The organism is Janthinobacterium sp. PLB04, assembly GCF_021165895.1.
GTDB classification, from domain to species: Bacteria; Pseudomonadota; Gammaproteobacteria; order Burkholderiales; family Burkholderiaceae_D; genus Janthinobacterium; species Janthinobacterium lividum.
On sequence record NZ_CP088968.1, the window covers coordinates 1377245 to 1434915 of the forward strand.

Sequence of the window (57671 nt, forward strand, 5' to 3'; positions counted from 1 at the left end):
GCAAGTTGGTCCCACCCCTTCCCATCCCGAACAGGACCGTGAAACAACTTTGCGCCGATGATAGTGCTGCAACCAGTGTGAAAGTAGGTTATCGTCAGGCTTGTTATTCGCAGTAAGAGAAAAACCCGATCAGCAATGGTCGGGTTTTTTTTCGTCTGGCGGTTTGTGATGGCGAACCCCAAACGAAGGCTGGGGTCAGACCCCCTCCCGCGTTGGCGTCGAATCTGGCGTTGGCGGTGTGGAGGGTCTGACCCCGGTGGTTCGGTTCAGCAGGCGTAAAAAAAGGCAGCGCTACGCGCTGCCTTTTTTACTTAACGTCGCTTAACTCCCGCGATAAGTCGAATACGACCACGGCGATACCACCAGCGGCACGTGGTAGTTCTCGTCTGTATGCGCAATGCCGAAGGACAGGGTGACCAGGTCGATGAAGCGGGGGGAGGGCAGTTCCACGCCTTGGGCGGCGAAATAGTCTCCTGCATTGAAGACCAGTTCATACTGGCCCGCCTTCATGCTGTCGCCTTCCAGCAAGGGCGAACTGCAACGGCCGTCGCTGTTCGTCATATCCATCTTCAATAACACTTTGCCTTCCGGCGCAACTGAAAACAGGGCCACCTTGACGCCGGCTCCCGGCCTGCCGTGGGCGATATCGAGTACATGCGTGCTGAGTTTTCCCATTTGCTATCCTGTATATAGGGTGAGTGAATGTGCTTATCGTGCAAATCATATACCGGTGACTGCGCCGGGCTATATGATTGGACATATAGCCAACATTGTCCTCCTATAGGCGCGCCTCCGCATGAACAATTACGAACATTATCCACGCGACTTGATCGGCTATGGCCGCACGCCACCCCATCCGCAATGGCCGGGCAAGGCCCGCATCGCGCTGCAATTCGTCCTCAATTACGAGGAAGGGGCGGAAAACAGCGTGCTGCATGGCGATCCCGCCTCGGAAACGTTTTTGTCGGAAATGATCGGGGCGGCCGCTTTTCCTGCGCGCCACCTGAGCATGGAGTCGATTTATGAATATGGCTCGCGCGCTGGGTTGTGGCGCCTGCTGCGCATGTTCGAGGAGCGGCGCCTGCCGCTGACCGTATTCGGCGTCTCGATGGCATTGAAGCGCAATCCGGAAGCGGTGGCCGCCTTCCAGGAACTGGGGCATGAAATCGCCTGTCATGGCTTGCGCTGGATTTCCTATCAAAACATGGACGAGGCGACGGAACGCGAACACATGCGCGAAGCCGTGCAGATCATCCGCGAATTGACGGGTTCGGCCCCGCAAGGCTGGTACACGGGACGCGATTCTCCGAATACGCGCAAACTGGTAGTCGAGCATGGCGGTTTCCGCTACGACGCCGATTATTACGGCGATGATCTGCCATTTTGGGACAAGGTAGCGTACACGGATGCCTCCGGCATGTCTGCCGTGCAGCCGCAACTGATCGTGCCTTATACACTGGACACGAACGATATGCGCTTTGCAGCCATGCAGGGCTTTAATTCGGGCACGCAGTTTTTTGATTACTTGAAGGATGCCTTCGATGTGCTGTACGCGGAAGGCGATCCGAACGGCTTGAATCAGCCGAAGATGCTGTCCGTGGGCTTGCATTGCCGCCTGGTAGGACGGCCTGGCCGCGCGGCCGCCCTGGCGCGCTTTCTCGACTATGTGCAGGGCCATGAGCATGTGTGGATCACGCGCCGCATCGATATTGCCGAACATTGGCACGCGACGCATCCCTGTACCGGTTGATAGGTATTGAAATTGGATGATAAGTAAAATCAGTCTTTGCATATAGTTGTCCCATATGCCGGTGTTAATCTCCTATACTGGGACTATACCGAGGCCAGCATGTCAGAACCGATCCGCTTTTACTACCGTGGTGCCGTACAGGAAGTACGCAACGCCGCCCCTACGCAGACTGTGTTGCAGCACCTGCGCGAGGATTTGCATTGCACGGGCACCAAGGAAGGCTGCGCCGAAGGCGATTGCGGCGCTTGCACCGTCGTCATCGGCAGCCTGGTGGATGGGCAAATCGAGATGAAGGCCGTCAACGCCTGCATCCAGCTCACGCCTACACTCGATGGCAAGGCCCTGTTTTCCGTGGAAGACTTGCAACAGCCCGACGGCGCCCTGCACCCGGTGCAGCAGGCGATGGTCGAGTGTCACGGTTCCCAGTGCGGTTTTTGCACGCCCGGTTTTGTCATGTCCTTGTGGGGCATGTATCTGAAAAAAAACGGCGAGACACCCACGCGCGGCGAAATCGACGATACCCTGTCGGGCAATCTGTGCCGCTGCACGGGCTACCGGCCCATCATCGATGCAGCCAGACGCATGGGCGAATTGCCGCACGTCACGTTCGATCGCGATGCCGTGGCGCAGCAATTGCAGGCGTTGCAGCGCAGCAGCCTGAGCACGTATGAGCATGGCGGCCAGCAATTTCACGCGCCGCGCAGCATCGATGAACTGGTGGCACTGCGCGCGGCAAAGCCGCAAGCCTGCCTGCTGGCCGGTTCCACCGACGTGGGCTTGTGGGTGACCAAGCAATTGCGCGACCTGGGCGACATCATTTATTTGGGCAACGTCGCTGCGCTGAAAACCATCGTCGTGGACGATGGCAAGTTGCACATCGGCGCCGGCGCCAGCCTCAACGATGCCTATGCGGCGCTGTGCCAGCATTACCCGGAGGAATTGTCGGAACTATGGCAACGCTTTGCTTCCTTGCCGATCCGCAACGCAGGCACTTTGGGCGGCAATGTGGCCAATGGCTCGCCCATCGGCGACTCGATGCCGTGGCTGATTGCGCTGGGCAGCGAGATCGTGCTGCGCGGTCCCGCCGGCCAGCGGATCATGCCGCTGGAAAATTTTTATCTGGGTTACCAAAAGAAAGATTTGCAGCCAAGCGAATTCGTCGAAGCCGTGCGCGTGCCCTTGCCGCGTGTCGAGGTGCAATTCCGCACGTATAAGCTGGCCAAGCGTTTCGACCAGGATATCTCGGCCGTATGTGCCGCATTTGCCTTCCAGCTCGACGGCGAGCGCATCATCGATGCGCGCATCGCCTTTGGCGGCATGGCGGCCACGCCGCAGCGCGCCGCGCAAACGGAAACGTTTTTGCGCGGACAAGCATGGACTGAAGACAATCTGGTCATCGCCATGCGTTTGCTGGCCGACGATTACGCGCCCCTGTCGGACATGCGCGCCTCGGATACCTACCGCATGACGACGGCGCAAAACCTGTTGCGCCGCTTCTGGCTGGAAACACGCCCCGGTGCGCCGCTGTTGCGCACTGCCGTCAACGCCTACGCTTGCCGCGCCTGAAAGGAGCAGCATGAACCATCCTGCCACGCCCGAATTGCAAGCGGCCGCCTGGGCCGCCGTGGGCAAGCCCAGTCCGCATGAATCTGCGCAATTGCATGTGCTGGGGCAAGCCACATACACGGACGATATCGCCGAGTTGCAAGGCACCTTGCACGCGGCGCTGGGCCTGTCGCAAAAGCCCCATGCACGCATCACGGCCATGGATTTGTCGGCTGTGCGCAGTGCGAACGGTGTCGTCGCCGTCTACACGGCGCAGGACATTCCCGGCACCAATGACTGCGGCCCTATCATCCATGACGATCCCATCCTGGCTGCGGAACTGGTGCAATACGTGGGCCAGCCCATCTTCATCGTGGTGGCCGATACGCACGACCATGCGCGCCGCGCCGCCCGCCTGGCGCAGGTATCGTACGAGGAATTGCCCGCGATCATGACGCCGCAAGCGGCCAAGGCCGCACAATCGTACGTGCTGCCGCCGATGCAGCTGACGCGGGGCGATTATCAGGCGGCGTTCGAGAAGGCGCCGCATGTGGTCAAGGGCCAGCTGTATGTGGGTGGCCAGGAACAGTTTTATCTGGAAGGACAGATTTCCTACGCCATCCCGAAGGAAGCGCAAGGCATGCTGGTGCTGTGTTCGACCCAGCATCCGAGCGAGATGCAGCACGTGGTGGCGCATGCGCTGGGCGTGCATTCGCACAACATCACCGTCGAATGCCGGCGCATGGGCGGCGGTTTTGGCGGCAAGGAATCGCAGTCGGCCCTGTGGGCGGCGGCGGCATCGATTGCGGCGGCCAAACTGAAGCGCCCCGTGAAACTGCGCGCCGACCGCGACGACGACATGCTGGTGACGGGCAAGCGCCACTGTTTCTACTATGAATACGAAGTGGGCTACGACGATGAGGGCAGGATACTTGCCGCCAAGGTCGATATGACCACGCGCGCCGGTTACTCGGCGGACTTGTCCGGCCCCGTCGCCACGCGCGCCGTCTGTCACTTCGACAACACATATTACCTGTCCGACGTGGATATCCGCGCCGCCTGCGGCAAGACGAACACCCAGTCGAATACGGCTTTCCGGGGCTTTGGCGGGCCGCAGGGCGCCATTGCCATCGAGTACGTGATCGATGAAATCGCCCGCCATTTGCAACGCGATGCGCTCGATATCCGCCTGCTCAATTTCTATGGGCGCAACGATGCAGAGGGGCGCAATGTCACGCCGTATGGGCAGACCATCGTCGACAACGTGATTCATGAACTCGTTGCCGAACTGGAAGAGAGCAGCGATTACCGGGCGCGCCGCCGCGCCATCGACGCCTTCAACGAAGCCAGCCCGATCCTGAAGAAGGGCCTGGCGTTCACGCCGCTGAAATTCGGCATCGCCTTCAACGTCACGCATCTGAACCAGGCCGGTGCCTTGGTCCATGTGTATGTGGATGGCTCCGTACTGGTCAACCATGGCGGCACGGAAATGGGGCAGGGTATCAATACCAAGGTGATGCAAGTGGTGGCGCACGAACTGGGGCTGGACCTGGAGCGCGTACGGGCCACGGCCACGGATACCAGCAAGGTGGCGAACACGTCGGCCACGGCAGCGTCTACCGGCGCCGACCTGAATGGCAAGGCGGCGCAGGATGCGGCGCGCCAGATCCGTGAACGCCTGGCCGATTACGCGGTCAAACTGTACGGCGGCGACGTTGCTGCAGTGCGCTTCTTCAATAACCATATCCACGTGCATGGCCATGTCGTCGCGTTTGCCGAGCTGGTACAGAAGGCTTATCTGGCCCGGGTGCAATTGTGGTCGGACGGCTTTTATGCCACGCCTGGCCTGTCGTGGGATGCGAAGACGATGAAGGGCCATCCGTTTTCCTACTATGCGTATGGCGCGGCCGTGGCTGAAGTGGTGGTCGATACCTTGACGGGGGAATGGAAGCTGCTGCGTGCGGACGCCTTGTACGATGCTGGCCAGTCATTGAATCCCGCGATTGATCTGGGTCAGGTGGAAGGCGCATTTATCCAGGGCATGGGTTGGCTGACGACGGAGCAGCTGTGGTGGAACGCGGCGGGCAAGCTGATGACGCACGCGCCATCGACATACAAAATTCCCGGCATTTCCGATTGCCCCGAAGATTTTCGCGTCAAGTTGTTCCAGAACCGCAACGTGGAAGACAGCATCCACCGTTCCAAAGCCGTGGGCGAACCGCCGTTGCTGCTGCCGTTCTCCGTCTTCTTTGCCATTCGCGATGCCATTTCCAGCGTGGGCCATCACGCCGTGCAGCCACCGCTGAATGCCCCCGCTACCAGCGAGGAAATCCTCAAGGCAGTCATGGCCGTGCAAGCGGCGCATGCCGGCGCCTAGGAGCAGAGGATGAGCGACTGGCTGACAGCAATCGAGAATGACACGCAGGCATCCGTGCTGGTGACGGTCGCCCTGGTGGAAGGCTCGGGGCCGCGCGAGGCGGGCGCGAAGATGCGCGTCACCCTTGAAGGCCAGGCGGACACCATCGGTGGCGGCCACCTGGAATTGCGTGCCGTGGAAATCGCCAAGACCATGCTGGCCACGGCAGAGACCCATGCGCGGCTTGAACGTTTTGCGCTCGGCCCCAGCCTGGGACAATGCTGCGGTGGCGTCGTCCACCTGGCGTTCGAGTATGTCGATGCTAGCTTGAAAGCATTGCTGGCCGCCTTGCGCGAACGGCGCCAGCATGACAGCTGGAAAGTCACGGCGCTTGACGGCGATGCCGCGTCGGCCCTGTTCGATGCTGCCGGTAAACTGATTGCCGGCGCACCAGGCCAGGCACCCAATACGTTCGCGCGCGAACGCAGTACCCATGTCGCTCAGGATGGCAAGGGGCGGCGCTGGCTGGTCGACCCCTGCCTGGCGCCGCGCGCGCACCTGACCTTGTTTGGCGCCGGTCACGTGGGCGCCGCCATCGTGCGCGCGCTGGCCCACTTGCCCTGCAATATCACCTGGGTCGATGAACGCGAAGACATGTTTCCAGAGCAACTGCCAGAGAACGTGCGCATCGCCGCCACCGACACGCCCGAGGAATTTGTCGCCATGGCGCCGCCGGGCGGCAGTTTTCTCGTCATGACGCACAGCCATGCGCTCGATCAACGCTTGACGCAAGCGATCATGGAGCGCGAGGATGCGGGCTGGTTCGGCTTGATCGGTTCGCACACGAAACGCAAGCAATTCGAGCACCGACTGCAGGCGCGCGGCGTACCGGACGAGCGCATTGCCGCCATGGTCTGTCCGATCGGCATGCCCGGCATCCGCAACAAGGCGCCGGCCGTGATCGCCGCTTCCGTTGCCTGTCAACTACTCATGGTGTGGGAGGAAGCGGCCGCGGCCGCCCTGGCCGCACCGCTGCGGCTGGCTACTGCCAGTGCGCCACCGCGACGCGAGAAACGCGCCGCCATTCACCCGTTATAGAAAGAAGTCATGCCGATAGTTCCTGCCACATTGCAAGCTTACTGTGCCAGCTTGCTGCACTTTCACGCCGATCCCGCTTTCACCGAGGAGGCGCACGTTTGGCATGCGGACGGCTTGCTGATCGTGGCCGACGGCAAGGTCGTGGCCGCTGGCGATTATGCATCGCTGCAACCGACTTTGCCGCCAGGTACCGAGATCGTCGATTACCGCGGCAAGCTGATCGTGCCGGGTTTCATCGATACCCATCTGCACTTCCCGCAGACGGAAATGATCGCCTCGCCTGCCCCGGGTTTGCTGCCATGGCTGGAGACGTACACCTTCCCTACCGAGCGCGCGTTTGAGAATCCCGAGCATGCGCGCAACGTGGCCGAGTTTTTCCTCGATGAACTGCTGCGCTGCGGCACCACCACGGCCATGGTGTATGGCAGCGTGCATCCGCAATCGGTCGATGCTTTCTTTGGCGCCAGCGAGGCGCGCGGCTTGCGCATGGTGGCAGGCAAGGTCATGATGGACCGCAATTGCCCCGAGTTCCTGCGCGACACGGCCGAGTCCGGCGCGCGCGAAAGTGAAGAGCTGATCCGGCGCTGGCACAAGCATGGCCGCTCGCTGTATGCGATCACGCCCCGTTTCGTGCCGACGTCCACGAATGAACAGATGCAGCTGGCGGGCGAGCTGGCGCGCGCCTATCCGGATACGTATTTGCAGACCCACGTATCGGAAAACGAGGATGAATGCCGCTGGGTGCGCGAACTGCATCCGCAGGCGCGCAGCTACCTCGATGTGTATGACCAGTACGGCATGCTGCGTCCGCGCGCCATGTTCGGGCACTGCATCTGGCTCGACGAGCGCGACCGCGCGCGCATGGCGGAAACGTCGTCGGCGGCCGCCATTTGTCCTACGTCAAACCTCTTCCTCGGTAGCGGCCTGTTCGATTTCGAGCGGGCCGATGCGGCGAAAGTGCTGCTGTCGCTGGCGACCGATGTGGGCGGCGGCACTTCGTTCTCGATGTTGCAAACCATGAACGAAGCCTATAAAGTAGCACGCTTGAAAGGCAGCTATCTGCCCGCCTTGCGCATGTTTTACCTGGCGACCTTGGGCGCCGCGCGCGCCATGCAGCTGGAAGGCACCCTCGGCAATTTTACGGCAGGCACGGAAGCGGATTTTATTGTGCTCGACAAGCAATCGACGCCGTTGCTCGAGCGCCGCACGGCCGGCTGTCAAAGCCTGGAGGAATTGCTGTTTGCCTTTGCGCTGCTGGGCGACGACCGCGCCGTGGCCGCCACCTATTCAGGCGGGCAATGCGTGCATGTGCGGGGGCAGGGCTGACCTACCCGTTGTTCAACACGAATTATCCTGAGCGAGAACGCGAATGCACAAGAAACTCACTGGCCTGGCGCTTGGCGCCGCGCTGGCATTGACTGGAACGGCGCAGGCCGCCAAGGCGCAGGCCACCCCGTCTTCCAACGAAGCGGCCACCGCGCGCCATTTTGCAGCCCTGGTTGCCGGTGCGCAGCCGAAGACAGCCGAGTTGAGCCTGTTCTTTTCCATGATGCCCAAGGGCGGTGACTTGCATCACCATTACTCGGGCGCCATTTACGCCGAGCAATTCCTCGACTGGGTCGACAAGGAAAACTATTGCGTCAACAAGACGACCTACCGCATCGAAAGCAACAAGGACGTCGTGGCGGCCGAGCGCGCCAAGCCGGCCACGCAGCGTGGATGCCTGTCGTCCACGGAAGTGTTTGCCGATGCGGGCCTGTATGCGGAATTGCTGCAGCGCTGGTCGACCAAGGATTTCTATAATCACGGCGCCATCCAGACGCCGCCGGACCGTACCTTCTTCGATACCTTTGGCTATTTCGGCCCCGTGGCATCCACGAACACGGCCGATGGCCTGAAAACCCTGAAGCAGCGCGCCATCGCGGAAAACCTCAGCTATATCGAAACGATTTTCGAGCTGTCGCCATTCGTGCAAAACGCGCAGTTCGACCAGCAAGTGCTGGCGCCGGGCTTGCAGCCGGCCGCGCTGCAAGCGCTGCTGGCCAACTGGACAGGCAGCCTGGAGCAGGATGCCGGCTTCCAGAAAAGCATCACCGCCTACAACGACAACGTCAACGCCAGCAGCGCCGGCATCGACGACGCGAACTTCACCATGCGTTACCAGGCGTATGTGTTGCGTTTCCTGTCGCCATCGCAAGTTTTTTCCTCGATGGTGGCCGCGTTCAAGGCAGCGAGCCTGAATCCCTTGCTGGTGGGCGTGAACATCGTGGGCCAGGAAAGCGTGAACGTGTCGATGCGCGATTACAGCCTGCACATGGAAATGTTCAAGTTCCTCAAGGTAAAATATCCGAACGTCAAGATCGCCTTGCACGCCGGTGAGCTGGCGCTGGGCATGGTGCCGCCGGAAGGCATGGCTTTCCACATCGCCGAAGCCGTCGATGTGGCGGGCGCCGACCGTATCGGTCACGGCATGGATATCGCCTATGAGCACAATGCACTGGTGACCATGCAAAAAATGCGCGAACGGGGCATACCCGTGGAAGTGAACCTGACCAGCAACGATTACATTCTCGGCATCAAGGGCCAGGCCCATCCGATCACCCTGTACCGCAAATATGGCGTGCCCTTCGTCATCTCCACCGATGACGCAGGCGTCTCGCGCAATACCTTGTCGAATGAATATGTGCGGTTTGCCAGCCAGTACAAGACGGATTATGCGGAAATCAAAAAGCTGTCCTACAACAGCCTGCGCTATTCCTTCTTGGCGGAAGCGGACAAGCAACGTTTGCTGAAAGCGCTCGATGCCCGTTTCACCCGCTTTGAAGCGCAAATTGCTGCCGCCGACAAGGCAGGCAAGAGCAGAAAACCGTAAGTTGCGCGACGTTCACAACTGATACTCTCAGGACGGCTGGATATTCCGGCTGTTTTCATTTCTCCCCTCAAATCTCCGTAATATCTTTTTGTTAATTTTGTGGCGGTCATGCGACACAATTAACGGCAGATGCACGACTTTGTCCAATTTCTTGGATGAATCAATTTCAAGTACATATTGCTCATTTATAATCACGCGCCATAAGCCCGGACGCTGTCAGCACGATATCAATCCAGCTAGTTACCCCACGCTATTTATACTTAAAATATATAAATATGTAAAAAAAAACGTATTTGTCATCCATTTTTTGATGATGCATAGTGGGATAAATGTGATATTAAAAAGTCACAATTCGTATGACTGATAGCGTATGAAGATGGGTATTTGCAGTAAATAAAGGTGAGATGCAGAGTGAAACAAACAGTCGCGCAGCTAAATGACGACATTCCTCTGCATTTTACCGCCGTGTCACAGTCTTGAAATATTTAACAATTACACTCGCGGCTTGCCATATTCGCCGGGTAAGCCTGTCGGGTGAATGACACAGGAGCTAGCGCCCTGGGTCGTACGGATCGGTTGCAGTTTTTTCCGCCGTTATTGTCTGAATAGGAATGGTTGTGATGTGTGGAGCGGCATTTTGTGCTGGTCTTGTCAGGACCGCAGCCAGTCCCGCCGGCGTAACAGTTGCAGCATCGTAAAGAGGAAATGTTGTGTTTGTGTTGCTGTGCGGCGCAGCCGGATGGTGGGGCAATCCAGGATTTTCAAAAATAATAGTCTTTTCTGGGGTTAAAGATGATCAATCACAAGCGACTTCGGCTAACGCAAATCGCGTTCAGCCTGTCTATTGCACTGGCGGCGGCACCATCGTTCGCACAGAACACTACGTCTTCCATTGGCGGCCGTATCTCGGCCACCGACGGCAAGCCGGCAGCTGGCGCCACTGTTACCATCGTGCACACCGAATCGGGTTCCGTCAGCAATGTGACGACCGATGCGGAAGGCCGTTACGTCGCCCGCGGCTTGCGCGCTGGCGGTCCCTACACCATCACCATCACCAAGAATGGTGAAGTTGAAAAACGCGAAGGCGTGTTCCTGGAACTGGCCGAAACGGCCAATGTGGACGCCACCCTGGGCGCCCAGATGCAAGTCGTGAACGTGACGGGTACAGGCGCACGCGCACAGATCTTTAACCGCAGCAACATGGGTGCCGGCACCAACATTGGCGCCAATGAGCTGGCCATGCAAGCGTCGATCCAGCGCAATCTGCAAGATTACGCCCGTTCCGACCCGCGTGTTTCGCAAACCGACAAAGAGCGCGGCGAATTGTCCGTTGCCGGTCAAAACTCGCGCTACAACTCGATGACCATCGATGGCGTGGCGGTGAACGACACCTTCGGCCTGGAATCGAACGGCAGCCCGACTGCCAAGCAACCGATTTCGATCGATGCCATCCAGTCCGTGCAAGTGAACGTCGCCAACTACGACGTGACGCAAAAAGGCTATACGGGCGCCAATATCAATGCCGTGACCAAGTCCGGTACCAATGATATCAAGGGCAGCGTCTACTACGTGTTCCGTAATGACCGGATGGCCGGTGACCGTTACGACAACGTCAAAGACAGCTATTACGCGCCAGCGCCGTTCCGCGAAACGACCAAGGGTGTTTCCGTCGGCGGCCCGTTGATCAAGGACAAACTGTTCTTCTTCGCCAACAAGGAAAAGCTGGAAAGCACTCGCACTGCGCCGAACTTTGGTCCAATTGGCAGCTCGATGACGAACGTCGGTATTACCGAATCCGCTATTTCGGCTTTACAGACGATTGCCAAGGATAAGTACAACTTGCCAGTCGGTACCACGGCAGTTCCCGCAGGCACGAAGTTGACAGTTGATGATGTCTTGCTGAAACTGGACTGGAACATCAACGATAACCATCGCGCGATGGTTCGCTACTCCAAAACCGATCAGTCCGAGCCGATGTTTACCGGTGTATCGGATAGCGGCATCGCCCTGAACTCGGCATGGCGTTCGCAAAACAAGTCGATCGAGACCATCGTTGGCCAGTGGTTTGCCGACTGGACGCCGAATTTCTCGACGGAATTCAAGGTGTCGTCGCGCGACTATGAAAGTCTGCCGAAGAACAATTCCACCCTGCCAACGATGTCCCTCAAGTTTACGGGTGACGTGCCAGCGGGATCGCCTGCAGGTATCTCGACCAAAGACCGCTACCTGAACTTTGGTACCGACCAGTCGTACCAGTTCAACGTCTTGCGCACCAAGACCAAAGATGCCTACCTGGGCGCCAACTGGGCCTTGGGTGACCATGAAGTCAAGTTTGGTACCGACTTTAGCAAGAACGATGTCTACAATGCGTTCCTGCAAAACGTGAACGGTAACTACACCTTCGGTTGTATCAATAACGTTGGCTACTCGTTCGTCAAACCGAACCCGGATGGCAGCACTAGTTTCAACTGCAACAATTCACCGACGCTTCAGCAACAAGCCATCCTGGAAAACTTCCGCATTGGACGCCCGAGCTCTTATCAGGTTCAGGTACCGTTGGCAGGCGGCTCCCTGGAAAACGCCATTGCTGATTTCAGCCTGAAAAACTATGGCTTCTTCGCTCAAGACGTATGGACCGTCAACAAACAGTTGACCGTGCAATATGGCGTGCGCGTGGACAAGGCCGGCATCAGCGACCGTCCGCTGTACAACGCCGCGGCAGCGGCACCTTTGGTTGCTGGCAACGCTCAGACTGGCAAGGCACAAAGCGGCGGTTTTGGCTTGAACAATACGCAAACCATCGATGGCCAGACGCTGTGGCAGCCACGCGTGGGCTTCAACTACAAGTTTGAGAGCGCCCGTCCTACCCAGTTGCGCGGCGGCTTCGGCCTGTTCCAGGGCGCGGCAGCCACGGTCTGGATGTCGAATCCGTTCGCCAATCCTGGCGTGGCGACCCGTATCGTCGGTTGCGGCACCAGCGGCTTCAAGGCTTGCCCAACCGTCGGTGGCTTGTTCAATCCTGATCCGACCATGCAGCCGACGAACTTCGCTGATGCCGCGCCTGCGGCTAACGTGGACTTCCTGTCGCCTAGCTTGCGTCAGCCATCGATCTGGAAGGGCAACCTGGCATTCGAACACGAGTTGCCATGGATGGGCCTGGTTTTCGGCGCGGAATACCTGCGCACGCAAAACAAGGATGCCATTTACTATGAGCATCTGAACTTGGGCGCGGCGACGCGTAAGGGTACCGATGGCCGTGAGCTGTACTACGGTGCCGGTGCTTACAATACGAATTGCTGGACTTCCACCGGTGGCTTGTCGGCGACGAACACGGGCTGCTCCGGTTCCATCGTTGCCAAGGCACTCAAGAATCCTGCTTTCAACAACGTCATGGTTGCCCAGAAAACGGACAAGGGCGCAGGCAATTTGGTAACCCTGTCGGTTAGCCAGCCTATGACCAAAGGCTTCGGCTGGTCGGTTGCCTACACCTACACGGATGCAACGGAAGTGTCACCTTTGACCTCGTCGGTATCGACGTCGAACTTCAATGCCCGTTCGATTTTCAATCCGAACGAAAACGTTGCCGCCAATTCCGGCTACTTGGTAAAAGACCGCTTCAATGCAGTGTTGAACTTCCAGAAGCGTTTCTTCGACAATTACAAGACCAGCTTCGGTCTGTTCTATGAAGGCCGCAAGGGCAAGCCATTCAGCTGGACCTACAGCAATGACTTGAACGGTGACGGCGTCAGCGGCAACGATTTGATGTACATCCCATCGAAACCGGGTTCGGGCGAAGTGGTGTTCCGTGGTGATACGGCAACCAATCACGCCAACGAAGACCGTTTCTGGTCATTTGTTAACGCAAACGGTGACCTGCGCAGCGCGAAAGGCGGCGTGGTGAAGCGTAACGACAGCTTCTCGCCTTGGACCAACAGCTTCGACATGCGTGTCAGCCAGGAAGTCCCAGGCTTCTTCAAAGGCAACAAAGGCGTGTTCACGATGGACTTCTTCAACGTGGGCAACATGATCAACCGCAAGTGGGGCCGTATCAATGAAATGGCTTTCCGCTCGGCTGGTGGTCAAACGCGTAACTTTGTTGATTTTGCGGGTCTCGATGCTCAAGGCCGTTATATCTACCAAGTGCGTGACAAGGTAGAGGACTACACCGTGCGTCAACAAAAGGGTGAGTCCCAATGGGCGATCCAGGCTACGGTCAAGTACGAGTTCTAATCTCGACGCTTGATTGAAGTTGCAAACGGCTGGTGGCGACACCGGCCGTTTTTTCGTTTATGTTCTGCTTTCTTGTAATGCTCGGATGGGCATGCGGCGCGCGGCGCCCCCCGGATGAGACAGTTTTTTTGACAACGATGACTACGTGGGGACCATGAAACATCATCTGACACCACTCGCCACAGCGGCGGCCCTGACCTTGCTGCTGGCCGCCTGCGCCATGCCTCCCACGCCTTCCGTGGCGCCCGTCGATATCAACCTGGTCGCCCTGAACGATTTTCACGGCAATCTCGACCGCAGCAAATTTACCTACACGAGCGTCGCCGATGCCGAGCGCAAGACGGTGCAGGCCGGCGGCATCGATACCTTGTCCGGCGCATTGACGGCGTGGCGGCGCGAAGATGCCCAACTGATCTTTGTCGGCAATGGCGACCTGGTCGGCGCCAGTCCCGCCATGTCGGCGCTGTGGGCGGACGAGCCGAGCATCGTCGCCATGAACATGCTGGGCATGAAGGCCAGTTCCGTCGGCAACCATGAATTTGACCAAGGCAAGGCGGAATTGCTGCGCCAGCAGCGCGGCGGCTGTGAATCATCGCGCGCCGACAAGGCGTGCAAATTCACGCCCGACTTCAAGGGCGCCAGCTACACCTATATGGCGGCCAATGTCATCGACACGCAAACGGGCAAGTCCCTGTTGCCCGCCTACCGCATCGAAGAGGCGCATGGCGTCAAGGTGGGTCTGATCGGCGCCGTGCTGAAGGATACGCCGTCCGTGGTGACGGCCGCCGGCATTGCCGGCCTGCAGTTTGGCGATGAAGCGGACGCCATCAACGCCACCTTGCCGCAACTGCGCGCGCAAGGCGTGGGCGTGTTCGTGGTGCTGCTGCACCAGGGCGGCGAGACCAAGGAAGCCGTCGACCAGCCCGATTGCAGCCACCTGAAGGGCGAAGTGGTCGACGTGGTGAAACGCCTCGACCCGGCGATTCAGCTGGTCATCAGCGGCCATTCGCACCAGGGTTATCTGTGCCGTGTCGATGGCCGCCTGGTGACGCAGGCGCAGATGGGCGGACACATGCTGACGCGCATCAAGCTCAAGGTCGATCCCGTCAAGAATGCGGTGATCGATGCCAGCGCGCAAAACGTTGTCATGCTGCCAGGCATGTATGAGCCGGACCCGGCCGTGGCAGCCTACCTGGAATCGGTGAAGCAGCGCAGCGCGGCCGAATTGTCGCGTCCCGTGGCCGCCATCGCCGTGCCCACCGTGGGCCGCAGCACCAAGGGCGGCGGCGCTTCCCCGCTGGGCGACCTGGTGGCCGACAGTACCCTGTTCGGCGCGCGCGCAGCCGGCGCGCAAATTGGCCTGATGAACAATGGCGGCATCCGCAAGGACCTGGAAGCGGGCGCCGACTTGATGACGAACGTGGGCCAGAACCAGGCCGTGGTGCCGTTTGGCAATACCCTGATCGTCGTGAGTCTTTCCGGCGCGCAAATCCGTACCTTGCTCGAGCAGCAATGGCCGGGCGAAGAGGCAGGCGAGGGCAACCTGTTGCAAGTGTCCGAAGGTTTTAGTTACCGCTGGGACAGCACGCGGCCGCCGGGCCAGCGCGTGCTGCCGGGCAGCATCATGCTCAATGGCGTCGCCATTGATGACAATCAACAATACCGTGTCGCCGCCAACAGTTTCCTGGCCGGCGGCGGCGACCGTTTCACCGTGCTGGCGGCCGGCACGCGCCGGCTCGACACGGGCGTGCGCGATATCGACGCCTTCAGCAATTACCTGATCGACCGCGCGCGCGTCGGCAAACCGGCTGGCAGCGCCACGGCGGCCGGCCGCATCGTGCGCGTCCAATAATCTTTACAAGGAAAAACCATGCGTCGTTTATTTGTTTCCCTGCTCGTCACTACCCTGTTCGCGGGCACGGCCCACGCCGATTTCACCATTCCCGGCTTTGAACTGGTGCACACTTCGCCCGTGGAAACGAGCTTGACGAATCCCGACCTGCGCGAACCCGTCGCCGTGTGGAGCGAGCTGTTTGATTCGGCCAAGAAAGAAATCGTCATCGCCCAGTTCTACGCCGTCAGCAAGCCGGGCACGGCTTTTGAAAAGGTGCTGGCCAGCCTGACGGCCGCGGGCCAGCGCGGCGTGAAGATCCGTTTCCTGCTCGACCAGAAGGGCGTGGGCCTGTCGGAAGCGGCCACCATCGCCCGGATCAAGGCGATTCCGAACCTGGACTTGCGCCTCATCGACTTCAATAAAATCACGGGCAACGGCATCGTGCATGCGAAATACCTGGCCGTCGATGGCCAGGTGGCGTACATCGGCAGCCAGAATTTCGACTGGCGCTCGTTCGAGCACATCCATGAGACGGGCTTGAAGATCACGGATCCGGCCATGGTGAGCCAGGTGCAAGCGATTTTCGAGCAGGATTGGCAGGCGCAGGCATTGACGTCGCAAGGCAGCCGCGCCACGGTCCTCAACAGCAAGGTCGTGCCGGCCAATTACGCGCAAAACGCTTTCCTGCTGGCCAGCCCGAATGCCTACAACCCGGCCGGTGTGGGCGACTCGGAAACAGGCTTGCCCGCCTTGTTGGCGGACGCGAAAAGCGAAGTGCGCATCCAGCTGCTCGATTATGCGCCGCTGTCCTACGGCCCGAACCGCACGCGTCCGTACTACGCCGTGATCGACAACGCCGTGCGCACAGCCGCCCAGCGCGGCGTGAAAATCAAGCTGATGGTGTCCGCCTGGAACACGGAAGCGCCGGCCATCGCCTACCTGAAAAGCCTGGCCCTGGTGCCGAACGTGGAAATCCGCATCGTGACGATACCCACGGCGTCGACGGGTTTTATCCCGTTCGCGCGCGTGATCCACAGCAAGACCATGAGCATCGACGGCAAGCTGGCCTGGGTCGGCACGAGCAACTGGGCGGGCGGTTATTTCGACTTGTCGCGCAACCTGGAAGTGGTGCTGCGCAACGAACAGATGGCGCAGCGCATTGCCGCGCTGCATGAGCAGACGTGGAGCTCGGCGTACGCGCAGCCCATCGACATCAACAAGCAGTATCCGAAACCGGCCAAGGCCGCGCCGCAAGGCAAGGAGTGAACATGAAAAAATTACTGTGCGTGCTGGCGCTGGGTGCCGCTTTCGCTTCCGGCAATGTGCTGGCGTGGGGCAATGACGGCCACCGCGCCGTGGGCGCCATCGCCGATCAATTGCTCAAGGGTAGCGCGGCCCAGGCACAGGTGGCCAAGTTGCTGTTGCCTGGCGAAAGCCTGGAAAAGATCGCCAACTGGCCCGATTGCGTGAAGGGCACGTATTGCGGTCCGCAATCGCCGGAAATGCTGAGCTATGTGGCGGCCAACCCCAAGCATGGCGAATACCATTACACGAATGTGCCGTTCCAGAACGCGCACTACCATGACCATGGCGTAGGCACGGCCGACGACGATATCGTGCAAACGCTCAAGCAGGCGATCCTGGTATTGCAAGGCAAGGCTGATGCGGCCAGCAATCCGCACGGCTTCAGCCAGCGCGAAGCCCTGATCCTGATCACGCACCTGGTGGGCGATATCCATCAGCCACTGCATGTTGGCAATGCGTTTCTCGGCAAGGATGGCCAGTTCTTTGTGCCCGCCACGCAGGCGCAGATCGACGACATCGCCATTTTCAATGCACGTGGCGGCAACGATTTGCTGCTCGACGATGCGAAGATGACGGCGCTGTCCGATGCCGTGATTCCCGCGCCGCTGCCGGCAGAAGAGGGCACGGCCAAGCCAGCCAGTGCGTATCCGAAGTCGCCCACCAAGCCCCTGCATTCGTATTGGGACACGACCGTCGTCGATTACGCCATGCGCCGCCTGAGCACGCGCACGCCGCAGCAGTTCGCCCGCACGGTGATCGCCAGCGCGCCTGTGGTGAGCGCCAATAGCGGCGACCCCGCCACCTGGCCGTATCAGTGGGCCGATGCCTCGCTGGCGGCGTCAAAGATTGCTTTCACGGACGTGGTGGCCGGCCCTGCCACGCAGCAGACCAGCCGCAAGGGCGATGTCTATAACGTGTGGGCCTTGACGGTGCCCGATAATTATCCGGTGCCCAGCTCGGCGCTGGCGAAGCAGCAGCTGATCGAGGGCGGCTATCACCTGGCGGCCGTGCTGCAGGCGATCTGGCCGCAGTAAGATGGCACTCGAAAGCGGCCCGCGGGCCGCTTTTTTCATGCCAGGATGACGGCGATTCCCATCTCGCGGTAGGGCGCGACCAGCGCGTCGTCCACGTCGCGGTGCACGATGATGTCGTTGACCTGGCTCAAGGGGGCGACCTGGAACGGCGAAGCCGTATTGAACTTTTCCGGCGAGGCCAGCACGACGGTGCGGCTTGACGCCTCGCTCAGTGCGCGCTTCACGCATGCTTCCTCATAATCGCCGGTGGTGATGCCCGCTTGCGGATGCAGGCTGGACACGCCCATGAAATACAGGTCGGCGCGGATGCGGCCGATGGCTTCCACGGTCGCCGCGCCGACGCCGACGATCGAGTGCTTGTACAGGCGCCCGCCCAGCATCAGCACTTCGATCGATGGGTGATTCACCAGTTCGACGGCAATCGACGGGCTGTGCGTGACGATGGTGGCGCGCAAGTCGCGCGGCAGCTGGCGCGCCAGCTGCACGGCGGTCGTGCCGCCATCGAGGAATACCACTTGTCCCGTTTGTATCATGGCGCCCGCCGCGCGGCCGATGGCGGGCTTGGCTTCGGGGGAGATCTGTTCGCGTCCCGCAAACGGCGCCAGTGCGGGCGAGCGCGGCAGCAAGGGCAGGGCGCCGCCATGCACGCGCTCCAGTAGTCCTTCTTTTGCCAGCTCGCGCAGGTCGCGCCGTATCGTGTCTTCCGACAAGCCCAGGCTATCGCTGACGGCCTTGGCGACGATCTGCCCTTCGCGCTGGAGCAAATCCAGCAGATATTGTTTGCGTTGATGTGTCAGCATGGTTTTTCTTGTTAATTCTTGATATTGCACGAGTTTGCATGATAAAGTCGGAAAATACAAGCACAAGGAGACGATATGCGCGAAGACAATTTGGGGCAGGAGAGGGTACGCATACAGCAGGTGCAGACCCTGTCGCACGACTGGTATCTATTGCAAAAGACCACGTTCGACTATCTGCGCCACGATGGCGAATGGCAGACGCAGACGCGGGAAACCTATGACCGCGGCGATGGCGCCACCATCCTGCTTTACAACAAGGTAAAGCGCACGGTGATTTTGATCCGCCAGTTCCGTTTTCCCACCTACCGCGAAGGTCACGACGGTTTCCTCATCGAATCAGCGGCCGGCTTGCTGGAAGAAGCCAGTGCTGAAGAGCGCATCCGCGCCGAGGTGGAAGAGGAAACCGGTTACCGCGTGGGGCAGGTGCAAAAGATATTCCAGGCCTTCATGAGTCCCGGTTCCGTGACGGAACGCCTGCATTTTTTTGTCGGCGAATATGATCCGGCCAGCCGCGTTGGCGACGGCGGTGGCCTGGCGCACGAGGGCGAGGATATCGAAGTGCTGGAACTGCCCCTGGCGCAGGCGCTGCAGATGGTGGCCGATGGGCGCATCTGCGATGGCAAGACCATCATGCTGCTGCAGCATGCGCAGTTGCAACTGATGCCGGTGAATCAGGGCATGCAGATACTGGTTGCCGGCCCCTACCGTTCCGGCACGGGTGACGATCCGCTCTTGATGCAGAGCAATGTGGACGCGATGCAAGCCGTTTGCCTGCCGCTGTATGCCATGGGACACATGCCCGTGCTCGGTGAATGGCTGGCCTTGCCCATGCTGGCGCTGGCCGGTTCCACCCGGGTGGGCGACGCCGTGTACGAGGAATTGTTCCATGCGCATGCGACGCGTTTATTGAGCCATTGCGATGCCGTGCTGCGTCTCGGTGGCGCATCGGCTGGGGCGGACCAGATGGTGGCGGTGGCGCGCAGCCTGGGTCTGCCTGTGTTTTTCTCGCTGGATGAGATTTCGCAGGCGTAAAAAAAGCGAAGCCCGCGGGCTTCGCTTTTTTCATGCGCTCGTTGAAATTTAACGCGATTTGACGAACGGGATACCAATGGCTTTTGGCGCGATGGATTTCGCCATCAAGCCCGCCAGCACGATCACGGTGACGACGTACGGCACCATCTGGATCAGCGAGCCGGGGATGCGGCCCACGACCGGCAAGTCCACGCCTTCAATCTGGATCTGGATGGCGGCGAAGAAGCCGAACATCAGGCAGCCGAGGAAGGTGTAGACGGGACGCCAGTTGCCGAACACCATGGCCGTCAGGGCCAGGTAGCCGGCGCCGGCCGACATGTCGCGCAAGAAGAAGCCGCTTTGCACGATGGCCAGGTAGGCGCCCGAGAACGAGCACAGGATGCCGGCCACCAGCATGGCAAGGTAGCGCGTCGCTTCCACGCTCACGCCGGCCGAATCGGCCGCATGCGGGTTTTCGCCGCAGGCGCGCAGGCGCAGGCCGAAGCGCGTGTGGTACAGCAGCCAGTGCACGAGCGGGATCAGCAGGAACGCCACATAGACGAGGATGGAATGGCCGCCGATCAGGTGGGCATATACCCAGCCGATGAAGGGAATGTGCTCCACGTACTGCGTGCCCGGCAAGACCACGTCAAACAGCCGCGCCGAACCGAGGTCGGGCGTGCGGCCGCCCTGCTGGAAGAAGAACTGCGCCAGCACGAACGTCAGCCCGCTCATGGCGATATTGATCGCCATGCCAGCCACCAGCTGGTTGCCCTTTTGCGTGATGCTGACGTAAGCCTGCAGCAAGGCCAAGGCGACGCACACGAGCATGCCGGCAGCCATGCCGTAATACGGGTTTTGCGTCGTGTAGGCCACGGCGGCGGAAGCGAAGGCGCTGGCCAGGATCTTGCCTTCCAGGCCGATGTCGATCATGCCGCTGCGTTCGGCAAACAGGCCGGCCATGGCGGCAAAGATCAGGACGGGCGCATTGCGCACGGTCGATACCAGGATGCTGGCGAATTGAAAGTCGTCGAGTGTCATGGTGTTAGCCTTTGGTGCGCTTGAGCAGGGCGGAAATGGCCGGTGCGTAGAAGTTTTCCATGGCGCCGCAGAACAGGATGATCAAGCCCTGGATGAAAATGAAAGTTTCCGTCGGGATATTCGGTTTTTCCAGCGACAGGTCGAAGCCACCCTGGATCAGCGCACCGAACAGCACGGCCGACAAAAAGATGCCGACCGGATGCTGGCGGCCCATCAGGGCGATGGCGATGCCGATGAAACCGGCGCCGCCGACGAAATTGAGCGACAGATAATGCGTCGAACCCATGATGGAATTGACGGAACCGAGGCCCGCCAGCGCGCCGGAGATCAGCATGACGATGATGATCATCTTGCTGATCGACACGCCCGCATAGTGGGCCGCATGCTTGTTCAAGCCCGTGGCGCGCAGCTTGAAGCCCCACGACGAGCGCCACACCATCACGCCATAGATCACCAGCGCGGCGATCGCCAGAATAAAACTGATGTTCAGCGGCGTGTCGCCCAGCGATGGGAACCAGGTGGAGAGGCGCGGCATTTCGCCGCTTTCCGCAAACACGCGGCTGGCCGTATTCTGTTCGCCAGGCGGGATCAGGTATTTCACGATCACGAAGTTCATCAGGCTGGCGGCGATGAAGTTGAACATGATGGTGGTGACGACGATGTGGCTGCCGCGCTTCGCTTGCAGGTAGCCGGGCAGGAAGCCCCACAGCGCGCCAAACAGGGCCGCGCCGATCATGGCGGCTGGAATCAGGAGCCATGCGGGCAGGGTCTGGTCGAAGGCCAGCATGGCCACCGTCAAGCCCAGGCCGCCGATATACATCTGGCCTTCGGAACCGATATTGAACAGCCCGGCCTGCATCGCCACGGACACCGACAGGCCCGTGAAGATGAAGGTGCTGGCGTAGAACAGGGTGTAGCTCAAGCCTTCCGGATTGAGGACGGCGCTGTTGACGAGGATACCCAGCGATTCGGCGGGATCTTCGCCCAGCATATAAATCACCAGGGCTGCGACCAGCAAGGCCGACAGCAGGTTTAACATGGGCATGACAAAGGCTGTCGCCCAGCGTGGCAAGTCGTTATTCATGATTTATGCATTCCCCCCATCAACAGACCGATGCGGGTGGTATCGAATTCTTCAATTTTCAGTTCGCCGGTGATGCGTCCGCCGCACATGACGAGAATGCGGTCGGCCAGCGCCCGCACTTCCTCCAGTTCAACGGACACCAGCAGGATCGCCACGCCCGCGTCGCGCAGGGCCAGCAATTGCGTATGGATGCTTTCGATGGTGCCGATGTCGACGCCGCGCGTGGGCTGGCCCACCAGCATCAGTTTCGGCTTGGCCAGCACTTCGCGCGCGATCACCACCTTTTGCTGGTTACCGCCCGACAGCAGGCCGATGCGCAGGTCCGGATTGGCCGGGCGCACGTCGAAAGTCTTCAGCAGTTCCGCGCAGCGGGCGCCGATGGCCTTGAAGTTGAACAGGCCCCAGCGGTTTTTCAGGTGGTCCTGGTAGCCTAGGATGGTGTTTTGCATGACGGAAAAATTCTTCACCACGCCATCGCGCAAGCGGTCTTCCGGAATGTGGGCGATGCCCAGCTCGCGGAAGGCCAGCGGCAAGCCATCGGCATCGTGGCGCTTGGCAAACGGCAAGTCCTTGTCGAGAAAACGCAGCTTGCCCGAGGTGGGCAAACGCATGCCCGACAGAATTTCCAGCAGCTCGCTCTGGCCATTGCCCGAGACCCCCGCGATGGCGACGATTTCGCCGGCGCGCAAGTTGAAACCAATGTCGGCCAGCAGTTTGACCTGTTGCTCGTCGGCCAGTTGCAGACCGTCCACTTCCAGCACCGTGGCGCCCGGATTGTATGGGGCACGCGGCAAGTGGCTCTGGATGGGGCGGCCGACCATCATGTTGGCCAGTTCCTCTTTCGAGGTAGTTGCCGTGGCAACGGCGCCCACCACCGTGCCGCCGCGCATGACGGTGACGTTGTCGGTGATTTCCAGGATCTCTTGCAGCTTGTGCGTGATCAGGATGATGGTCTTGCCCTGTTCCTTGAACAGGCGCAGGATTTCAAACAGCGAGGCCGTTTCCTGGGCCGTCAGCACGGCCGTCGGCTCGTCGAGGATCAGGATATTGGCGCTGCGGTAAATCTGCTTGAGGATTTCCACGCGCTGCTGCGCGCCGACTGACAGGTCTTCGATCTTCGCCAGCGGGTCGACGTCGAGGCGGTAGCGCGCGCAAATCTCGCGCAGCTTGGCTTCCGCTTCCGTGCGGTGGCTGGCCAGGCGAAAGCCGCCTTCCGTGCCCAGCATGATATTGTCGAGGACGGTGAAGTTCTCGACGAGCATGAAATGCTGGTGCACCATGCCAATGCCGAGGTTGATTGCTTCCTGGCTGTTGCGGATAGGCTGTACTTTTCCGTCAAGCAGGATTTCTCCGCCGTCGGCACGGTAATACCCGTACAGGATGCTCATCAAGGTCGATTTGCCTGCGCCATTTTCCCCCACCAGGCCATGGATACTGCCCTTGGCGATGGAGAAGCTGACGTCGGCGTTCGCCTTCACATGTCCAAACTGCTTGGAAATGCTGCGAAATTCTACTGCTGGCTGCATAGGTTCATAACTGGATAGTTTCATGGAAACGCGCCGCGCGGAGACTGGCCCCGGCGGCGCGCTAAAAGATACGGAGAAAAATTAAACCGGGCAGCTGCTGCCGACGCGGTAATCGATCACTTTGATCTTGCCATCGATAATGTCCTTACGCGCACCCAACACGCGCTTTTCGATTTCCGGCGTGATCAGCTTGCGGTTGTTCGCGTCGAGCGCCCAATCCACGCCGCCTTCTTTCAAGCCTTTATAGCTGACGCCGCCCTTCCAGGTGCCGTCCTTGACTTGCATGAAGCTGTCGTAGACCGTGTTGTCGACGCGCTTGACCATCGAGGTCAGGATGCTGCCTGGATACAGATGATTCTGGTTCGAATCGACGCCGATGGCCAGCTTGCCTTTTTCCTTGGCCATTTGCAGGGTGCCCATGCCGCTGCCGCCAGCGACGGCGAAGACGACATCGACGCCGCGCTCGAATTGCGAGCGGGCCAGTTCGCCACCCTTGGCCGGGTCATTCCAGGCGCCGGACGTGGTGCCAACCATGTTTTGCGTGATTTCCATCTTCGGATTGACGGCCTTCGCGCCTTGCGCGTAGCCGCAGGCGAAGTTGCGGATCAGTGGAATATCGATGCCGCCGATGAAGCCGACTTTCTTGCTCTTGCTGGCCATGGCCGCTGCCACGCCCACCAGGTAGGAACCTTCTTCTTCCTTGAAGACGACGGAATTGACGTTGCTGCCGGCGGCCTGGCCGTCGATCAGCACGAATTTTACGTTCGGGAATTCCTTGGCGACCTTTTGCACGGCTTGCGTTTGCGCAAAGCCGATGGCGGCGATCATGTCGAGTTTCTTGCGGGCCAGGCCACGCATGACTTGTTCAGCCTGCGTATCGCTCGATGCCTGCACTTCGATGAAGGAAATGCCCGTGTCTTTTTTGAAGCGCGATGCGCCTTCGAAAGCGGATTGGTTGAACGACTTGTCGAACTTGCCGCCCGCGTCATACACGACACCCAGTTTTGGGGTAGCCGCGGACGCTTGAGCAGTCAGAAATACGGCTGCGATCGTCAAACTAAATTGTGTAAGTTTCATGAATTGGCTCCTGGAAGATCGATATTGTATATTTTTTATAGGTGAAACATATAATTTGGGGCCGATTTAGCCTGTTTTTGATGCACGAGGTGATAATTCCTTATCAACATTGCACTGTATTGCACAAGATCATTGCTGGCCTCGTGTGCTTTTATGTCGTCAGTGTGATGCTCATGCAACAGTCGCGCCCCGTCTCTTTTATAGGTACAACATCGAATGGGGCTGCCGGAGCGGGCTGGGATGCGCCGTCAGTTGACGGGCAGGGCAAGCACGGGACCGGCGCCGCGATGGGCGTCCGAATCACTATGCATCATGCCAGATATGTATGACAAATACGTTTTTGTTTATGTATTTATACGCAGTGCATATAAATAGCTGGTGCCGTAGCTTAGACGGCCGGGGGATTGAGGATATTCAGGAAGGCCCGCACGACGGGAGCGTCGTCCAGCGTGGTGTAGCTGATGTACAGGTTGGCCGATGGGGGATTCGTCTTGATCGGCAGAAACACGACGCCGGGCCAGCCGATGCGGCTTGTCGTTTCCGGCACCAGGGTCACGCCCAGGCCCGCGCCGACCATGGCCAGCAGGGTTTGCGGCTCGCTCGCTTCCTGGAAGATTACGGGTTCGAAACCGGCATTGATGCAGCATTGCACCAGGTAGCGGGGAAACGCGGATTTATCGAGGTTCAGGGTGAGCATCGGCTCGTGGGCGATGTCGATCAGCTCGATGGCCGTGTTTTTCGCCAGCGGATGGTGTTCATTGACGGCCACGCAGACATTTTCGCGGAAGCACAGTTCCTGGCGCAGATTATCGTGACGCAAGTCGTCGTCGTTGAGCTTGGGTTCGCGCCAGAAGCCCACGTCGATCTGCTTGGCGCGCAAGGCTTCGTATTGCACCGTGGGACCGAATTCATGGATGGTCCAGGTGACGCGGGGGAATTTGGTCTGGAATTCTTCCAGCAGGCTGGGGATGGGGCCCCACATGGCCGAGCCGACGATGCCCACGCGCAAGCGGCCCACTTCGCCACGGTCGATCTGGCGGATGGTGTCGATGGTCATGCGCATCTTGGCCAGCAGGTCGGCGGCCTCGTTCATCAGCGCCTTGCCCGCCACGGTCAGCTCGAACGTGCGCGTGGTGCGGGCAAACAGGCGCACGCCCAGTTCGCTTTCCAGTTTCATGATCTGCTGGCTCAGGGGCGGCTGCGAGATATGCAGGCGCTCGGCGGCGCGGCTGAAGCTTTTCTCCTCGGCAACGGCAAGAAAATACTTTAACTGTTTCAGATCGATGGACATGCTTTCCTTGGCGTTGCGTGTTGCTAGGCGATGGAGCGGCGCACGAACCCGTGAAGGCGCGTGCGCTTTCTTTACAGCGGTCCTATTATCGTGCCACGACCGCCTGCATGGCAATGGCCAGCGCGGTGCCGACCTGGGCATTGTGCTTGACCAGCGCGATATTCGTCGCCAGGCTGCGGCCATCCGTCAGTTGCTTGATGCGCGATAACAGGAATGGCGTGACTTGCTTGCCCTTCACGCCGCCCGCGTCCGCTTCCTGCAGCGCTTGCGCGGTGATGGCATCGATTTCCTCCTTGGGCATGGCTTGCGCGGCTGGCACGGGGTTGCTGACGACCACGCCGCCTGTCAAGCCCAGCTGCCACTTGGTGCCGATGAAGGCGGCTTGTTCGGCGGCCGTGTCGAGGCGGAAATCGGCCTTGAAGCCGCTTTCGCGCGTGAAGAATGCCGGAAAACCTTCCTGGCCCACGCTGATGACGGGCACGCCGTGGGTTTCCAGGTATTCCAGGGTCAGGCCGATGTCGAGGATGGATTTCACGCCCGCGCAGACGACGGCCACCGAGGTTTGCGCCAGTTCCTGCAGGTCGGCGGAAATGTCGAAGCTCGTTTCCGCGCCGCGGTGCACGCCGCCGATGCCGCCCGTGACGAACACGGAAATACCGGCCAGTTCCGCGCAGATCATGGTGGCGGCCACGGTGGTGGCGCCCAGTTTGCGCTGCGACAGGACGAACGGCAGGTCGCGGCGGCTGACCTTCATGGCGTCGGGCGAGGTGCCCAGCAATTCCAGCTGTTCGGGCGACAGGCCCACGCAGATCTTGCCGTCGATGATGGCGATGGTGGCCGGCACGGCGCCGCCGTCGCGGATGATCTGCTCCACTTCGCGCGCCATTTCCACGTTTTGCGGATACGGCATGCCGTGCGAAATAATGGTCGATTCCAGCGCCACGATGGCCTTGCCGGCGGCGCGCGCGTCGAGCACTTCTTGCGAGAACAAGAGGAAATTCTGTAATTGGGTCATGTTAATCCTGTTGAAAGAGGGTAGGGGGAGGTGGCGCCAGGTCGGCGTCGTCAATGCTGTCGAGCGCGCCGGCGGAAATCTGGGGGGAGACGGTGGCAGCCGATTCCAGGGTCATGGCGGCCAGCTTCAGGCCGCGCCGGCACGCCAGTTTCAAATCGCTGCTGTCGTGGTAGAGCGACCAGCAGACGGCGGCGGAAAACGCGTCGCCGGCGCCCGTCACGTCGACGGCGTCCACTTCGCGCGCGGCCAGGTGGACGATAGGCGCGTCCGGGCTGTCGCCATCCGTGAAGTACACGCCTTCGCCGCCGCAGGTGACGATCACCTGGCGCGCGCCCTGGCGCTGTACTTCGCGGCAGGCGGCGCGCAGGTCCGCTGCCGTGGGCAAGGTCCGCGCCACGCGCGTTTCCAGTTCGCCCCGGTTGAGGATCAGCAGGTACAAGCCCGTCAGGTCTTGCGGCAGGTGCGCCATCTTCGGCTGCGAGACGGCGACGATGACGAGCGGCGTCGCGTGGGCCGCATCCTGGCGCGCGTCGGCCAGCAGTGCCTGCACGCTGTCGTGACCCAGGTTCAGGTCGCAGACGGTGAGGGCGGCGGCGGCGCGCTGCGGCTGGCGGCTATGCAAAAAGGCCGGTGTCAGCTGTTCATAGAGTTGCATGTTGGCCATCGCCAGCAGCATTTCGCCATGTTCGTCGAGCACGGCCGTGTAGGTGCCGCTGCTGGTGTTGCTCAGATGTAAGCTGCCGCGCATGTCGATGCCGGCGTCTTCCGCGTGCGTCTGCAGGGCGTGGCCGGCCGCATCGTCGCCCAGTGCCGTCAGCAGGGCCACGGGAATCGACAATCGGGCCAGGTTTTCCGCGATGTTGCGGCCCACGCCGCCAAATACTTCTTCCGAACGCACGGGATTCGAGGTGCCCATCTGCAAGGTCGCCAGGGTGCGCATCTTGCGGTCGAGGTTGGCGGCGCCTATGCATAGCACGGGGCGGCTGTCGGGCAGCACGTAGGCGCGTCCCAGCAGGCGCCGCTCACGGATGAGGCCGGCGATGTGGCCGGCGACGGCCGAGCGCGACAAGCCCAGTTCGCTCGCCAGGTCTTGCTGCGAGATGAAGGGGTTGTTGCGGATCAGCGTGTACAACAGGTCTTTTTTATTGGTATCGGTCACAAGGTTTTCGCTGAGGTTTAAACATTTGTCTGAAACTGTAAACATTTGTCTTGTCGGTGTCAAGCGTGTGTGAAGTTCGTATCGGGCGTGCGCCAAAAGTGGTCGTATGGAGCTTGTATGCAAGCATTTCCCGGGCATGGCGAACCTGGGCTTGTCTCGACTATAATATCGGCCATTTATATTTGAATTGTATAAATGGGCAAGAAAAATGGTATTTGCCATACATATTCCGTTTGATGCATAGTGGCGGCAAATAGAGGCAATACGCATTTCGATATACCTGTAACACCATACTTACCCGATACCTGGGCCGCAGTCCTTCACCGGGCACGGCCGTGCAGGCAGCAACCCATCATCATTAGTCAATCAGAGGATAACCATGTCGAACAACACCCCTTTCCACGCCGCCGAAATCATCCGTGCCCGCGCTCCTGAAAATTTCAAGCCGCGCGTAGCGATGATCCTCGGCTCCGGCCTGGGCGTGTTGGCCGAGCAGATGACGGACGCCGTCAGCATCAGCTTTGACGAATTGCCAGGCTTCCCGATCAGCACCGTGCACGGCCATGCCGGCGAACTGGTGATCGGCACCCTGTCGGGCGTCGCCGTCGTCTGCATGAAAGGCCGTGGCCACTTCTATGAAGGCTATGGCATGGGCGTGATGACGAGCGCCATCCGCACCCTGAAACTGCTGGGCTGCGAAATGCTGTTCGTCACCAACGCCGCCGGTTCCCTGCGCCCTGAAGTGGACGCCGGCAGCCTGGTGGCCATCAGCGACCACATCAACCTGTTGCCAGGCACGCCGATGGTCGGCCCGAACGACGACCGCTTCGGTCCGCGCTTCTTCAGCATGGCCAACGCCTACGATGCGGACCTGCGCAAGCTGGTCGCGGACACGGCTGCCTCCAACGGCATCACCCTGCACGAAGGCGTGTTCGTCGCTTACCCTGGCCCGAACTTCGAGACGGCCGCCGAAATCCGCATGATGGCCCGCCTGGGCGCCGACACGGTCGGCATGTCGGTGGTACCGGAAGTGGTCTCGGCCCGCCATTGCGACCTGAAAGTGGTGGGCGTGTCCGTCATCACCAACCTGGCCGAAGGCATGTCGCCATTCGCCCTGTCGCACGAGCAAACCCTGAAATACGCGGCCATCGGCGCGAAAGACCTGGTCAAGCTGATCCTGGCTTTCCTCGCCAAAGTCGCTGAAAAACCGCAAGCCTAAGCACTTTTTTATGCAGTAGCGGCGCGCCGGCCACCGGCGCTGCCGCGCGGCAGGCCGGGAAAAACCGGCCTACACTGTCCGCATCATCCCGCATCAATCCATAAAGCGAGCCTTATCATGTCACGCGCATTTATCCTCCTGCTTGATTCCTTCGGCCTTGGCGCGACGCCAGACGCCGCCAAGTATGGCGACGCAGGTGCCAATACCTTTGGCCACATTGCCAGCACTGTCGCCAAAAGCGGCAAGACCTTGAAACTCCCGAACATGGAACGCCTGGGCCTGGGCGCCGCGGCGCAACTGGCCAGCGGCGAATGGGCCACGGGCTTCGACCAGCGCGACGGTTTTACCGGCGCCTACGGTGCGGCGCGCGAGCGCTCCACCGGCAAGGACACGCAGAGCGGCCACTGGGAAATCGCCGGCGTGCCCGTCGAATTCGACTGGGGATATTTTCCCCGTACTACGCCATCGTTCCCCGCCGACCTGACCGACAAGCTCAAGGCCATGTCCGGCGTGCCGGGCTTCCTCGGTGACTGCCATGCCTCGGGCACGGACATCATCAACAAGCATGGCGATGAACACGTCGCCACCGGCAAGCTGATTATCTATACGTCGGGCGACTCGGTGATGCAGATCGCCGCGCATGAAGAATCGTTCGGCCTCGAGCGCCTGTACCAGGTATGCGAAATGGCCTTCAAGCTGGTCGAGCCGTACAACATCGGCCGCGTCATCGCCCGCCCGTTCACCGGCAGCAATGGCAACTACACGCGCACGTCCAACCGCCACGACTACGCCGTCGCGCCGCCCGCGCCGACCCTGCTCGACCATGTGAAGAACGCGGGCGGTGAAGTCGTCGGCCTGGGCAAGATCAGCGACATTTTCGCTACCCAGGGCATCTCCAGAGTCGTCAAGGGCGTCGACAACATGGCGCTGTTCGAAGCGCTGTTGAAAACGGCCGATGAAGTGCAGGACAAGTCGCTCACCTTTGTGAACTTCGTCGATTTCGACCAGGCTTTCGGCCACCGCCGCAACGTCGAAGGCTATGCCGACGCGCTGCGCGAAATGGATGCGCGCCTGCCGGAATTCATGGCCAAGCTCAAGGAAGGCGACCTGGTCGTGATCACGGCCGACCATGGCTGCGACCCGACTTGGCACGGCTCCGACCACACCCGCGAACATATACCGATGATCTTCTTCGGCCCCGGCGTCGCCCCGCGCGCACTGGGTATTTCCGAGACCTTCTCCGATATTGGCCAAACCCTCGCCAAGCACCTTGGCGTACCACCACTTGCTAATGGAACCAGCTTGTTATGACACTCATGCACCCCGAATTCAAGCGTAACGAGGCCGTCGGCCTCGACCTGGGCTGGATCAACCAGATCCGCGTCAACCGCGCCGCGACAGACCGCCGCGCGGCCAGCCTGGCGAACCGCCGCACCGTGAAAAAGGAATACCAGGCCGCCTGGCTGGTGAAAGCCATCCAGATGATCGACCTGACCACCCTGGGCGGCGACGATACGCCGGGCCGCGTGGAACGCCTGTGCATGAAGGCCATGCGCCCGCTGCGCGCCGACCTGATGGACGCACTGGGCTTGACGGAACTGAGCACCGGCGCCGTGTGCGTGTACCACGAGATGATCCAGCCGGCCGTGAAGGTCATCCAGGGCCGTTTGCCCATCGCCGCCGTGTCGACGGGTTTCCCGGCCGGCCTGACGAGCATGGAAACGAAGCTGCGCGAGATCGAACTGTCGGTCGCCGCCGGCGCTTCGGAGATCGATATCGTCATCACGCGCCAGCACGTCCTGAACGGCAACTGGCAAGTGCTGTACGACGAAATGCTCGCTTACCGCAAGGCTTGCGGCGAAGCGCACGTGAAGGCGATTCTCGCCACGGGCGACCTGCTGACCATGGAAAACGTGGCCAAGGCTTCGTGGGTCTGCATGATGGCAGGCGCCGATTTCATCAAGACTTCCACCGGCAAGGAGGGCGTGAACGCCACCATTCCCGTGGCCCTGACGATGGTGCGCACGATCCGCGAATACCACGAGCAGACGGGCTTCCAGGTGGGCTTCAAGCCGGCCGGCGGCGTCAGCTCGGCCAAGAGCGCGCTGCAATACCTGACCCTGATGAAGGAAGAACTGGGCAACGAATGGCTGCAGCCGCACCTGTTCCGCATCGGCGCTTCCAGCCTGCTGACCGACATCGAGCGCCAGCTCGAGCACTACGTCACCGGCAGCTACTCGGCCAATCATCGTCACGCACAACCTTAAAGAACAATCGTCATGCCAACAATTAACGAGATTCTCAATACTATGGACTACGGCCCTGCTCCCGAAAGTCAAAAAGAAGCGCAGGCGTGGCTAGCTGGCCACCAGCGCACATTCGGTTTGTTCATCGACAATGCCTGGAGCGAGCCTGCGGAACTGTTCGCCTCGACCAATCCTGCCGACGGCACGCAACTGGCGGAACTGACGCAAGCGAGCGATGCAGACGTGGAACGCGCCGTGGAAGCGGCGCGCCGCGCGCTGCCCGTATGGCAAGGCATGGGTGGCCACGGCCGCGCGAAAGTCATGTACGCGCTGGCCCGTCTGCTGCAAAAGCATTCGCGCCTGTTCGCCGTGCTGGAAACCCTGGACAACGGCAAGACCATCCGCGAAACGCGCGATATCGACCTGCCGCTGGCCGCGCGCCATTTCTACCATCACGCCGGCTGGGCGCAGCTGCAGTCGGAAGAATTCGCCGACTACCGCGCCGTGGGCGTGGTGGGCCAGATCGTGCCGTGGAATTTCCCCCTGCTGATGCTGTCGTGGAAAATCGCCCCGGCCCTGGCGGCCGGTAACACGGTCGTCTTCAAGCCGGCCGAATTCACGTCGCTGACCGCCATGCTGTTCGCCGAACTGTGCGTGCAGGCGGGCGTGCCGGCCGGCGTGGTCAACATCGTCACCGGCGACGGCCGCGTGGGCTCGGCCATCGTCAACCATCCTGGCGTCGACAAGATCGCGTTTACGGGTTCCACCGAAGTGGGCCGCCTCATTCGTGAAGCGACGGCCGGCAGCGGCAAGAAGCTGTCGCTGGAGCTGGGCGGCAAGTCGCCGTTCATCGTCTTTGAGGACGCGGACCTGGACGGCGCCGTGGAAGGCCTGGTCGATTCGATCTGGTTCAACCAGGGGCAAGTGTGCTGCGCCGGTTCGCGCCTGCTGGTGCAGGAATCGATCCAGGAGCGCTTCCTGAACAAGGTGCGCGCGCGCATGGAAAACCTGCGTCTCGGCTCGCCCCTGGACAAATCGATGGACGTGGGCGCGCTGGTCGACCCCGTGCAGCGCCAGCGCATCGCCGCGCTGGTCGATTCGGCCCGTGCCGAAGGCTGCGATGTATGGCAGCCGGCGTGCGAGTTGCCTGCCGACGGTTCGTGGTTCCCGCCCACCCTGATCACGGGCGCGTCGACCTCGGCCGCCGTGGCGCAGGCTGAGATCTTTGGCCCCGTGCTGGTGGCCATGAGCTTCCGCACGCCGCCTGAAGCGGTGCAACTGGCGAACAACACGGTGTACGGCCTGGCCGCCAGCGTGTGGACCGAGTCGATCAGCCTGGCGCTCGATATCGCTCCCGCCATCAAGGCTGGCGTGGTGTGGATCAACAGCGCGAATCAGTTCGACGCCGCGTGCGGCTTCGGCGGCTACCGCGAATCGGGCTTCGGCCGCGAAGGCGGCCGCGAAGGCATGCTGGAATACATGACTGCCCTGGCCGAAGATGCGCGTCCGGCCTTGCCGGTGGTGGAAGCGAAAGCCAAGGGCAATGTGAAGCCGGCGGCAGCCGATCCGTTCGCCATCGACCGCACGGCCAAGATGTACATCGGCGGCAAGCAGGCGCGCCCTGACAGCGCCTACAGCACCCCCGTTTTCGGCGCGAATGGCACCCTGCTGGCCGAAGTGGGCGTGGGCAGCCGCAAGGATATCCGCAATGCCGTCGAAGCGGCCCATAAAGCGTCCGGCTGGACCGGCGCCACGGCGCACAACCGCGCGCAAGTGCTGTACTACATCGCTGAAAACCTGGCCGCGCGCGCCGACGAATTTGCCGCCCGCATCGCCGCCATGACGGGCAGTAAAAATCCTGAGAAGGAAGTACAGGCATCGATCGAACGCCTGTTCTACTACGCTGCCTGGGCCGACAAGTACGACGGCCTGGCGCACCAGCCGCCAACAAAAGGCATCACCGTGGCGCTGAACGAAGCGGTCGGCGTGATCGGCATCGTTTGCCCGAATGAAGCGCCTTTGCTCGGCTTCATTTCGCTGGTGGCGCCGGCCATCGCGCTGGGCAACCGCGTGGTGGTGGTGCCGTCGGAAGCGCATCCGCTCTCCGCGATGGACCTGTACCAGGTGTTCGATACGTCCGACTTGCCGGGCGGCGTCGTCAACATCATCAGCGGCAACGCCGATGAACTGGCGCGCACCCTGGCCACACACGCCGACATCGACGCCGTCTGGCGCCATGACGGTTCCTCCGAAGGTTGCGCGGAAGTCGAGCGCCTGTCGGCCGGCACCCTGAAGCGCACCTGGGTAGGCGGCGCGAAGGGCCGCGACTGGTACAGCGCCGCGCAAAGCGGCGGCCGTGCCGTGCTGGCGCATGCGTCGCAAGTGAAAAACGTGTGGATTCCTTACGGCGTCTGATAGGTAACTAGCGTTACAAAGCTGGGGTCAGATCCGCAGGGACTGACCCCAGATCTCATGATTGGAGTTATTCCATGTTGTTAACCCAGGAAATCATTCGCAAGAAACGCGACAAGGGCGTGCTGAGCGCCGAGGAAATCCAGTTTTTTGTGCGCGGCATTACTGACGGCAGCGTCAGCGAAGGCCAGATCGCGGCGCTGGGCATGGCCGTCTATTTCAACGACATGAACATGGACGAGCGCGTGGCGTTCACCCTGGCCATGCGCGATTCCGGCCAGGTGCTGGACTGGCGCTCGCTGAACCTGCCGGGCCCCATCGTCGACAAGCATTCGACGGGCGGCGTGGGCGATGTCGTCTCCCTGCTGCTGGGCCCCATGGTCGCCGCGTGTGGCGGCTACGTGCCGATGATCTCGGGCCGCGGCCTGGGCCACACGGGCGGCACGCTCGACAAGTTCGACGCCATTCCCGGCTACTGCACGGTGCCGGACAATGAACTGTTCCGCAAGGTGGTGCAGGAGATCGGCGTGGCCATCATCGGCCAGACGGCGCAGCTGGCGCCGGCCGACAAGCGTTTCTACAGCATCCGCGACGTCACCGCCACGGTGGAATCGGTGGCCATGATCACCGGCTCCATCCTGTCGAAGAAACTGTCGGCTGGCCTGGATGCGCTGGTGATGGACGTGAAAGTGGGCACGGGCGCCTTCATGCCGACCTACGAAAAGTCGGTGGAACTGGCCGAGAGCATCGTCGCCGTCGGCAACGGCGCGGGCATGCAGACGTCGGCGATTCTGACGGACATGAACGAATCGCTGGCGCCGTATGCGGGCAATGCGCTGGAAGTGCGCGGCGCCATGGATTACCTGACGGGCCGTTCGCGTCCCGCGCGCCTGCACGAAGTCACCCTGGCGCTGTGCGCCGAGATGCTGGTGCTGGGCGGCCTGGCTGCCACCGAAGAAGACGCGCGCGTGAAATTGATGGCGGCCCTCGATTCGGGTGAAGCGGCCGAGCGCTTTTCGCGCATGGTGTCTGCCTTGGGTGGCCCGGCCGATCTGGTCGAACATCCGGACAAGCACCTGGAGCAGGCACCATTCATCGTGCCGGCGCCGGCGCTGTCTGCCGGTTTTGCCAACGTGCGCGATTGCCGCGCCATCGGCCTGGCCGTGGTGGCCCTGGGTGGTGGCCGCCGGCGTCCGACCGACAGCATCGATTTCGCTGTCGGCCTGACGGACCTCGTGGGCCTGGGCGAGCAGGTGGCTGTCGGCCAGCCGCTGGCCATGGTGCACGCGCGCACGGAAGCGGCGGCGCAGCAAGCCGTCAGGGAAATCCAGCAAGCGTATGCCATCAGCGCGGTGGCGCTGGCGGCCAATCCGGTGATTTACCGTACCATTCGACCATAACTTAGCCCTAGAAGCAAAATCTGGGGTCAGACCCTGAGGGTCTGACCCCGGTCTTTCGCGGGTTTTACAGATAGATAAGCAAATGAACAACCAAGAACTGATCGCCGAAGCCAACGCTGGCCGCGAACTGGCCTACGCGCCATACTCGCGTTTCAAGGTGGGCGCGGCGCTGCTGTGCAAGGATGGCCGCGTCTTCCGCGGCTGTAACGTGGAAAATGCCGCGTATGGCCTGTGCAACTGCGCCGAACGCACGGCGTTTTTCAGCGCCATCGCGCATGGCTGCAAGCCGGGCGACTTTGCCAGGCTGGCCGTCACGGGCGACACGGCGGAACCGATCTCGCCATGCGGCGCCTGCCGCCAGGTGATCTTCGAGATGGGCGGCGCCGACCTGCCGGTGATCCTCACCAATCTGAAAAACGATGTCATGGAAGTGACGGCGGGCTGGCTGCTGCCGCACGGCTTCGGCAATTCCGACCTGGACATGAAGTAACAGGATCCGCTTGAACAAGACGATCGACATCCAGGCCGCCGTGGCGATTGCCGCGGCCGAAGCCATGGCAGCCAAGACGCAGGGTACATTTGGCGTGGGCGGCGTGCTGCTCGATGGCGCCGGCAACGTGCTGCAATCGATGCACAACAACGTCGTGCGCCAGGGCCTGGTGTTCGACCCCACCGCTCATGGCGAGCGCCAGCTGGTGGATTGGTATTTCGCCGAACGGGCCAAGGGCACGCCCTTGCCGCCGCCGGGTGAACTGACCATCGTCACCTCGCTCGATCCGTGCTGCATGTGCACGGGGGCGATTTTGGCGGCCGGTTTCAACGTGGTGGTGGCCGCTCCCGACGTCAAGGCGGGCATCAATTACGATGGCAGCGCCAGTTTTACCGCCTTGCCGGCGCCGCTGCAGGCGCAGGCCGGCCGCAGCTTTTGCTATCCGGCCGTGCGTGGCGCCACCGAGTATGCGCGCCTGCCTTCCGGCGCCGCGCCCAAATCTTTTTTCATCGGCAAGAGCATCCACGAGGCGACGCAGGCACTGTGCTCGCTCGTGTTCGAGTCGACATCGGCGCAGGTGATGCAGTTGCTGAACGCCGGCGACGACGTGTACTTGCGCGATCCCGCCACCTTGCCATCCGAGCATGCCGTGGTGCGCGCCCTGCGCCGCCGCTATCCTGATGCCCTCACTTACCGCTGCGCGCCGCATGCGCCGGATGCCGGCCTGGCGCCATTTTTGCAGGCGGCCATGGAGCAGGATGTGCGCGATGGCGGGCAGGGCGACGCGGCCGCCTTGCTCGATTCCTTTGGCAACCTGCTGCTATGCATGCCGGGAAAATTGGCGCAGTCGGTCATCCGCACGCCATTCATGGAATGCACGCGCCAGTACGCGCAGCTGCGCTTTGAATTGATGGCGAACGCGGAGCCGGCGCTGCAGGAAGAAATCAAAAGCTACCTGGGGCATCCCAAGCATGGCACCTTCGTGCTGGCCATCGGCCCGGACGACAGCGCCGCCAGCTTCATGACCCTGGGCGCCTACGGCTCCACCATGGAGGGGGCGCTGCCGGAAAATAATCCCGCGCAATTCCAGTATGTGCGCCCGGCCATGGATGAAGACGCGCTGCTGGCGCTGTGCGAGTCGATGCCGCCGTTGTACCGCAAGCTGATACGCATCCGGCCACGCCAGGTGCCGAGCCAGCCCTTGATCGACGCACTCGGCTAGGCGTCGTCGTCCGGCAGGTTCTTCAGCAGGAAGTCGCGTACGTTTTCGCCTGCCACGCGGCGGATCTGCGCTTCCGACAGGCCAGCGTCGAGCAGCGCCTGCGTCAATCGCGGCAAGCCCGTCGCATCGATGGCCGTGGTGACGGCGCCGTCGAAGTCCGAACCATAGGCCACGTGTTCGGCGCCGATCAGTCTTACCGTGTACTTGATGGCGCGCGCGATGGACGCCACGTCCTTGCCGCAGACGGCCGTGTTCCAGAAGCCGATGCCCACCAGGCCACCCTGGGCGGCGATGCGTTTCAACTGGCTGTCGCTGAGGTTGCGGCCGTTGGCGCAAGTGCCGCGCACGCCCGTGTGCGAGACCATCACGGGGCGTTTCGCCATCGTTAACACGTCGTCGATGGTGGCCGGCGAGGCGTGCGCCAGGTCGACGATCATCTTGCGCTGCTCCATGGCGCGCAGCCATTGCCGGCCCAGCGGCGTCAAGCCGCCTTTTTTCATGCCGTGCTGGGAACCGGAGAGTTCCGTGTCGAAGAAATGCGTGGGCGCGGCCATGCGGTAGCCGGCCCGGTACAGGGTATCGAGGTTGTCCAGCTTGCCTTCGAGCGCATGCGCGCCTTCCAGTGTCAGCCAGCCGGCCAGCAGGGCGGGGTCTTTTTCGCGCGCGGCGATGAAGCTGCGCAGCTGGGCGCGGCTGCCGATCACCCGGACCTTGCCATGGCTCTTGGCCGCTTGCTGGCGCAGTTCGTCGGCCTGCCAGGTGGCGCGCGCCAGCAGGCTGTTCCAGGTAGCGGGCGGCAAGCCTTGTGCCACCACCAGGGCCGTGATGTTGTCCGTGTCACTGCCATTGCGCTCGATATTCATCTTGCGCGGCGTCTTGGTCACGACGGAAAAGGCTTGCAGCGCCACGTTGGCCCGTTGCAGGCGGGGAAAGTCGACATGTCCGCGCTGGCTGTCGCGGTTCAGGTTGCGTTGCCACAGCAGGCTGTCCGCATGCAGGTCGGCGATCCACAGGCTCTGGTGCAGGGCCACGGTGGCTGCCGATGGCGCCTTGCCGGACGGAGGGTGGACACGGTTGAGGTGCTCGTCGACGAGGACGGGAGCGGACAGGAAACCGCCGATCAGCGCAAGGCTGGCGGCGGCGAGGGTACTGATAATCATTGTTCTCCGTTTTACCATGGATCGTAGGTGCCCAAGCTCCAGATATGGCCTTCCGGGTCGCGGCAGGTAAAGCCCCGTCCGCCGTAATCTTCATCCTTGATGTCGAGCACGATCTCGGCGCCGGCTTCGCGCGCGCTGCGGTAGACGGCATCGGCATCGCTGACGATCAGGTAGCAGTTTTGCGTATTGGCGCCGCCGACGTCGCCGGGCAGTTTCATCAGGCGGCCATAGTCGCTGTCGATGGCTGGCGCCACCATGACCATGCCATTGCCGAAGCTCAGCTGCGCATGGGCGACGCCACCGTTGCCGTCAGGCACGATCAATTGTTTTTCAAAGCCGAGCGCCTTGCACAGCCATTCAATGGCGGCGGGCGCGTCGCGGTAGCGCAGGCAGGGAATGGTCGTCGCTGCTGTAGCTTTTGCTGTCGTGGTCATCAGAAAACTCCTATGGCGGTGGGGGAGTAGCTTCGATCATGGATACTGCGTGGCGTTCCGTACCCATACCGTCCATCGGGATGGGTTTGATGCCTGTCAGTGCTGTGCCCATTCATAGTGCCATAGAATAATCATTGCACTCTTGCCACGACGCAAATTTTTATTGTGGCGACTGCTGCGAGCCCGGCGCTTTTTCGTCTGCGCCGGCATCATCGCTGTTGCTTGCCCATTTCAGCAGCATGACGAGGGCAAACAGCATGATGGCCAGCGGCAAGATGGTAATCAGGAACGCCAGGCCCAGGCAGCACGCCAGCAGCATGGGCCACGACATGGCCCGCAAGGCGGCCATGCCCTGGCGCGTGTAAGCGCACAGCTCGTTCCAGAAAGCGCTGAAGGAAGTGCTGCCCGGTGCCGAATTGATGTCTTTCATGCCGTTCTCCTGTCGTGTGGGTGCCGCTGCCGTATGCATGCTGGCGATGAGTCCACTATAGGCAGAACCATGCTGCCGGGCATCGCGTATGCGACGAATGGCAGGAATGGCGGACCGAACGGCGACAAATCAGGACAAACGGTTATTCAAACACCTTGAGTTTCAGCTGGAAACTGAGGGCGCCATACAGGCGGTCCTTGTAGGAAGGCACGATGGCGATATTCACGCCCACGCGCTGGTATTCATAGCTGATGGTAGGGACCAGGGCCGGGAACCAGCCACCATCGCGCATCTTCGGATAGCCGCTGAAGCCGCCAACGACGGCGCCGACGCGCAGCGGGCCTACCTTGATCGGCTGGTAGTACACGCCCAGGTAGTTCGAGTAGGCACGGTCGCTATTGTAGAAGCGGCCCGCCGTGACCGACGCGACCGTGGAAAAGCGGTATTCGGCGCCCAGGCCCGGATTGCTGTCATTCAGGTTCTTGTCGCGCTGAAAGTGGTACGAATAAAAGCCCGCGTTGAGCCAGGTTTCGCTCAGCGGCTGGTTATCGATCATGTTCACAACATCGGCGTGTGCGCCGCAGGCATATGCCAGCATCAGTGCGCCTAGGGACAATCGTTTCATGCGTGCTTCATCCTTATGATTTCGTATTCTGTGGCCTGGCCTGGCCTGGTCTGGCGCTGCCGCGATCGTATCACCAAGTTGGCTGCGCTTCTAAGCAATATTGAAAGAGCAGAACAGACGGCTGTTTTCCCGTCTGTTCAAAGCGCTATCCGGATGGCTAAGGCGTTCTCCGGGCAGCGATAGGAAAACAATTTCCACTATGCAACTATGTTTGCATAATCGTTACAAAAGTTGTTGATTTACGACATCTCAAATCAAATAGATATGATATTCTGGCGTCAAGTTAATTTTCTTTTTGGAAATAAAAATGTCAAGCATGCCTAAATTGCCACTCCTTCTCGTTCTGTCGACCGTGTTCGTTGCCGGCGCCGCGCAAGCCGGTGTTGTCGATCTGGGTATCGGTGGCGCCAATTTGTATTCCCTGAGCAACTTCAGCGCATCCGGCAGCGATGTCGAAGGCGGCGTGCTGGTTGCCGGTAACCTGTCCGCGTCGAGCTATTCGATCAATGACAAGAACAAGGACGCCTACGTCACACACGGTAATACCGGCTATGCGCTGGTCGTTGGCGGCAACCTGAACTACAGCTCCGGCTCGATCAAGAACGGCAACTATTTTGTGGGTGGCAGCACGACGACGAGCAGCGTGGGCCTGAACACGGCGACCAAGACCACGGCGTCGCCCGTATCGTTTGCCTCCACCTCGGCGCAACTGAAAAACACCTCGACCTCGCTGGCGAAAGTGGCGTCCACGGGCAGCAGCTCCGTGGCCTACGGCGGCATGACCCTGAAGGGCGGCACGGGCAGCGTGCAAGTGTTCGATCTGACTTCCGCGGCGTTGGGCTCGGTGAACAACTTCAAGTTCAGCAACCTGCACACGAACGACACCCTGATCCTCAATATCAGCGGCAAGAATGTGAACCTGTCCGGCGGCTACGGCGATTTCAGCAAATACAATGTGCTGTACAACTTCTATGAAGCGCAAAACATCACCTTGAACGGTGTGGGCCTGTATGGCAGCATTCTGGCGCCGCTGGCGACCCTGGCCGGCGGCAATGGCCAGATCAACGGCAACGTGGTGGTGGGTAACTGGGCTTCGAACATCCAGGTCAACGCCAACCATTATTTCAACGCCACCAACGTGGCCGGTTATGTTTCGGCCGTGCCGGAACCGGAAACCTATGCGATGTTGTTGGCAGGCCTGGGCCTGGTTGGCTTCATGGCGCGCCGCCGCAAGGGCAAGACGGCAGCATAAGCGTTTGCGCTGTTCAGGAAACCGCCTTGCAAGGCGGTTTTTTTTCGCCTGCGGGCGGCATGGACACGGCCGCCAGCACCATGTGCGCGATCAGGATTTCCGCATCCTCGTAGTCCTTGCGCGTGAGCTGCTTGCGCTCCAGCACCAGGGCCATCTGCGCTGAAAAATCCGCATACGATTGCGTCATGGCCCAGATGGCGAACATCAGGTGCGTGGCGTTGACGGGCGCGATCCTGCCGGCCGCGATCCAGGCTTCGAAGACGGCGATATCCTTGCGCAGCAGGGGCACGACCCGGTCGCGTATCTGCGCGCCGTACAGGGGCGCGCCATTGATCACTTCCAGCGCATACACGCGCGAAGCCCACGGCTGTTCGCGCGAAAAACGCAGCTTGGCGCCGATGTAGGCGCGCAGCACGTCGCGCGGCTCGTCGTGTTCATTGGCCAGCGACTCCATGCGCGCCAGCCAGTCGTCGAGCACATCGTCGAGCACGCGCTGGTACAGCAGCTGCTTGGACGGGAAGTAATACATCAGGTTTTGCTTCGACAGGCCGGCCCGTTCGGCGATGGTGGCGATCGACGCGCCCTCATAGCCGCTTTCCGCGAACGCGCGCACGGCTTGTTCCAGGATGTCCGCTTCCAGGCGGTCGCGGTTTTGCAGGCGCCGGCCGCCGGCATTTTTCACGGGAAGGGCAGGGGATTTTTCGCTGGCCATGGCAGGTTCTTTAGCGTGGGCGGATCGATTGCAGGAACGCTTGCAGCACGGGGGTATCGGTGTAGGCCACGTTGAAGCGGAACCACACCGTCTCGGGCGCGCGCAGCATGAAAAATTCGTTCGGCGAGAGCAGGATGCCGGCCTTCAAGGCCATGTCGGCGATGATCTTGCCATTCCATTCCGGCGTTTGCACGTCGGGCCAGCCGGCGCTGACGAACATGCCGCCGCGGGGCCGTGCCACGGGCGCCATGCCCACCTGCGCCAGGCAGTCGATGCTGCGCTCGCGTGCCGCATCGAGCTGCGCCACCAGCCGTTCGACCATCCGCTTGTAGGGCCGCGCGGAGATGGCGTGGTAGACGGCGCGCTCGTTGATTTCCGACGTCGTCAGTCCCGCCAGCATTTTCACGCGTACCAGTTCGGCCACCAGCGAAGGCGAGGCGCAAATCGACCCCACGCGCAGCACGGGCGACAGGGTCTTGGAAAAGCTGCCCACGCGGATCACGCGGCGCAAGCCATCCATGGCCGCCAGCGATGCGTCGCCGCGCGCCGCCAGTTCGCGGTAGATATCGTCTTCCACCAGCCAGAAATCGAATTGCTCGGCCAGCGCCAGCAGCCGGTGCGTCTGCGCCTGGCTGAGCGAGGTGCCGAGCGGGTTTTGCAGCACCGTGTTGACGAACATCAGCTTGGGCTGCGTGCGCGCGGCCTCGCTGGCCAGCGCATCGAGGTCGAGGCCCGCCTCGCCGCGGCTGATGCCGACGGGGATGCAGCCATGGTGGCGGATCAGCGACTGCAGATTGCTGTAGCCGGGGTCTTCCACCAGCACCGTGTCGCCCGGCTTGGTCAGGCTGCGCAGGATCAAATCGAAGGCATGCGTGGCGCCATGCGTCAGCAAGACCTGGTCCGGCTCCACCTGAAACAGTTCTTCCGACAGGCTGGTGGCCAGGTGCTGGCGCAGCGAGGGAAAACCGAGAGGATGGCCATAGCCGCGCAGCCGGCTGGCGGGAATGCGCATGGCCTGGCGCACGGCATCGAGCACGGTCGCTTCGCCATACATCTCGGGCGGCAGCCAGCCCGCACCCACGGGCAGGGCGTCGGACACGCCCGAATACAGGTCCGGCGTGAGGGCGTCGATGGCGGTGGGACTCGCGTGTACGGCCGCCTGCGGCGAGGCGGCGACATCGTGGCGCGCGACGAAATAGCCGGAACCGCGGCGCGACGACAGCAAGCCCAGGTTGACCAGGCGGTCGTACGATTCGACGACGGTAAACGTCGACACGCCATTGCAGCGGGCGAACTGGCGCACGGACGGCATGCGCGTGCCGATGCGCAGGGCGCGGCTGCCCACCATGACGCTGATGGCGATGACGATCTGCTCGACGAGGCCGCCCTTTTTCTGGCGGTCGATGTCCAGCACGGGCCAACCGCTTGCTTGCTCGGGGGCATCGTCTGTGCTGTCGCTGTGCTTCACGGTGGCTCCTTATGCTGCCTTGCACAAAACTGTAGTGGTTTTCCGACCTGTACGGTTGGGGTACTTTGCCGTTTGTGTATCTGTGCCATTGGGGATGGCCTGTCTATTATTACATCAGCTTTTTGCCAACTGGTAAATTATTTTACGCTTCGTCAAAAACGATCCTGGCCCCGCGCCAGCCCATCCCAAGGAGAAGGTCATGAACGAAACAAGGCCGGAATCGATGTCGGCATTCTGGATGCCGTTTACGAACAACCGTGATTTCAAGGCCAACCCGCGCCTGCTCGTGTCGGCTGAAGGCATGTACTACAAGGACGTCGATGGCAACGCCATCCTCGATGGCACGGCTGGCCTGTGGTGCGTGCCGTGCGGCCATGCACAGCCGAAAATCGTCGGTGCCATCCGCGACATGGTGGGCCAGCTGGACTTCGCGCCGACCTTTCAGATGGGCCATCCGGCCGCCTTCGACCTGGCGGAAAAGCTGATGGACTACACGGGCCACAAGTTCGGCCACGTGTTTTATACGAACTCCGGTTCCGAAGCCGTCGACACGGCGTTGAAGATCGCGCTGGCCTATCACCGGGCGCGCGGCGAGGGCGCGCGCACCCGTCTGATCGGCCGCGAACGCGGTTACCACGGCGTGGGTTTTGGCGGCATTTCCGTGGGCGGCATCGGCGGCAACCGCAAGACCTTCGGCCCGCTGCTGCCGGGCGTGGACCACCTGCCGCACACGCATAACCTGGACAAGAACGCCTACACGGTGGGCGAGCCCGAATACGGCACCCACCTGGCTGATGAACTGGAACGCATCGTCGCCCTGCACGACGCCTCGACGATTGCCGCCGTCATCGTCGAACCGGTGGCCGGTTCCACGGGTGTGCTGATCCCGCCGAAAGGCTATCTGAAACGCTTGCGCGAACTGTGCACCAAGCACGGCATCCTGCTGATCTTCGATGAGGTGATCACGGGTTTCGGCCGCATGACGACGCCGTTCGCTGCCGACTATTTCGATGTCGAGCCGGACCTGATGACGACGGCCAAGGGCCTGACCAACGGCATGGTGCCCATGGGCGCCGTGTTCAGCAAACAATACATCCACGACGCCTTCATGGACGCGCCGGCCGGCATCGAACTGTTCCACGGCTACACGTATTCCGGCCACCCGCTGGCTTGCGCCGCCTCGCTGGCGACCCTGCAAGTGTTCGAGGAACAGGACATCCTGGGCCACGCTAAAGCGATGCAGGCGTATTGGAGCGACGCTGTGCATTCCCTGAAGGGCCTGCCGCATGTGATCGACTTGCGCAGCATCGGCCTGATCGCCGGCATCGAGCTCGATCCCATCGCCGGCAAACCCGGCACGCGCGCCTTCAACGCCTTCAAGCAGGCGTTCGCCGACGGCGTGCTGATACGCACGACAGGCGACATCATCGCCCTGTCGCCGCCGCTGGTGCTGGAAAAACAGCATGTCGACGAGCTGTTTGGCAAGCTGGCCAAGGTACTCAAAAATCTCGATTGAACTGCGACCCCAAGCAAAACCTGGGGTCGGACCCTGAGGGTCCGACCCCGGCACTTGTTTTTGGGTTTGAAAAAGGAACACCATGAACACTCTCGACACCATCACCCACTACATCAACGGCGTCAAAGTCGACACCCAGAGCGGCCACTATGGCGACGTGTATAACCCCGCGCTCGGCGAACCCGTCGCCCGCGTCGCGCTGGGCACCGTGGAGGACGTGGACGCTGCCGTGCAGGCGGCCGCCGCCGCCTTTCCCTCCTGGTCGGCCACGCCGCCCCTGACGCGCGCGCGGGTGCTGTTCCGCTACCTGCAGTTATGCCAGCAGCACACGGACGACTTTGCCGCCATGCTCACGCGCGAGCATGGCAAGACCTTTGCCGATGCGCAGGGCGAGGTGGCGCGCGGCATCGAGATGGTGGAATTTGCCGTCGGCATTCCGCAATTGTTAAAGGGCGAATTCACGGACCAGATTTCGCGCGGCATCGATGCCTGGTCCATGCGCCAGGCGCTCGGCGTGGTGGCCGGTATCACGCCGTTCAATTTCCCCGTGATGGTGCCGATGTGGATGTTCCCCGTTGCCATCGCCTGCGGCAATACCTTCGTCCTGAAACCATCCGAGCGCGATCCATCCGCCTCCCTGCTGCACGCGAAACTGCTGAAAGAAGCGGGTTTGCCCGACGGCGTCTTCAACGTGGTACAGGGCGACAAGGTCACGGTCGATGCCTTGCTCGACCATCCCGTGGTGCAGGCGATCAGCTTTGTCGGCTCCACGCCGATCGCCGAATACATCTATGCGCGCGGCAGCGCCAGCGGCAAGCGCGTGCAGGCGCTGGGCGGCGCGAAGAACCACATGGTGGTGATGCCCGATGCGGACATGGACATGACGGTCGATGCGTTGATCGGCGCGGCCTACGGTTCGGCGGGCGAGCGCTGCATGGCCATCTCGGTGGTGGTGGCCGTGGGCGACGCGGGCGACAAATTGATCGATGCACTGGCAACGCGCACGGCCGCACTGAAAGTGCGCGACGGCATGGCCGACGGTGCGGAAATGGGGCCGGTCGTATCGCTGGCCGCCAAGCAGCGCATCGAAAAACTCATCGCTTCTGGCGTGGAGCAGGGCGCGACTCTCGTCGTCGATGGCCGCAACCATGTGGTGGCGGGACGCGAGAACGGCTTCTTTGTCGGCGGTACTTTATTTGACCATGTGACGCGCGACATGAGCATCTACAAGGAAGAAATTTTTGGCCCCGTGCTGTGCGTGCTCCGGTGTCCTGACGTGGTGCATGCGGTGGAGCTGATCAACGCCAACGAGTATGGCAACGGCGTGGCCATCTACACGCGCGACGGCGGCGTAGCGCGTGAATTCGTGCGCCAGATCCAGGTCGGCATGGTGGGCGTCAACATCCCCTTGCCCGTGCCGATGGCCTTCAACAGTTTCGGCGGCTGGAAGCGCAGCATGTTCGGCGACCACCACGCCTATGGCCCTGAAGGCGTGCGTTTCTACACGCGGCACAAGGCCGTGATGCAGCGCTGGCCGAATACGGCAAGCGCTGGTGTGGAATTTGCTTTTCCCCAGATGAAGTAAAGGTTTCAAACTACAAGCCGGCCGCACATAAAAAGAGGAATACGCGATGATCGAGTCTTTGAACTATTTGCCGCATCCCGCCCTGCCCAACGAGGAACTGGCAGGCCATTTCACCGACCTGGCGCCTCCCTTGAACGCGCGCCAGGCGGCCATCGAAAGCGGCCGCTGCCTGTACTGTTATGACGCGCCGTGCAGCCGCATCTGTCCGTCGGAAATCGACGTGGCCAGCTTCATCCGCAATATCCACGACAAGAACATCAACGGTGCCGCGGCAGGCATTCTGAAACAGAACATCCTGGGCGGCAGCTGCGCCCGCGTCTGTCCCACGGAAATCCTGTGCGAGGACGTCTGCGTGCGCAACCACGACGCGGAGGGGCAGCCCGTCAAGATCGGCCTCTTGCAGCGCTACGCCGTCGACCACATGCATTTCGCAAGCCACCCGTTCAAACGGGCGCCAAGCACCGGCAAGACGATAGCCATCGTCGGCGCGGGGCCGGCGGGCCTGTCGTGCGCGCACCGCCTGGCCATGCTGGGCCACGACGTGGTGATCTTTGAAAAGGAAGGCAAGGCGGGTGGCCTGAATGAGTACGGCATCGCCAAATACAAGCTGACGGACGATTTCGCGCAAAAGGAAATCGACTTCCTGCTGGATATCGGCGGTATCGAGATCCGATGTCGCCAGGCGCTGGGCGAGAACCTGCAGCTGCGCGATCTGCACGCGCAATATGACGCCGTGTTCCTCGGCCTGGGCCTGGGTGCCAGCCGCAAGCTGGGCCTGACGGGCGAGGATGCACCGGGCTTGCTGGCCGCCGTCGATTACATTGCCGCGCTGCGCCAGGCCGACGACCTGGCCGCGCTGCCCGTGCCGAAACGGGCGATTGTGATTGGCGCTGGCAATACGGCCATCGACATGGCCGTGCAGATCCAACGCCTGGGCGCCGAGGAAGTCACCCTCGTCTACCGGCGCGGTTTCGACGCCATGACGGCCACCCACCATGAACAGGACATCGCCAAGGCCAACCAGGTGCGCATGCTGACGTGGGCGCAGCCGCAGCAGGTGCTGCTCGATACTGACGGCAAGGTCGCCGGCATGCGTTTCGAGAAGACGCGCATGCAGGGCACGCGTTTGGCGGGGACGGGTGAAACGTTCGACGTGGCGGCCGACGCCATCTTCAAGGCCATCGGCCAGAGCCTCGACACCGATGTGCTGCATGATCCGATGGCGTCGCTGCTACAGCGCGAAGGCGACAAGATCGCCGTCGATGCGGGTTTTCGCACGGTGCTGCCGGGGATCTATGCGGGCGGCGACTGCGTGGCGCCGGGGCAGGACCTGACGGTGCAAGCCGTCCAGCATGGCAAGCTGGCCGCACTGGCGATCCATTCCGATTTGTTGAATAAAGTGGAGGCTGCATAATGGCTGATCTCAGCATCGAATTTTGCGGCATCAAGGCGCCGAATCCCTTCTGGCTGGCGTCCGCACCGCCGACCGACAAGGCCTACAACGTGGTGCGCGCCTTCGAGGCGGGTTGGGGCGGCGTCGTGTGGAAAACCCTGGGTGAAGACCCGGCCGCCGTCAACGTCTCGTCGCGCTACTCGGCCCTGTATGGCAAGAACCGCGAAGTGCTCGGTTTCAATAACATCGAGCTGATCACCGACCGCTCGCTGGAGATCAACCTGCGCGAAATCACGCAGGTGAAAAAGGATTGGCCCGACCGCGCCATGATCGTCTCCCTGATGCTGCCCTGCGAAGAGCACTATTGGGCCGACATCCTGCCCAAGGTGGAGGCGACAGGGGCGGACGGCATCGAGCTTAATTTCGGCTGCCCGCACGGCATGCCGGAGCGGGGCATGGGCGCGGCCGTGGGCCAGGTGCCCGAGTATGTGCAGATGGTCACCGCCTGGTGCAAGAAGCACAGCAAACTCCCCGTCATCGTCAAGCTCACGCCCAATATCACGGACGTGCGCATGCCGGCGCGCGCGGCCAAGGCGGGCGGCGCGGACGCCGTCTCGCTGATCAACACCATCAATTCCATCACCTCGCTGGACCTGGACCGCATGGTGGCCTTGCCGATTGTCGGTGGCGCCAGCACGCATGGCGGCTATTGCGGCGCGGCCGTCAAACCGATCGCCCTGAACATGGTGGCGGAAATCGCCCGCGATCCGCAGACGCGCGGCTTGCCCATTTCCGGCATCGGCGGCATCGGCAACTGGCGCGACGCGGCCGAATTCCTCGCCCTGGGCGCGGGCTGCGTGCAGGTGTGCACGGCCGCCATGCTGCATGGCTTCCGCATCGTCGAAGAGATGAAGGATGGCCTGTCGCGCTGGATGGACGAGAAGGGCTACGAGCGCATCAGCGACTTTTCCGGCAAGGCCGTGGCCAACACGACGGACTGGAAATACCTGGACATGAATTACCAGGTCATCGCGCAGATCAACCAGGACGACTGCATCAAATGCGGCAAGTGCTACGTGGCTTGCGAAGACACCTCGCACCAGTCGATTGCGCAACTGATCGACGCCGCCGGCACGCGCACGTATGAGGTGATCAAGGAGGAGTGCGTGGGCTGCAACCTGTGCGAAATCACCTGCCCGGTGCAGGGCTGCATCACGATGGTGCCGCAGGCCACGGGCAAGCCGTACATGAACTGGACGCAGGATCCCAGGAATCCCCGCGCGTTGGCGGAGACGGCATAGGGCACGGTTATTGCGTGCGTTTATTTTATAAACAGCGGCGCGTCTTTGCAGTAAGCTAGATTACTTAAAAGCCGAGCCGTTTCCACATTGCCGTATCCCTGGCGCCTTCGCGTGCCAGCGGTCTAACCGATGGAGCAACCCTGTGAACCACGACTATTCAGGCAACACGCAACTCTGGAATGAAGACCTGGCGCCCACCACGGCGGCGCAGCGCACCTGGCGCTGGTATCACTTCGCCGCGCTGTGGGTCGGCATGGTGATGTGCATTCCCGCCTACACCCTGTCGGCCAGCCTGATCGACAGCGGCATGTCCGGTTACCAGGCCGTGCTCACGGTATTTCTCGCCAATGCCATCGTGCTCCTGCCGATGCTGCTGATCGGCCATGCGGGCACCAAGTACGGCATCCCGTATGCCGTGCTGGCGCGTGCCTCGTTCGGCACCATGGGTGCGCGGTTGCCGGCCCTGATGCGCGCCATCGTCGCCTGCGGCTGGTATGGCATCCAGACCTGGTTCGGCGGGCAGATGATCTATACCCTGATGGGCGTGCTGGTAGGCCATGAACTTGGCGGCGAGAAGATCGCGGGCCTGGGCATCAACGGCAGCCAGCTATTGTGCTTCCTGGCTTTCTGGGCCATCCAGTTCTATTACATCCTGCATGGCATGGAGTCGATCCGCAAACTCGAAACCTACACTGCGCCGCTGAAAATCCTCATCTGCTTCGTACTGCTGTACTGGGTTCACAGCAAGGCCGGCGGCGTGGCCAGCCTGCTGGACCAGCCATCGCAATTCATCCCCGGCGGTAAAAAGGCGGGCCAGTTCTGGAGCGTCTTCTGGCCGTCGCTGACGGCCATGGTGGGTTTCTGGGCCACCCTGGCCTTGAACATCCCCGACTTCACGCGCTTTGCCAAGACGCAGCGCGACCAGGTGATCGGCCAGTCGATCGGCTTGCCGGTGCCTATGGGATTGCTGGCCATGCTGGCCGTGATCGTCACTGCCGGCTCCGTCGTCATGTACGGCAAGGCCATCTGGGACCCGGTCGACCTGGCCAGCCGCATGACGGGCGCCGCCGTGCTGATCGCCTTGATCATCCTCCTGATCGACACGGTCAGCGTCAACCTGGCCGCCAACCTGGTGGGCCCGGCGTACGACTTTTCCTCGCTGGCACCGAAGCAGATTTCCTACAAGATGGGGGGCTACATCACGGCCTTCATCGCCATCGTCATGATGCCGTGGAAGGTGCTCGAGTCGACGCAGGGCTATATCTTCACATGGCTGATCGGCTACTCGGCCCTGCTGGGCCCCATCGCCGGCATCCTCATCGTCGACTATTATTTTGTGCGCAAGACGCAGCTCGACGTCAGGCAGCTGTACCGCGACGACGGCGTCTACTCGTATGGCAATGGCTGGAATATGGCGGCGCTGATCGCCTTTGTCATCGCCGTGCTGCCGAATATCCCTGGCTTTTTGAACGCGGCCTTTCCCACGGCGTTTCCCGACGTGGCCGAAGGCTTTAAAACCATCTACACCTACGCCTGGTTCGTGGGCGTGGCCATCGCCGCCGTCGTGTACGGCGTCATGATGAAGGGCAAGGCCGTGACGCACGTGCAGCAGGCGCCGCAGTCGTAATCACAAAGGAGACAAGATGGCTACACTGATACGTGGCGGTACCGTCGTCAACGCCGACCGCGCTTTCCGCGCCGATGTGCTGATCGAGGGCGACACCATCGCCGCCGTCGGCGAGAACCTTTTGGCACCCGCCGGCGCCACGGTGATCGACGCGGGCGGCCTGTACGTGATGCCGGGCGGAATCGACACGCACACGCACATGAACCTGCCCTTCATGGGTACCGTGACGTCCGACGATTTTTTCACGGGCACGGCGGCGGGACTGGCGGGCGGCACGACCACCATCATGGACTTCGTCATCCCGGCGCCCAAGCAATCCTTGATCGAGGCCTATCACCAGTGGCGCGAGTGGTCGGCCAAGGCGGCCGGCGACTACACCTTCCACGTGGCGATTACCTGGTGGAGCGAGCAGGTACATGAAGAGATGGGCACCCTCGTGCGCGAGCATGGCGTGAACAGCTTCAAGCACTTCATGGCGTATAAAAACGCCATCATGGCCGACGATGAAACCCTGGTGAAAAGTTTTACCCGTTCGCTGGAACTGGGCGCGCTGCCCACCGTGCATGCGGAAAACGGCGAGCTGGTTTTTCAATTGCAGCAAGCTTTGCTCAAGAAGGGGATTACCGGGCCGCAGGCGCATCCGCGGTCGCGTCCGCCGGCCGTGGAAGCGGAGGCTGCCAACCGCGCCATCGCAATTGCCAACGTACTCAATACCCCCGTGTACATCGTGCACGTTTCGTGCGCCGAGTCGCTCGACGCCATCACGCGGGCGCGCGCCAATGGCCAGCGCGTGTATGGCGAAGCGCTGGCGGGCCACTTGGTGATCGACGACAGCGTCTACCAGAGCGACGATTTCGACTACGTGGCGGGCCACGTCATGAGCCCTCCGTTTCGCGGCAAGCACCACCAATCGGCGCTGTGGCACGGCCTGCAAAGCGGCAACCTGCAGACGACGGCCACCGACCACTGCACCTTTTGCGCCGAACAGAAGGCGGCGGGCAAGCAGGACTTTACGCGCATCCCGAACGGTTGCGGCGGCGTAGAGGAACGCATGGCCGTCGTGTGGGACGCCGGCGTCAATTCCGGCATGCTGACGCCCTCCGAATTCGTCAAGGTGAGCTCCACCAATGCGGCGCAGATCTTCAATATGTATCCGCGCAAGGGCGTCATCGCCGCTGGCAGCGATGCCGACATCGTGCTGTGGGATCCGCAAGGCACGCGCACCATTTCCGCCGCCACGCAGTTCGCCAAGGGAGGCTTCAACGTCTTCGAAGGGCGCACCGTGCGCGGCATCCCCAGCACCACGATTGCCGCCGGCAAGGTAGTGTTCCACAAGGGCGAACTGACGGCCGTCGAAGGGGCGGGGCGCTATGTCGAACGGCCCGCCTTTTCCGCTACCACCGCATAAGGAGTTGACGATGGATGAATTGCGTATCAATGGCGAGCGCCTGTGGGCTGCGCTGATGGAGCTGGCGCAGATCGGCGCGACAGCGAAGGGCGGCGTCAAGCGCCTGGCCCTGACGGACCTGGACAAGCAGGGCCGCGACCTGGTGGTGGGATGGGGCCGCGAAGCGGGCATGAGCATCACGATCGACCAGATCGGCAATGTCTTCATGCGCCGCGACGGCGCCGACAACAGCCTACCGCCCGTGATGACGGGCAGCCATATCGACACGCAACCCACGGGTGGCAAGTTCGATGGCAATTACGGCGTGCTGGCCGGCCTGGAAGTGGTGCGTACCCTGAACGACTTGAAAATCAAGACGCAGGCGCCCATCGAGGTGGCCTTCTGGACCAACGAGGAGGGTTCGCGCTTCGTGCCCGTGATGATGGGTTCCGGCGTATTTTGCGGCGCCTTCTCGCTGGAGACGGCGTATGCGGCCAAGGATACGGAGGGAAAAACCGTGGGCGAGGAACTGGCGCGCATCGGCTACAAGGGCGAGCAGGTGCCGGGAGACCATCCCATCGGCGCTTACTTTGAAACGCATATCGAGCAGGGACCCGTGCTGGAAGACGCCGATAAAGTCATTGGCGTGGTACCGGCCGTGATGGGCCTGTCGTGGTACGACTGTGTGGTAACGGGCATGGAAGCGCATGCTGGCCCCACCCCCATGGGATTGCGCAAGGATGCGCTGCAGGTGGCAACGACGATCATGCAGGAGGTGGTGGCGATTGCCAACCGCTACCCGCCGTATGGCCGCGGCACGGTGGGCATGGTGCAGGTCTTCCCGAACAGCCGTAACGTGATCCCCGGCGAAGTCACATTCAGCATCGACCTGCGCAATGTGAACGACGAACTGCTCAACACCATGCATGGCGAGATCACGGCCTTCATCGATGCCACGCGCGAGAAGACAGGGCTGGGCATTTCGCTGGAAAGAGTCTCTTATTACCCGCCATGCCCGTTCCATCCCGACTGCGTGGGCGCCGTGCGCAACGCCACGGAAAAGCTGGGCTACTCGGTGATGGACGTGGTGTCCGGCGCCGGACACGATGCCATCTACGCGGCCCGGCTGGCGCCGGCCGGCATGATCTTCGTGCCGTGCAAGGATGGCATCAGCCACAATGAAATCGAAGACGCCAAGCCCGAGCACCTGGAAGCGGGCTGTAATGTCCTGCTGCACGCGATGCTGGAGCGGGCCGTGGCCGTGTAGCTCCACCGGCCCATGCCCGCTTCAGGGCTTGGGCTGGAAGTTGCGCAGGAACGCCAGCAGCGCGCGCGCCGCGATGTCGGCGTCGTCCGCCGTCATGGTTTCCAGTGGGTTGTGGCTGATGCCGCCATTGCCGCAGCGGGTAAACAGCATGGCCACGTCGGTGATGGCGGCCATGGCCATGGCGTCGTGGCCGGCGCCAGACAGCAGCGCATACGGTTCGATGCCGACCGATTCCACGGCCTGCGCCAGCTGCGCCATCAGCCATGGCGCGCATGGCGCGGCACGCGCCGACAGCAGCAGTTCCAGCTGGCAGTCGATCTGGCGCCGCGCGCAGATGGCGGCGATGCCATCGAGAATATCGTCGACGGCCGCCTGGCGTACCGCGTCAACGGCCGCGCGGATGTCGAGCGACAGGGTGCAGGCGCCGGCGATCACGTTGACGGAGCCGTTGGGCACGTGCAGCTGCCCTACGGTGCCCACCAGCGCCTCGCCCTTGCTGCAGCGCTGTTCCACCAGCAGGATGATTTCGGCTGCCGCGCTGGCGGCATCCTTGCGCATGGTCATGGGCGTGGTTCCCGCGTGGCTGGCCACGCCGCCAAGATTGACCAGGTAGCGCGAGCTGCCGGCAATCGCCGTGACGATCCCCAGCGGCAGGTCGCGTTCCAGCAGTACCGGCCCCTGCTCGATATGCACTTCCACATAACCGAGCAAGTCGGCGGGATCGCGCGCGATGGCGCCGATGGCGCTTGCCTCGTGGCCGGCGGCCGCCAGCGCGTCGCGCATGCTCACGCCATCCGCATCCACCTGTTCCAGCAGCGACACGTCGAACTTGCCCGTGACAGCCGTGCTGCCCAAAAACGTGCTCTTGAAGCGCACGCCTTCTTCCTCGGCGAAGCCGACGATCTCGAAGTGGAAGGGCAGCTTTTCGCCCCGCTCATGCAGGTGGCGCACGACGGCGATGGGCAGTACGATGCCCAGGCGGCCATCGTACTTGCCGCCGTTGCGCACCGTGTCGTAATGCGATCCCGTCATCAGGGTTTTTGCGCCGGGCGCGTCGGACAGATAGCACCCGACGACATTGCCGACGGCGTCGATGTGCACCTGCATGCCCGCGTCCCGCATCCATTCGGCCAGCTGCGCGGCCGTTTTCTGGTGCGCCGGCGTCAGGTAGGCGCACGTCAGGTTGTAATCGCTGTCGCTCCAGGCAGCCAGCGTTTCGGCCTGCTGCATGATGGCCGGGCCGAAGTCCAGGCGCACGTCGAACAGGTCGTTCAGGCGCAGCTCGGCGATGCGCTTGATCTGCCGCAGCGACTCGGCCAGTTCATCGGCGCGCCGGTTCTTCAGGCGCCGCGCAAACGTGGCGATGATGTCCTGGCGCGTCAAGCCTTCACCCGTCGGGCCCTTGACGGCCAGGATGAAGGGAAAGCCGAACTTGGCGTTGTACTCGGTATTCAGGCGCTGCAGGGTGGCGAATTCCTCGGCACTGCACAGGTTCAGGCCGGACTTGGCCTGCTCGCGCGTCGATTCCGCCGTCAGCTGTCCTGCGATGGCGGCCTTGCCGGCCAGCTCCGGGTGGGCGCGTATCAGCCCCAGCTGCTCTTCGGGCGAGGCATGCGCCAGCACGCGCTGCAGCTCCGTCTTGAGTGCCGTCAGGCTGGCAAACGGCCGGGCGGGGGCCGCGCGCTGGGCGATCCAGGGCGAGTGTTCGTAGATGCCATGCAGCCGTGCGATAAAGTCTGCCGGGCTGCCGGCGTTCAGGTCTGAAAGGGTGGTCATGGTTTTCCGATCATGCAAGCGGTGATGATAGCGCCCCGTTCCTGCGTCCATTATATGCGCGTGCTGATAGCGGCTATCGCTGCACCAGCGCCTTGGCGGCCGCGCTGACCTGGTCGCGCAGCCATTTGTGCTCGGGCGCCTGGTGTACGCGCTGGTGCCACAGCTGGTAAAAGCGCATCGGCGGGAATTTCAGCGGCACGGTATACGTTTTCAGCGGCAGCGTCTTTTCATAGAAGCGCATGAATTGCCGGCCCGTGGTGAGTACCAGGTCCGTCTGCGTCAGCATGTAGGGGATCAGGCCGAAATACGCCGATTCCACCACCACGTTGCGCTGCAGGTTTTGCCGCTCGAGGAAGGAATCGATCACGCCGTGATAGCCGGGCATCATCTGCGACGGCGCTACGTGGGGCAGGCTCAAATAGTCGTCGAGGGTCATGGCGTCGCTGGCCGTGCGACGCGCATAGGCATTTTCCGCATGCATGGCGCAGATGATGGGGTCTTCGAACAGCTTCGAAATGTGCAGATGCGCGGGCGGCTCGTCCCAATTGGCGATGACCAGGTCCAGGCCACCATCGGAGAGTTGGCGGATATGGTCGATGCCCGGCCCCAGGCTATGCAGCACGACGCGGCTTTTCGGCGAGCCGCGGCGCAGCAGGGCCACCACGTTGGGCAGGAACTGGCTGTCCAGGTAATCGGGCGCGGCGATATGGAAGGTGCGTGCCTCTTCCTGCGCCACGAACGGCGTCTTCTTGACGAACAGGCTCTCCGTCTGGTCGAGGATGCGCTTGGCCGGATTGAGCAGGCTTTCGCCATGCTGGGTCGGCACCATGCCGCGCGCGCCGCGCACGAGCAGCGGGTCGCCCGTCAATTCGCGCAGCTTGCGCAAGGAGGCGGAAATCGATGGCTGCGGCTGATTGAGTTTCAGCGCCACGCGTGAGACATTCTTTTCCACCAGCAGCAGGTAGAGGATGCGGATCAGGTGCAGGTCGAGGTGTTGCGGCAGGCTGGACATGTGGCGGCGCCTCTGTTGTATATCGATTTGAATATGTCAAATATACGATATTTTTCATGTGGCGGGCGGTAAATCCGTTTATCTTGTGTAGATTGGCACGAATATTGGTTCGGTCTGACTAGAGGAAATTTATGGAAGTATTTGCCTACCTGATCCCGTACGGCCTTGAGTGGCTGAACCTGATCGTCCGCTGGCTGCACGTCATCACGGGCATCGCCTGGATCGGTGCTTCCTTCTATTTCGTCTGGCTCGACAACTCGATCCGCCCGCCCGCGCCCGGCTCAGAGCTGGCGAAGAAGGGCGTGTCGGGAGAATTGTGGGCCGTGCATGGCGGCGGCTTCTACAACCCGCAAAAATACCTGGTGGCGCCCGCCGAACTGCCGAAGGAACTGCACTGGTTCAAATGGGAAGCGTATTCGACCTGGCTGTCCGGTTTCGCGCTGCTGACCATCGCGTATTATTTCAATGCCCAGGCCATGATGATCGACAAATCCGTGGCGGACATCTCCAGCGGGCAGGCAGTCGGTATCGGCATCGCCACCCTCGTCATCGGCTGGACCGTGTACGATTTGCTGTGCAGGTCAACATTAGCGCAATATGAACTGTGGTTCGGCGTGACCGTGTTCGCGCTGATCGTCGGCGCCGCGTACGTGCTCACGCATTTGCTCAGCGGACGCGCCGCCTATATCCATGTGGGCGCCATGATCGGCACCATCATGGTGGCCAATGTGCTGATGCTGATCATTCCCGGCCAGCGCAAGATGGTCGAGGCCATGGCCGCCGGCAAGCTGCCCGATCCCAAGCACGGCCTGAAAGCCAAGCAGCGCAGTGTGCATAACAATTATTTTACCTTGCCGGTGCTGTTCATCATGATCAGCAACCATTATGCGATGACATACCGGAACGACCACGCGTGGCTGGTGCTGGCGCTGATCATGGCGGCCGGCGTCTTCATCCGCCACTTTTTCAACCTGCGCCACAAGGGAAGAGTGGAGTGGCGCTATCCGGCCATCGGCGTGGCCCTGCTGCTGGCCGTAGCTATCGCCATCGCGCCGAAAGCGCCCGTGGCCGTGGCGGCCGCGCCGGCGGTGGATCCGGCTGCGCAATTCAAGAGCGTGCATGCCATCATCGCCCAGCGCTGCGCCACCTGTCATTCGGCCCAGCCCATGCAACCGGGTTTCGCCACGGCGCCGGCCGGCATGATGCTGGATAATGAAACTGAAATCCGCCAGCACGCGGCGCAAATCTACAAGCAGGCCATTGAATTGAAGGCCATGCCGATCGGGAACCTGACCAATATGACGGAGGCCGAGCGCAGCGAACTTGGCGCCTGGCTGCAACAGACCATGCAAGGAACAAAATGACAATGCACGCAGAACGAATCACGGCCTGGATCGATGATCACTTCGACGAGGAAGTCGCATTTTTACAGAAGGTGGTGCAGCAGCCGACGGATACGCCGCCCGGCAACAACGCGCCCCATGCGGATTTGGTGGCGCAACTGCTGCAGGCGTATGGCTGGCAGGCGGAAAAGCACGCCGTCCCAAACGATCAGGTGGAAGCGTACGGCATGCAAAGCATCACCAATTTGATCGTGCGCCGGCCGTATGCCGCAGGCGGGCCGACCGTGGCCCTGAATGCGCATGGCGACGTGGTGCCGCCCGGCGACAACTGGACGTATCCGCCGTATGGCGGCCAGATCGACGGCG

At 61.7% G+C, this 57671-nt stretch carries 44 protein-coding genes, 1 pseudogene and 1 other annotated feature (1 of these 46 cut by a window edge); of the genes and pseudogenes, 28 read left to right on the plus strand and 17 right to left on the minus strand.

Annotated elements, in window-relative coordinates; translation table 11 throughout:
- Positions 1-89: a sequence feature (5S ribosomal RNA rRNA prediction is too short), on the plus strand.
- A 232-nt stretch (positions 90-321) separates the two neighbouring features.
- Positions 322-675 carry a hydroxyisourate hydrolase gene (uraH, locus tag LSO07_RS05985; RefSeq protein WP_034785620.1) on the minus strand — a complete coding sequence of 118 codons (354 nt, stop codon included), beginning with the start codon at positions 673-675 and terminating at the stop codon, positions 322-324.
- 121 nt (positions 676-796) lie between these two features.
- Between uraH and puuE the strand changes: the two genes are divergently transcribed.
- From puuE to LSO07_RS06035, 10 genes are all read left to right on the plus strand, one after another.
- Entirely contained in the window at positions 797-1750 is a 954-nt protein-coding gene (puuE, locus tag LSO07_RS05990) for an allantoinase PuuE (protein ID WP_151092800.1), read from the plus strand.
- Positions 1751-1849: 99 nt separating this feature from the next.
- Positions 1850-3316 (plus strand): xanthine dehydrogenase small subunit, encoded by a 1467-nt coding sequence (gene xdhA, locus LSO07_RS05995; protein WP_151092802.1) that lies wholly within the window; start codon positions 1850-1852, stop codon positions 3314-3316.
- Between the two features lie 10 nt (positions 3317-3326).
- On the plus strand, positions 3327-5672 hold the full coding sequence (gene xdhB, locus LSO07_RS06000) for a xanthine dehydrogenase molybdopterin binding subunit (RefSeq protein WP_151092804.1): 2346 nt from the start codon (positions 3327-3329) through the stop codon (positions 5670-5672).
- A 9-nt stretch (positions 5673-5681) separates the two neighbouring features.
- Complete coding sequence (xdhC, locus tag LSO07_RS06005; RefSeq protein ID WP_151092806.1) at positions 5682-6749, plus strand: xanthine dehydrogenase accessory protein XdhC; 1068 nt, start codon at positions 5682-5684, stop codon at positions 6747-6749.
- Positions 6750-6758: 9 nt separating this feature from the next.
- Positions 6759-8075, plus strand: a complete 1317-nt coding sequence (guaD, locus tag LSO07_RS06010; RefSeq protein ID WP_151092808.1) for a guanine deaminase — start codon at positions 6759-6761, stop codon at positions 8073-8075.
- Positions 8076-8118: 43 nt separating this feature from the next.
- Positions 8119-9621 (plus strand): adenosine deaminase family protein, encoded by a 1503-nt coding sequence (locus tag LSO07_RS06015; RefSeq protein WP_151092810.1) that lies wholly within the window; start codon positions 8119-8121, stop codon positions 9619-9621.
- Between the two features lie 792 nt (positions 9622-10413).
- A complete protein-coding gene (locus LSO07_RS06020) occupies positions 10414-13851 on the plus strand; it encodes a TonB-dependent receptor (RefSeq protein WP_151092812.1) in 3438 nt (1145 codons plus the stop codon).
- A 154-nt stretch (positions 13852-14005) separates the two neighbouring features.
- On the plus strand, positions 14006-15703 hold the full coding sequence (locus LSO07_RS06025) for a bifunctional metallophosphatase/5'-nucleotidase (protein ID WP_191909592.1): 1698 nt from the start codon (positions 14006-14008) through the stop codon (positions 15701-15703).
- An 18-nt stretch (positions 15704-15721) separates the two neighbouring features.
- Positions 15722-16951 (plus strand): phospholipase D-like domain-containing protein, encoded by a 1230-nt coding sequence (locus tag LSO07_RS06030; RefSeq protein ID WP_151092814.1) that lies wholly within the window; start codon positions 15722-15724, stop codon positions 16949-16951.
- A gap of 2 nt (positions 16952-16953) precedes the next feature.
- A complete protein-coding gene (locus LSO07_RS06035; protein WP_151092815.1) occupies positions 16954-18024 on the plus strand; it encodes a S1/P1 nuclease in 1071 nt (356 codons plus the stop codon).
- 35 nt (positions 18025-18059) lie between these two features.
- Here the strand turns inward: LSO07_RS06035 and LSO07_RS06040 are convergent, their stop codons facing one another.
- Positions 18060-18824 (minus strand): DeoR/GlpR family DNA-binding transcription regulator, encoded by a 765-nt coding sequence (locus tag LSO07_RS06040; RefSeq protein ID WP_151092817.1) that lies wholly within the window; start codon positions 18822-18824, stop codon positions 18060-18062.
- Positions 18825-18899: 75 nt separating this feature from the next.
- Here LSO07_RS06040 and LSO07_RS06045 point away from each other — a divergent pair.
- Positions 18900-19484 (plus strand): annotated as a pseudogene (locus LSO07_RS06045) (NUDIX domain-containing protein); the annotation flags it as partial.
- Between the two features lie 420 nt (positions 19485-19904).
- Here LSO07_RS06045 and LSO07_RS06050 read toward each other — a convergent pair.
- From LSO07_RS06050 to LSO07_RS06080, 7 genes are all read right to left on the minus strand, one after another.
- Entirely contained in the window at positions 19905-20876 is a 972-nt protein-coding gene (locus tag LSO07_RS06050; RefSeq protein WP_034754516.1) for an ABC transporter permease, read from the minus strand.
- A 4-nt stretch (positions 20877-20880) separates the two neighbouring features.
- Complete coding sequence (locus LSO07_RS06055; RefSeq protein WP_034785591.1) at positions 20881-21960, minus strand: ABC transporter permease; 1080 nt, start codon at positions 21958-21960, stop codon at positions 20881-20883.
- Positions 21957-23486 (minus strand): ABC transporter ATP-binding protein, encoded by a 1530-nt coding sequence (locus tag LSO07_RS06060; protein ID WP_070260161.1) that lies wholly within the window; start codon positions 23484-23486, stop codon positions 21957-21959. The genes LSO07_RS06055 and LSO07_RS06060 overlap by 4 nt, the downstream gene beginning before the upstream one ends.
- Before the next feature lie 81 nt (positions 23487-23567).
- Positions 23568-24563 carry a BMP family lipoprotein gene (locus tag LSO07_RS06065; RefSeq protein WP_034785587.1) on the minus strand — a complete coding sequence of 332 codons (996 nt, stop codon included), beginning with the start codon at positions 24561-24563 and terminating at the stop codon, positions 23568-23570.
- Positions 24564-24951: 388 nt separating this feature from the next.
- Complete coding sequence (locus LSO07_RS06070) at positions 24952-25854, minus strand: LysR family transcriptional regulator (RefSeq protein ID WP_034785584.1); 903 nt, start codon at positions 25852-25854, stop codon at positions 24952-24954.
- 85 nt (positions 25855-25939) lie between these two features.
- Complete coding sequence (locus tag LSO07_RS06075; RefSeq protein ID WP_151092822.1) at positions 25940-26869, minus strand: pseudouridine-5'-phosphate glycosidase; 930 nt, start codon at positions 26867-26869, stop codon at positions 25940-25942.
- Position 26870: 1 nt separating this feature from the next.
- Positions 26871-28028: a PfkB family carbohydrate kinase gene (locus LSO07_RS06080; protein ID WP_151092824.1), complete on the minus strand. Its 1158-nt coding sequence runs from the start codon at positions 28026-28028 to the stop codon at positions 26871-26873.
- A gap of 379 nt (positions 28029-28407) precedes the next feature.
- Between LSO07_RS06080 and xapA the strand changes: the two genes are divergently transcribed.
- The 7 genes from xapA to LSO07_RS06115 all read left to right on the plus strand — a co-directional run bounded on the left by xapA (position 28408) and on the right by LSO07_RS06115 (position 37017).
- Positions 28408-29247: a xanthosine phosphorylase gene (gene xapA / locus LSO07_RS06085; RefSeq protein ID WP_034785579.1), complete on the plus strand. Its 840-nt coding sequence runs from the start codon at positions 28408-28410 to the stop codon at positions 29245-29247.
- Between the two features lie 117 nt (positions 29248-29364).
- Complete coding sequence (locus LSO07_RS06090) at positions 29365-30558, plus strand: phosphopentomutase (protein ID WP_034785578.1); 1194 nt, start codon at positions 29365-29367, stop codon at positions 30556-30558.
- The gene (gene deoC / locus LSO07_RS06095) at positions 30555-31514 is read left to right on the plus strand and encodes a deoxyribose-phosphate aldolase (protein ID WP_046685481.1); all 960 of its coding nucleotides are present in this window, start codon (positions 30555-30557) and stop codon (positions 31512-31514) included. The genes LSO07_RS06090 and deoC overlap by 4 nt, the downstream gene beginning before the upstream one ends.
- Before the next feature lie 12 nt (positions 31515-31526).
- Positions 31527-33908 carry an aldehyde dehydrogenase family protein gene (locus tag LSO07_RS06100; protein WP_404811478.1) on the plus strand — a complete coding sequence of 794 codons (2382 nt, stop codon included), beginning with the start codon at positions 31527-31529 and terminating at the stop codon, positions 33906-33908.
- 74 nt (positions 33909-33982) lie between these two features.
- Positions 33983-35305 carry a thymidine phosphorylase gene (deoA, locus tag LSO07_RS06105; protein WP_151092826.1) on the plus strand — a complete coding sequence of 441 codons (1323 nt, stop codon included), beginning with the start codon at positions 33983-33985 and terminating at the stop codon, positions 35303-35305.
- Between the two features lie 82 nt (positions 35306-35387).
- A complete protein-coding gene (locus tag LSO07_RS06110; protein ID WP_034785574.1) occupies positions 35388-35795 on the plus strand; it encodes a cytidine deaminase in 408 nt (135 codons plus the stop codon).
- Positions 35796-35805: 10 nt separating this feature from the next.
- Positions 35806-37017 (plus strand): nucleoside deaminase, encoded by a 1212-nt coding sequence (locus tag LSO07_RS06115; RefSeq protein WP_151092830.1) that lies wholly within the window; start codon positions 35806-35808, stop codon positions 37015-37017.
- Here the strand turns inward: LSO07_RS06115 and LSO07_RS06120 are convergent.
- The 4 genes from LSO07_RS06120 to LSO07_RS06135 form a co-directional block, all read right to left on the minus strand.
- Positions 37014-38177, minus strand: a complete 1164-nt coding sequence (locus LSO07_RS06120) for a dipeptidase (protein WP_151092832.1) — start codon at positions 38175-38177, stop codon at positions 37014-37016. The two genes, LSO07_RS06115 and LSO07_RS06120, sit on opposite strands and share 4 nt — an antisense overlap.
- Positions 38178-38188: 11 nt before the next feature.
- Complete coding sequence (locus tag LSO07_RS06125) at positions 38189-38611, minus strand: VOC family protein (protein ID WP_151092834.1); 423 nt, start codon at positions 38609-38611, stop codon at positions 38189-38191.
- Positions 38612-38771: 160 nt separating this feature from the next.
- The gene (locus tag LSO07_RS06130; RefSeq protein ID WP_070260145.1) at positions 38772-39041 is read right to left on the minus strand and encodes a hypothetical protein; all 270 of its coding nucleotides are present in this window, start codon (positions 39039-39041) and stop codon (positions 38772-38774) included.
- Between the two features lie 142 nt (positions 39042-39183).
- Positions 39184-39666, minus strand: coding sequence for a hypothetical protein (locus tag LSO07_RS06135; RefSeq protein WP_034785567.1), 483 nt, complete (start codon positions 39664-39666; stop codon positions 39184-39186).
- A gap of 316 nt (positions 39667-39982) precedes the next feature.
- On the opposite strand from LSO07_RS06135, the gene LSO07_RS06140 reads away from it, so the two are divergent.
- Positions 39983-40918, plus strand: coding sequence for a choice-of-anchor A family protein (locus LSO07_RS06140; RefSeq protein WP_080753605.1), 936 nt, complete (start codon positions 39983-39985; stop codon positions 40916-40918).
- A 13-nt stretch (positions 40919-40931) separates the two neighbouring features.
- Here LSO07_RS06140 and LSO07_RS06145 read toward each other — a convergent pair whose 3' ends face one another.
- Positions 40932-41630 carry a TetR/AcrR family transcriptional regulator gene (locus LSO07_RS06145; protein WP_099389594.1) on the minus strand — a complete coding sequence of 233 codons (699 nt, stop codon included), beginning with the start codon at positions 41628-41630 and terminating at the stop codon, positions 40932-40934.
- Positions 41631-41640: 10 nt separating this feature from the next.
- A complete protein-coding gene (locus LSO07_RS06150; RefSeq protein ID WP_151092838.1) occupies positions 41641-43098 on the minus strand; it encodes an aminotransferase-like domain-containing protein in 1458 nt (485 codons plus the stop codon).
- Positions 43099-43297: 199 nt separating this feature from the next.
- Between LSO07_RS06150 and LSO07_RS06155 the strand changes: the two genes are divergently transcribed.
- From LSO07_RS06155 to LSO07_RS06185, 7 genes are all read left to right on the plus strand, one after another.
- Complete coding sequence (locus LSO07_RS06155) at positions 43298-44614, plus strand: aspartate aminotransferase family protein (RefSeq protein WP_151092840.1); 1317 nt, start codon at positions 43298-43300, stop codon at positions 44612-44614.
- Between the two features lie 82 nt (positions 44615-44696).
- Positions 44697-46199: a CoA-acylating methylmalonate-semialdehyde dehydrogenase gene (locus tag LSO07_RS06160; RefSeq protein WP_151092842.1), complete on the plus strand. Its 1503-nt coding sequence runs from the start codon at positions 44697-44699 to the stop codon at positions 46197-46199.
- 46 nt (positions 46200-46245) lie between these two features.
- Positions 46246-47613 carry an NAD(P)-dependent oxidoreductase gene (locus LSO07_RS06165; protein WP_151092844.1) on the plus strand — a complete coding sequence of 456 codons (1368 nt, stop codon included), beginning with the start codon at positions 46246-46248 and terminating at the stop codon, positions 47611-47613.
- Positions 47613-48893 carry an NAD-dependent dihydropyrimidine dehydrogenase subunit PreA gene (preA, locus tag LSO07_RS06170; RefSeq protein WP_208672452.1) on the plus strand — a complete coding sequence of 427 codons (1281 nt, stop codon included), beginning with the start codon at positions 47613-47615 and terminating at the stop codon, positions 48891-48893. Before LSO07_RS06165 ends, preA begins: the two co-directional genes overlap by 1 nt.
- A 142-nt stretch (positions 48894-49035) precedes the next feature.
- Positions 49036-50520 carry an NCS1 family nucleobase:cation symporter-1 gene (locus LSO07_RS06175; protein ID WP_151092848.1) on the plus strand — a complete coding sequence of 495 codons (1485 nt, stop codon included), beginning with the start codon at positions 49036-49038 and terminating at the stop codon, positions 50518-50520.
- A gap of 16 nt (positions 50521-50536) precedes the next feature.
- Positions 50537-51928 carry a dihydropyrimidinase gene (gene hydA, locus LSO07_RS06180; RefSeq protein ID WP_151092850.1) on the plus strand — a complete coding sequence of 464 codons (1392 nt, stop codon included), beginning with the start codon at positions 50537-50539 and terminating at the stop codon, positions 51926-51928.
- 10 nt (positions 51929-51938) lie between these two features.
- On the plus strand, positions 51939-53174 hold the full coding sequence (locus tag LSO07_RS06185; protein WP_151092852.1) for a Zn-dependent hydrolase: 1236 nt from the start codon (positions 51939-51941) through the stop codon (positions 53172-53174).
- 21 nt (positions 53175-53195) lie between these two features.
- Here LSO07_RS06185 and LSO07_RS06190 read toward each other — a convergent pair whose 3' ends face one another.
- Both LSO07_RS06190 and LSO07_RS06195 read right to left on the minus strand, forming a co-directional pair.
- Positions 53196-54950 carry an allantoate amidohydrolase gene (locus LSO07_RS06190; protein ID WP_151092854.1) on the minus strand — a complete coding sequence of 585 codons (1755 nt, stop codon included), beginning with the start codon at positions 54948-54950 and terminating at the stop codon, positions 53196-53198.
- A gap of 73 nt (positions 54951-55023) precedes the next feature.
- The gene (locus LSO07_RS06195) at positions 55024-55962 is read right to left on the minus strand and encodes a LysR family transcriptional regulator (protein WP_034754583.1); all 939 of its coding nucleotides are present in this window, start codon (positions 55960-55962) and stop codon (positions 55024-55026) included.
- A 131-nt stretch (positions 55963-56093) separates the two neighbouring features.
- On the opposite strand from LSO07_RS06195, the gene LSO07_RS06200 reads away from it, so the two are divergent.
- Together LSO07_RS06200 and LSO07_RS06205 are read left to right on the plus strand one after the other, a co-directional pair.
- Positions 56094-57326, plus strand: a complete 1233-nt coding sequence (locus tag LSO07_RS06200; RefSeq protein WP_151092856.1) for a urate hydroxylase PuuD — start codon at positions 56094-56096, stop codon at positions 57324-57326.
- On the plus strand, positions 57323-57671 hold the beginning of the coding sequence (locus tag LSO07_RS06205; RefSeq protein ID WP_151092858.1) for a M20/M25/M40 family metallo-hydrolase. The gene runs 887 nt beyond the window's last position; 349 of the gene's 1236 nt are visible here — the first part of the coding sequence; its start codon is at positions 57323-57325; its stop codon lies off the right edge, out of view. The genes LSO07_RS06200 and LSO07_RS06205 overlap by 4 nt, the downstream gene beginning before the upstream one ends.

Coding starts and splice junctions, on each gene's coding strand:
- LSO07_RS06155 (WP_151092840.1), top strand. CDS start 43,298: ATGAACGAAACAAGGCCGGAATCGATGTCGGCATTCTGGATGCCGTTT.
- LSO07_RS06200 (WP_151092856.1), top strand. CDS start 56,094: ATGGAAGTATTTGCCTACCTGATCCCGTACGGCCTTGAGTGGCTGAAC.
- xdhC (WP_151092806.1), top strand. CDS start 5,682: ATGAGCGACTGGCTGACAGCAATCGAGAATGACACGCAGGCATCCGTG.
- uraH (WP_034785620.1), bottom strand. CDS start 675: ATGGGAAAACTCAGCACGCATGTACTCGATATCGCCCACGGCAGGCCG.
- LSO07_RS06075 (WP_151092822.1), bottom strand. CDS start 26,869: ATGACCCAATTACAGAATTTCCTCTTGTTCTCGCAAGAAGTGCTCGAC.
- LSO07_RS06195 (WP_034754583.1), bottom strand. CDS start 55,962: ATGTCCAGCCTGCCGCAACACCTCGACCTGCACCTGATCCGCATCCTC.
- LSO07_RS06055 (WP_034785591.1), bottom strand. CDS start 21,960: ATGAATAACGACTTGCCACGCTGGGCGACAGCCTTTGTCATGCCCATG.
- LSO07_RS06120 (WP_151092832.1), bottom strand. CDS start 38,177: ATGATTATCAGTACCCTCGCCGCCGCCAGCCTTGCGCTGATCGGCGGT.
- LSO07_RS06060 (WP_070260161.1), bottom strand. CDS start 23,486: ATGCAGCCAGCAGTAGAATTTCGCAGCATTTCCAAGCAGTTTGGACAT.
- LSO07_RS06065 (WP_034785587.1), bottom strand. CDS start 24,563: ATGAAACTTACACAATTTAGTTTGACGATCGCAGCCGTATTTCTGACT.
- LSO07_RS06090 (WP_034785578.1), top strand. CDS start 29,365: ATGTCACGCGCATTTATCCTCCTGCTTGATTCCTTCGGCCTTGGCGCG.
- puuE (WP_151092800.1), top strand. CDS start 797: ATGAACAATTACGAACATTATCCACGCGACTTGATCGGCTATGGCCGC.
- LSO07_RS06015 (WP_151092810.1), top strand. CDS start 8,119: ATGCACAAGAAACTCACTGGCCTGGCGCTTGGCGCCGCGCTGGCATTG.
- LSO07_RS06140 (WP_080753605.1), top strand. CDS start 39,983: ATGCCTAAATTGCCACTCCTTCTCGTTCTGTCGACCGTGTTCGTTGCC.
- guaD (WP_151092808.1), top strand. CDS start 6,759: ATGCCGATAGTTCCTGCCACATTGCAAGCTTACTGTGCCAGCTTGCTG.
- LSO07_RS06110 (WP_034785574.1), top strand. CDS start 35,388: ATGAACAACCAAGAACTGATCGCCGAAGCCAACGCTGGCCGCGAACTG.
- LSO07_RS06020 (WP_151092812.1), top strand. CDS start 10,414: ATGATCAATCACAAGCGACTTCGGCTAACGCAAATCGCGTTCAGCCTG.
- xapA (WP_034785579.1), top strand. CDS start 28,408: ATGTCGAACAACACCCCTTTCCACGCCGCCGAAATCATCCGTGCCCGC.
- LSO07_RS06135 (WP_034785567.1), bottom strand. CDS start 39,666: ATGAAACGATTGTCCCTAGGCGCACTGATGCTGGCATATGCCTGCGGC.
- LSO07_RS06185 (WP_151092852.1), top strand. CDS start 51,939: ATGGATGAATTGCGTATCAATGGCGAGCGCCTGTGGGCTGCGCTGATG.
- LSO07_RS06100 (WP_404811478.1), top strand. CDS start 31,527: ATGCCAACAATTAACGAGATTCTCAATACTATGGACTACGGCCCTGCT.
- LSO07_RS06070 (WP_034785584.1), bottom strand. CDS start 25,854: ATGTCCATCGATCTGAAACAGTTAAAGTATTTTCTTGCCGTTGCCGAG.
- LSO07_RS06145 (WP_099389594.1), bottom strand. CDS start 41,630: ATGGCCAGCGAAAAATCCCCTGCCCTTCCCGTGAAAAATGCCGGCGGC.
- xdhA (WP_151092802.1), top strand. CDS start 1,850: ATGTCAGAACCGATCCGCTTTTACTACCGTGGTGCCGTACAGGAAGTA.
- LSO07_RS06040 (WP_151092817.1), bottom strand. CDS start 18,824: ATGCTGACACATCAACGCAAACAATATCTGCTGGATTTGCTCCAGCGC.
- LSO07_RS06035 (WP_151092815.1), top strand. CDS start 16,954: ATGAAAAAATTACTGTGCGTGCTGGCGCTGGGTGCCGCTTTCGCTTCC.
- LSO07_RS06130 (WP_070260145.1), bottom strand. CDS start 39,041: ATGAAAGACATCAATTCGGCACCGGGCAGCACTTCCTTCAGCGCTTTC.
- LSO07_RS06050 (WP_034754516.1), bottom strand. CDS start 20,876: ATGACACTCGACGACTTTCAATTCGCCAGCATCCTGGTATCGACCGTG.
- LSO07_RS06025 (WP_191909592.1), top strand. CDS start 14,006: ATGAAACATCATCTGACACCACTCGCCACAGCGGCGGCCCTGACCTTG.
- hydA (WP_151092850.1), top strand. CDS start 50,537: ATGGCTACACTGATACGTGGCGGTACCGTCGTCAACGCCGACCGCGCT.
- LSO07_RS06125 (WP_151092834.1), bottom strand. CDS start 38,611: ATGACCACGACAGCAAAAGCTACAGCAGCGACGACCATTCCCTGCCTG.
- LSO07_RS06030 (WP_151092814.1), top strand. CDS start 15,722: ATGCGTCGTTTATTTGTTTCCCTGCTCGTCACTACCCTGTTCGCGGGC.
- deoA (WP_151092826.1), top strand. CDS start 33,983: ATGTTGTTAACCCAGGAAATCATTCGCAAGAAACGCGACAAGGGCGTG.
- LSO07_RS06160 (WP_151092842.1), top strand. CDS start 44,697: ATGAACACTCTCGACACCATCACCCACTACATCAACGGCGTCAAAGTC.
- deoC (WP_046685481.1), top strand. CDS start 30,555: ATGACACTCATGCACCCCGAATTCAAGCGTAACGAGGCCGTCGGCCTC.
- xdhB (WP_151092804.1), top strand. CDS start 3,327: ATGAACCATCCTGCCACGCCCGAATTGCAAGCGGCCGCCTGGGCCGCC.
- LSO07_RS06165 (WP_151092844.1), top strand. CDS start 46,246: ATGATCGAGTCTTTGAACTATTTGCCGCATCCCGCCCTGCCCAACGAG.
- LSO07_RS06190 (WP_151092854.1), bottom strand. CDS start 54,950: ATGACCACCCTTTCAGACCTGAACGCCGGCAGCCCGGCAGACTTTATC.
- preA (WP_208672452.1), top strand. CDS start 47,613: ATGGCTGATCTCAGCATCGAATTTTGCGGCATCAAGGCGCCGAATCCC.